The following is a 57166-nucleotide window of genomic DNA, read 5'->3' on the forward strand; positions in this document are numbered from 1 at the left end:
AAGGCGGGTCCGCTTGCCCCAGCCCTTCGCCTCCGCTGACAGAAGATCCCCCACCTCGTTTGTACCCAACCGAGCATTGCGGGACAGCTCTTAGACCACCCGGTCTGTTCTCTTGGCCGGTGTGAAGAGCAAAGAGGAGATCATGGAGATTCTGGAAGCGTACGACCTCACGGGCAGTTACCGTGCGGCGGCCGAGCTGGCCGGGGTCGACCACCACACGGTGAAGCGATATGTGGAGCTTCGCGGCAGGGGCGGCGACCCGACGAAGCGGCAGCAGCGGCCGAAGATGATCGACGACTACCTGCCGAAGATCGAGGAGCTCATCGAGCGGTCCGGCGGCCGGATAGGCGCCGACCGGGTGCACGAGAAGATCGCGGCGATGGGGTTCACCGGCACCGACCGGACCACGCGGCGGGCGGTCGCCGCGGCGAAGGCGTCGTATCAGGCAGGCCACCGAAGAGTGTTCCGCCCGTGGATTCCCGAGCCCGGCTTGTGGATCCAGTGGGACTGGGGCGACGGCCCGAAAATCGCAGGTCGCAAGACGTGGCTGTGGTGCGCCTGGCTGGCCTGGTCGCGGTTCCGGGTCGTGATCCCGGTGCTCGACAAGACCCTGCCCACGATCGCCAGCTGTCTCGATGCGACGCTGCGGCGGATCGGCGGGGCCCCGACCTACGCGCTCACGGACAACGAGCGGACGGTCACCACGGACCATATCGCGCGAATACCGGTACGCAATCCGCAGATCATCGAGATCGGCCACCACTACGGGCTCACGGTCAGGACGTGTGTTCCCGCCGATCCGCAGTCCAAGGGCGGGTCCGAGGCGACGGTGCGGATCGCGAAACGGGACCTGGTGCCCACCGACGTCAACCTGCGGCCGGCCTACCGGGACTTCGCCGAGCTCGAGGACGCCTGCCGCCAGTTCACCGACGAGGTGAACAACAAGGTCCATCGGGCCATCCGGCGCAAGCCCGTCGAGGCCCTCGCGGAGGAAGCCCACCGTCTGCACCGGCTGCCGGAGAACCCGTTCACCGCCGCCCTGGGCACCACTCGGAAGGTCGCGAACGACGCGACGATCTCGGTGGACTCGGTCCGCTACTCGGTCCCGCACCAGCTGGCCGGGCAGACGGTCTGGGCCCGCTTCCACGGCGACGAACTCATCGTCACCGCAGTGACCGAACACGGCGCCGCCGAGGCGGCCCGCCACCAGCGGTCCACTCCGGGCAGCCCGTCCATCAAGGACGAGCACTACCCGCCCCGCGAGGACACCGGCGGCGACCGCACCCCGAAGGCCACCTCCGCCGAGGAGGCCGCGTTCTTGCAGCTCGGCCCCGGGGCCGCGTCCTGGCTGGTCGAGGCCGCGGCCGCCGGGGCCCGGCGGATGCGGCCGAAGATGGCCGAGGCCGTCCAGCTCGCCAAACTCCACGGCGCCGCCGAGGTCGACCGGGCCCTGGGCACCGCGGCGATCGCCGGCCGGTTCGCCGAGAACGACCTCATCTCGATCCTCGACCACCACATCGGACGGCACGTTCCCGAGCCGACCCGGGCGTCCGAGGACCACAGCCTGCAGCCGGGCACGTCCGCCTGGTCCCGCTTCGGCGTCGCCCCTGAAGGAGACGAACACTGATGGCCACCCCTCTCCGCACCGTTTCGGGCTCCCACGGCGACCCGCTGGCGGAGGCGATCGAGCTGACCCGAAGGCTCAAACTTCCGCACATCCGACGAGCGTTGACCGACCTGATCCCCACCGCGAAGGCCCAGCGGTGGGACCCGGCCGAAGTCGTCCGCGTCCTTCTCGCCGAGGAGGCCGCCGGACGCGATGCCGCGAACCTTCGCACCCGCCGCAAGCGGGCCGGCTTCCCCGCGGGCAAGACTTTCGGCGACTGGGACGAGACGAAGTCCTCCATCTCCCGCCAGGTCCAGGACTCGCTCAAGACGCTGGAGTGGATCACCCGCAAGGAGAACCTCTGCGTCTGCGGGCCCTCCGGCACGGGCAAGAGCCACTTCACCGAGGCCCTCGGCCAGGCCGCCGTCGAGGCCGGACTCACCGTCGCCTGGTTCGCGATCGAGGACCTTGGAGCCCTCGTCCGCCGGCACCGTGTCGACGACTCCCTCGCCAGAGCGATGACCCGGCTGATCCGGTCCGACCTCATCATCGTCGACGACATCGGGCTCCTGCCCGTCTCCGCGGACGCCGCCGAGGGCTTCTTCCGCCTGGTCGACGCCGCCTACGAACGGCGTGCTCTGGCCGTCAGTTCCAACCTCCACCCGTCCGGCTTCGACGAGATCATGCCCAAGACCCTCGCCACCGCGACCGTCGACCGGCTCCTCCACCATGCCCATGTCGTCGTCACGCAGGGTGACTCGCTCCGGCTCACCGAGGCCACCTCCGGCAAGGGGGTGAGACCCCTGCACTGACCCCAGCCCAAGAGGGATCACTCGCCCCAGAGTGGGGAGTTTTCCTGTCCGTGGGGAGTTTTAGTGTCCGCCAGCGGGCGGCTGATCCTGTCCGCCACCGGGGAGCTCAAGAAGTCCGTTGACAGTAGTCGTAGAGCAGGTAGGACGGGGTGTCGGATGGCCAGTCCTGGGCGCGGTAGCCATCCGCCCACTCGTGCAGTTGTCTCTCGAAGTCCGTCACATCGCCCAAGGCGGTCAGGGCCTCTCGGCGCAGTTCCTCGTGGCCCAGGGCATGAAGGTGGGGAGCGGTTGGTGTGTCGGACACGAGGACCTGGCTGTGGCTGCCGGGAATGAAGCTGCGGCCGGTGATCCCGCGCAGGAGTCGGTCGACCCGGTACGGGCGTACGCCGACGAGGCCCGCCAGATCCGTGGCCGTGAGACTGCCTCGGGCCGCTACCAGCAGCCCGAGGAGCGGGACCCCGACGGGCTCATCGTCCAGCAGCCGGCGCAACTCCCGTCGGGCCAGGGCGCTGATGCCCTCGGCGTGAGGCCACGGAGCAAGCGGGCGAACGATGTTCCCGGAGCGCAGGGGGTGGTCCGAGGGAACATCGTCCGGCACGGGCGGGCTTGGCCGGCCGGTGACCACCACGCGCATGCCAGCTGGTGGGGCTTTCGGCAGCAGGGCGGCAATGCTCAGTCCGCCGGATACGGCTCCCTGGTCCTCGTCCAGTCCATCCACGATCAGCACCAGGCGCCGACCCCGGCCCCGGGACGCCTCCGCAGCGGCCCGGCACAGGTCGGGGAAGTCCTCCAGCCGGCTCCCTGCAGCTGTGCCATCCCGCTGTGCGACCGCGGCCAGTTGCCGCGTCACCGTCTCGAGGAATCCCTGCCGGTCGTTGCGGCCCAGGCGATCGGTGATGAAATAGGACACGATCTCCACGCCGTCCGGACGGTGCCGGAGCACGAAGTCGGAGACCAGGGCCGATTTACCTGCCCACGGGGGTGCCTGCCACCACACATACGCGGAGGCGCCCCGCAGGTCCGGACCGCTGCAGAACGCGGTCAGCTCCCGCAGCTCGTCTTCCCTGTCGAGCAACTGCGCCGGGAGGATGTGCTGCTCGATCCAGGCGGCGTGCGCCTCGTGTCCTCGCTCTGGCGGCTTCGCCGGTGTGAGAGGCGAACGGGGCGGCTGGGCCTGGTCCAACAGGGTGCGCCACCGGCCCTCGTCGAACCGCTCACCCGTCCATGCGCTCCACTGCCGGACCACGGCGATCAGCTGCTCACTGCTGCTCGGATCCGGAGTCTTCACCCGCTCCCACTCGTCGTGCAGCCACTCCGCCAGGCGCCTGTCCAACTTCGAACCATGGCCACCGACCGCGCGGGCGAGAGAACGACGCGAATACCTCTGCCCCGCCTTCCTGTTGTGCGCGGCCTTGGCTCTGCCCTCCAGGGCCCGCAGCGCGTCGTACAGCTCACGGGCCTTGGACGACTCCCCCACCCACGCCACCTCTCCCGTGTGCCCGCCTGCCCGCATCGAGACGCGGCGGGCACGCCGATGACCAGGAGCGTAGAGGCAGTTCACCCGCAGTGCCCGCCCTTTCGGACAGTCACCACCCACAAGCGGCACGGTCATCCCTGTCGGCCCCTACGGCCGACGATCACCGAGGAAAGGAACACATGACCATGACCATGCCCATCGCCCGCAAGCTGGGCCGTGCCGCGCTCTTCAGCCTGGTCCGCGGCGCGTGCTGGGCCCTGGGCTCAGCACTCGTCGCGGGCATCCTCTGGTGGGTCCAGCACCAGTAGCCGTAATCGGGGCCTGCCCGCCCGCCACCTGCACAAAGTCATGTGGCGGCGACCTGGCAGTCAGAACGTTCTCATCGTTTCCGAGCCCGCCGGGTGTCTCGCTCGGTCGCATAACCGGCGGGCTCGGTTTTCTCCACCGGCAATGCGGCCCAGCGACTTCCTTGCCAGGCGGCCTGATTCTCGGCGGGGATCAGCTGGCAATGGGCACCGGATCGGACGTTGGCCTGCTACTGCTTCAGGCGCCGGCAGGCTCGGAAGAGACGGACCGAGACGGGGTTGCTGTCATCGGCGTCGAGGACTTCGACTGCGTCGACGAGGAGGCCGTTGTCGACGAGAAGGTCTTCCCACAACGTCGGTGAGCACCTTCTCCGAACCAAGGGGGCTAGGGTGCCACGTTGGTTGCGCGCGAATCCGGGCGCAACACTGACCCGTGGTCACGTCCGTGGCCGGCCGCGAGATCGAATCGCCTGCCTTGCTATGCGCTCCTAAAATGGCCATGAGTCGTCAATTTTGTCTCGAAAGCCAGGCGCGAGCTGGAGTCGGCTATGACACAATCAGGACGCCCCGTGGCGGTAGTTGGGATTTATCCGGACATTCCCAAGCACTACTTGCTGCTTTTCGATTCCATTGTAATGAACAGCGTTGAAGCTGCCCTCGATGTGTACGCAATGGCCCCTGATCTAGATGTGCAGCGGAGCATCGCCGACATACGATACCTCCAGGAAAGGGGCATCCTCCAGCTAAGGTTGCCATCAGAGGAGATCAGCGAGCAGTATGAGGAAGAACTTCTCGAATACTTGTTGACAGTTGAAGAGTCGACGCCGATCCACCTGAACTTGCCCGGCCCGCCGGGACTGAACGAGCTCGTAGAAAGAACAAAAGGGGAACTGCGAAGCGGCAAGGAACACCAAAAGGCCCAATCGGTGGAGAGCCGCAAAATTGATGCTCGGGCGCGACTAACCGCCATCCAGCTCCGCCTCGAGGGAATCAACGCTGTGCCGATCTTGTCTTCTACAGGGCCACGAGAGGGAGGCGGCCTGACCCCTGCGGAGGTCGCAGAGATCACCCTAAATGCCCTTCCCGTCCCCTCGCAAGACACCCCCATCGAGTCCATCCTGGAATTCCGTGATGACGAAGAAGCCATAGGCACTCTGGCCTCTCTTCACCGATGGATGCGAAAGACGGCAGTCCAAGCAACCTCCCTCCAGGAATTGAGGGATGAGCTTGACGAATTGCTCTACATGCATACCTGTCACCTGAAGACTCATCGCATGAAATACAAGAATGCCAGACTGAAGACTCTCGTCACTGCCCCCCTGGAAATACTGGAAAGTATCATCAAGCTCAGACTAAGCGGACTTGCTGCGAAGCCCTTCGAGATGAGAGAGGCGCGCATCAACCTTCTTCAGGCAGAGCTGATGGGGCCTGGCGGCGAGGTGGCTTTCATCGAGAGGGCTGGAAGGCAATTTATGTCGACAGGGGCGGGCTCAACCCAAAAATCCACGCCGAAGAACAAGAAGGCAAAAGAAGCCCCCGCCATCGAGCAGCATGTTAGTGAGTGTGTCGAGCTCCTCCGAGGGCAAGGTTACGAGCCGCAGGTTTCCGGGAATCTCATCACTTTCGAAAGTAACGGCTCAAGATATGCCATACCCAGAGACCCTGACGACCTCACCTACTACCGGGTCATTTATCCCGACTTCTGGACAGTAAACCCAGACGAGGAAGAGGAGATTGTACTGGTACTTTCCAACTTGGTTGCACTTAGCCGCAATGGGGTGCGGATCTTCTTTGACTCAGAGATAAAGAGAGCCTCTGCGTCAACGGAAATGCTTTTCAATGAGCCCGCCGACTTCGTTTTCCACCTTCCAAGGATTCTGGGAATGATTCAAGCAGGCGTTGAACTTTTCGTTGACGGAATGGCGCATTGGCGCGACACTCAGGGCTCGCAGTCGAACGAGGGTTGATCTACTCATCTCATACCCGGTCCCTCCCGCGTCGTCTCCGGTGGCGGTCTGCCTTCTCCGAATAAGGAAGTCGAAGGCTGCCCGAAGCATGCGGCCCTATCGCTCGTCGCTTGTGCGGGCCGCGAGCTGATCGAGTGAGGGGATTCCTAGAAAGACGGCAGATTCTTGCCGTTGATGTCTCGCGTCCAGCGCCGCGATCTTCTCTTCTGCCGCCGAGAGGCTGGCGGATAGACCTTCAACTCCTCCGAGCCAACCTTCCCTAAGGATCATCCGGGAGGCCGCTTACCTCGTATGCGATGTCACCGCACTGGCATCGGCCGGTTCGGATCTCTGGGGCCAGGAGGGTGACAGCCTGTTCGGTGGCTTCGGTCTCCGTCGGTTTGCTGGCTCTCGGACACAAGGCGGGACGGTGTGTGCACCAGCACCGGGTCACCGCAAGGACTGCGTGTGGTGTTGCAGATTTCACGCTCGGTTTGTTCGGAGGGGCGGGTCGTCTCGGCCATGGATCTCCTCGAGGAAACGGGATGCGGACGGCAGGGTCGTGGAGGCTTCTAGCAGGTGCAGGGATCGATGAGGGGTGGGACTCGACGCCCGTGAGCCGGGGTTCCGTCGGGCTCACGTATGCCGGACATAGCAGGCCGGCCCGGTCCGGCGCGCTTCAGCGACAGCGCCACGTCTTTCGTCCGGCCGGGTCTACGGTGAAGGCACACGGCCCGGCCACTGGAACACGAGGCGGCTATGGGGCTTGTCCAGGACGTCCCCGGCGGGTAGCTGGCCGTCGGGGGTGCTAGCCGGGTGAACGGTCAGGACAGGGTCGTTTTGCTTGCCGTCATTCGTGCGTACGTCGCGGTCCCAGGCTCTCACCGTGGCCGCCAGCTGCTCGGCGAGCTGCGGGCCGTCCTGTCCGAAGGCATGGACGACCCACTCCCACTCCTTTTCGGCAGGGCAGTCACCGTGCCGGGTCTGGACGTGGATGAGGTAGGCCAGTGAGGCGTCGCCGAGGAGCGCCGACGCATCGCCGTCCTTCGCGATCTGGGTGACGCCGGTGCCTTTGTCCCGGTGGGCGGACAGACGGACGAAGCCTGGCAATGTGGTGGCCGCGTAGAGCTGCAGCGAGCCGAAGTAGAAGCCCGCCCCCATGGTGACCCCGGTGGCGACCTGGTGGCGCGGCCCGCGCAGGGCCTCTTCCAATCCCTTCGTCGAGGCGGGGGTGCCGTCTTCGAATCGGAGCTTCAGCTCGCCGTCGAGGAGGTCTACGACCGGGATGGGGCGGGCGTGTTCGCCCTGGGCGCGGAGGAATCCGCAGTGCGTGAACTTCCGCGCGTGCAGCATCTCGCCGCGTCGCTCGAATGCGATCGCCCTTGTGTATCCGTGGATTTCGAGGGGTAAGACCAGGCGACCGCCCTCAGCGACCTGCTCCCGCCAGGCTGGGGAGATGTCCCAGGAGTTGTAGGTGATCACGACTCCGTCGAAGCCGCCGCGCGGTGCGAGGTGCGAGGGGGCGCCGAGTGCCGCATCGCCCTGGAACGCGGTGACACGACCGCTGCCGGCCTCTGTGGTCAACCGCCGGGTGCGGTGCACGACGTAGGGGTCGATGTCGCCGGTGACCACCCTGCCCGTGGCGCCGACCACATGGGCGATGAGCTCGGCGTTGTAGCCGCCGGATCCTGCCTCGAACACGATCGCTCCCGGCTTCAGGCACAGGCTTTGGAGCATGTCGGCCTGGAGCCAGGCCGCGGACACCGAACTGGTCGTTTTCCCTGTCTCGTCGCGGCGGGTGATGACGGCCTGGTCGCCGCCGTCGTACGCGGTCTTGAGGTCCTTCTCGGGGATGAAGCGGTGACGGGGCACCGTGCGCAGCGCCTGCTGTACCGGTTCGGAGGGCGCCCAGCCGCCGTCGATGACCGTGTTGGTCATCTGCTGGCGCAGCCGGACGGCTTGGGCCGGTTCTCCGGGCACGGGCGGTTGGTCGATCGCGAGCGGATAGGAGTGGACCGGTGCAAGGTCGGGGATAACACCGGGCCAGATCGCGTGCAGGGCCTGCGCGGCTGGAACGAACACGGGACCGATGCAGGTCAAGGCGTGCAGGTCATGCCACTCCCACCGGTCGAACAACTGCGGTTCTCGGTTGGCGAGGGTGCCGGACCATGCGGTGATACGGACGACAGCGGTGAGCCGCGGCACGCCGTGGCTGTCGTCGGCCAGCATCGTGACCACGTGCGTGTCCGAGGCCGAGGTGGTCAGGCCCGTCTCCTCGGCCAGTTCTCGAATCGCCGCTGCCTCGAAGGACTCCGCACCGCTGGGCTTCCCGCCGGGGAGTTCCCACATGCCTCGGCGTGAGCGGCCCAGCAGGACGCGCCCGGCGTAGTCGGTGACGACGGCCAGGGCTCCGGTCAGAGCGTGGCCGGTGGGTGGGCGTTTCTCCACTGCCTGGGTGTTGGCGTGGCAGGGACCGCGCAGCACCAGGACGGCGAGCTGGTCTGCCTCCAGCCGCTCGACGGTTTCCCAGCCTTCGGTGAGCAAGCGAATCTCGTCTTCGTCGAGGGCGATGCCCCGTCGATCGGCCGGGGTGTGCTCGACCACCGGAGTGATGACCACCAGCGTGCCGCCGGGCCGCAGCCGCTCACTGAGCCCGTGCAGGACGCGGCTGCGATCGCGCAGGAACGGGTACATCAGCCGCATGGTGACCAGGTCGTAGCCGTCCTTGTGTAGCTCTGCCGGGTCGTCGCGCTCGATGTCCAGGCAGATCCAGCGCAGCCGTGCGACGCCGGTGTGTTCGTCCCGGGCCCGGGCGAGAGCGCTGTCAGCGAAGTCGATGGCGTCCACCGTGTAGCCGAGGGAGGCAAGATAGACGGCCAGACTGCCGGTGCCGCAGCCCACATCGAGAGCCCGTCCGCCGTCGGTTGGGGCGGGGGTGTGCTCGGCGAGCAGGGCGCGCTCGCGCTCACCGAGTTCCCGGAATCCCTTGCCGTTGGCATAGTGCTGCTGCCACTGGTCGCGGACGACGTACGCCACGGTCGTGCTCCTCAGCTGCTCTTGTTTGTCGGGCGGTGTGGTGTGCTGGTCAAGGACGGTGGGTTGCGCGGAGCCTGGCCAGGGTGCGGCGGCCTCGCTCGACGAGCTCAGGATCGCCGTGGGCGGTGCCGTACTGGATGCCGGAGACGGCATCCAGTACCGACAGGCCAGCCAGGTGCTCTTCTTCGGCGGGGGTCAGGGGGCGGCCGTAGCCGGTCATCAGGGCCTCGTGCAGGTCCGGTCGGCCGTGCCAGGCGTCGGACAAGCGGACGAAGTCCCTGATGGCCGGACCGCGTTCGCTTCTTTCGAAGTCGATCACGTACAAGGTGCCAGTCGACTTCTCCCAGCGAAGGTTCCGCCGCTGGAAGTCGCCGTGCGTGGGAACTCTCTCCAGTGCTGGCAGACCTGCGGCCCCCTCTGTGGTGGCGCGGATGAACGCCTCGTCCCCGGGCTCAAGGTAGGCGCGTGCTCCGTCCAGGTGCCGTTCCAGCTTCTGGAGTGGCATGGAGTCGGGGAGGGGCGGCAGTGCCGGGGCGCTGCGGTGGATGGTTGCCGCGAGCTGTCCGATGCGGTGGAAGATCCGTCGCTCTTGTTGGGGTGGGTGGACGGCGCCGTGAAGGGAGCGGCCTGGCACGGCTGTGATGACGACGGCCCGTAGTGATTCATCGGCAGCCATTAGCCGGGGTGCCATCGGGCCCAGACGGGGAACCCAGCTGCGGAAGGCGGTCACCTCGCGCTGGTGGAAGCGGTCGCTCTGGTGGATCTTGACGAACCACACCCCATCCTCGGCATCGCGTGCGCGCCACACCTGGCTGCCCTTGCGTGCCCAGGAGACATCCGTCCAGCTTGTGATCCGGCCGACTGCCCGCTCGACGAAGTCCCGCACCGCGTCCTCGGGCATGGTGCTGCCTGGGCCGGCGTCGGGGACGACGCGTAGCCGATCGACGGCCGGGTCGTAGGCGATGGGATCCCCGGACTCCTGGAAGTGCAGGGCGATCCGGGCTCCGGCCCGGTAGGCGTCCAGCCCGGCCCGGCAGTAGGCAACCATGGGCTCCGGCAACTCGTCGAGCGGGAACCAGCCCATGGCGTCGCACCGGTCCGGCTCCATGACGCGGGGGCTGCCGTGCCAGTGCCGGACCTCGAAGAAGAACCCAACGCGCGTGCCCCCGCCGGGGGAGCGGTGGTGCACGGTGACGGCCGCGCGAACATCAGTGGGGTCGACGAGGACGCCGGTCTCCTCTCCGGTCTCCCGCACAAGCGCGGTGACGGCATCCTCTCCGTTGTCGAGGTGACCAGATGGGAGATGCCAGAGTCCTGTCGCGTAGACATCGCCAGCCCGCCGGGACAGGAGCACTTCGGGGCCGGCCTCGGTATCGCGGACCGCGACCAGGTGCGCGTCCAGCGGCTCGGTGTGCCGCCCCCCGCTCACCGGTCACCGCCGGGGCGGCGCGCGAGCAGTACGGTGAACACGGTGTCCTCAACGAGCCCTTCACCTCGGCCGTGTTCCTCCAGCAGTAAGTGGGCCTCCTGCTCGAACCGTGCGTGCTGATCTCCGAAAAGCGGTGGGCGGGCGAAGCTCGTGCTGCGCAGATAGCCGACCACAGCTGCGGGTGTCCACCTGCGGCGGACTGGGATCCGGTGCTCGGTGACGTCGCTGAACGCGGACTCGGCGAGGTCGTCCTCGTAGCTGCGCCCCGGCTCGGTGTACGCCCCGGCGGTGCCGGCCCGTCGTTCGGGGCCGAGGTGGGACTGGATGAGCCGCTTCAGATCCGCCGTCCATTGCGCTTGGTAGGTCCAGAGGCTGCCATCTCCCATGATCGCCACGCTGGCCCCCGGAGCGGTGACGTGGTCGGTCATCGAGAGGACCGCGGGCCGCGGCATCCAGTGAAACGCCCGTGCGCAGGTGACCAGGTCCGCTCGGTAGCCGTCGAACGGCGGCGTGAAGTCCTCGGCTTGCACGCAGTGGAAGCCAGCGAGACTGTCACCAAGGAGCGGGGCGAGGACCTCAGTGGCCTCGCGGAGCATCCCGGGGTCCGGATCCACCAGGTCCAGGCGGGCGAACTTCGTTAGAGCGGGAAGCAGCGCAGCTGCAACCTGCCCGGTGCCGCAGCCGAGATCGAGCACGACAGGCCGGGCGACACCCTTCACTGTGCCGGCGAGCAGGCGGACCGCTTCGGACGGGATGCCCGGCCGGTATCGGGCGTAGTCGGCCGCCGCCGAGGCGAACAGGCCCCCGGACTCCTCTCCCGGGCGGCGCCTCATGCGTGCTCCAGCAGCGCGCGCAGTGCGGCGGCGTCCGCCTGGAGTTGTGCCTCGTCCTGGCGGTTTGTATCGAGGGCTGTCCAAGGGAGCGGCTCGCCAGGCGCCGGGTCGGCGTCGCCGGCGTAGCGGGGAACGATGTGGGTGTGGAGGTGGGGCACCACGTTGCCGAGGGTGGAGTAGTTCATCTTTACCGGCTGATAAAACGCCGTCAGGGCCTTGCCGAGCGTGAGGGTGTCGGCCCAGTACGCGGCGGCCTGGGTGTCCGAGAGATCGGTGGGCTCGGCGACGTGCGGTCCGCCGCGGTGGATGAGTACGCAGTAGCCCCGGACCTGGCCCGAGCGCCACAGGTAGGCGTTGGCCACTTCGCCCTGGTGGAGCAGGATGCCCCAGCCGATGTCGTCGGCGGTGAAGTCGTTGCCGCACATGGGGCAGCCGTGGCCGTCGCGGTGGCGGAGGAATTCCTCGGACCACCCGGCCGGCTGACTGGGGCCGTCGGCGGGCTGTGGAAGGGGTTCCCGTTGCTGGGTCATGGACAACTCCCGTGCGATGGAGACATCTGGTGGGGGACGGTGGCGATTGGGGGCAGCGTCCAGGCGAGGGCCTTCCGGCCGGGACCGGAGGTGACGCGTTGCGGGCCCCCGCCGTCTGGAATATCGACCCGGTAGGTGTCCGGACGGCCCGCCCGCTCCCAAGCGTCGTGGAGGTCTTCGAGTTCGGCCCACACATCGCGCGGCCCGTGCACGCGGACCGTGCCGTCGCCGGGGCCGGTCACCGCCCAGGAATCTTCCTCCGGGGCGACGATGGTCATCGTGTCGGCCTGGAAATCCCTGACCAAGCCCGGTGCCAGGTAGGCGGCGGCGACCCAGAAGCCGTGGGCGTCATCGTCGGGCGGTGTGAGCCGGGTTGGGCGCGGTCGGCCGGGGTCGGCCTTGACCTGGGGACGGTGGTTGACGGCGGTGAGCCATTCGTAGCCGAGCAGGGGCCGGTGGCCGCGCGGCCTGCCCGTCAGCACCGCCTGAAGCCTGCCCTTCATCGTGCGGATGGCGCGCATCTGGCCGGGCCAGCTGGGCGTTCTGGTCACGAGCGTGGTCAGCAGCGTTCCGCCGGGGGCGAGCTGCTCGACCCAGGTCAGCGGGATGCAGGGCACGCCGATGCCGGAATGGATCCGGTCATACGGTGCCCCGGTGGCGTGTCGGTTGAGCGCGTCGCCTTCGACGACCGTCGCTCCCAGCCCGAGCCGGTCCAGGTTCCGCTGAGCGAACTCGCTCATGTGCGGATCGCGTTCAACCCCGGTGGCACGGCCAGGGCCCGTGATGGCAGCGGCGAGCGCCAGGGAGATCCCCGGACCCGAACCAAGGTCCAGGAACCGCTGCCCGCAATCCAGTTGGAGGCATTGCAACACCTCGACGGTGGCAGGGGCGTAGGTGCTCATGGAGGTCATGTGGCCGCCGGTCACCGGTCCCCGGCGAAGGGCGTCCAGCGGCTCGCCGTCGCGCTGGAGCGGGACGGAGTCGCCGCTGTGGACGAGGTCGAGCCACTCCGCCTGGTCGTCGGGGTGCGAGCCGTCGAGGAGCCGCCAGTCGATCGGATCCGCGCCTGGGCCGCTGACCCGGACGTACGCGTGGGGGAGGAGCACTTCCCGCTGCACACGCAGGAGGGCGTCGCGCAGTCGCGGGTCGGTCAGCACGCCGTCGGCGACGAGGCGGTCGACCATCGCGGTGCGGGCGGCGGCCGTTGCGGCGAGCAGGTCAGCGGACATCCTCGGACGCTGGGACGTGTTCGATGCAGAACCCTCTCCTCGTTCCTGACCGGTTGGCCCTACGGCCGTCCTTCTCGTGCTTGCACTGGGAGGCGCGGGTGTATCCGGGACCCCTGCGCGGTGTTTGCAAGAGAGGTCCGGCTGTTGGGCGGCTTCAGGACCAGGCCGGTGCGTGTCCATCTCCGGGGCGCTCACTTCCGCCGCTCCCAACCGATCTCGGTATACAGCCGGCCAGCACGAATCCCCTCGATGGCCGCTCGGGTGTAGGGGACGGTCGGCTCCGGCAGGCCGTCGACAGGCCACCAGGCCCAACGGAGGCACATGTCCGGCTCCAGCACGCGGGGCTCGCCCTCCCACCGGCTGGGCCGGAAGAACAGCTGAACGCGCGGGACGGCGTCCTCGTGGTCGAGGAGGTGCACGGTATGCACGAGGATGAGGTCCTCCTCGGCGACGACCAGCTTCGCCTCCTCCATCGCCTCCCGTGCCACGCAGGTCCGGGCCGGTTCTCGTTCCACATGGCCTGCGAGCAGATGCCACTGGCCGCCCGCGTATGCCGAATCCGGGTGCCGCTGCCCGAGCAGCACCATGCCGTCCCGCTCCAGGTACAGGTGGCCGCCGATCACGTTCAGTTCCGCGCTCACGCCGTACCACCTCCGCCCACCGCGGGATTGCGCTGTGCGTCGTCAGCGGGGGCGGCGCCGGGTGAAGGTGAGGGGGAGGGGACGGGTGGTTGCATGAGCGGATCTCCTGGATGGGAGGGGACAGGCTGGGCTCCGGGCATCTGGCGGAGGCCGCGTAGTGGGGAGCGGTAGAGGACCACGGAAGGGACGAGGAGCAGGCAGGTGCCGACGATCAGGGTGGGCCGTACGCCGATCTGTGTCCCGAGGCCGCCCGCGACCAGGGCGGCCACCGGCCGGGCGCCTGAGGTGAGCCAGGTACTCACGGCCTGCATGCGGGCCTCCATGTCATCGGCGGTGACGACCTGACGAATGGAGCGCTGGGTGGTTCCCGCCGCCGCGGCGCAGGCCAGCTGGAGAAACAGGGCGGCGCCGATGCCGATCTGCCAGGCCAGGGCTGGGGAAGCGAGCAGCAGCGGGATCTGGGTGAGCGGGGTGAGCGCGAGCGCAACGAGCATCATCGGCCCGGGCCCGTACCGTCGCGCGAGGGCCGGGGCGGCAAGTGCTCCTGCCGCCGCGCCGAGGGCTCCCAGACCCAGGACCACGCCGAAGGCGGTCGGGCTCATCGAAAGGGACTTGAGCAGGTTTGTTGCCGCAGAGGCTGTGTCCCCCGCAGGTCGTGTCGCTTTATGGGGCGGTCGGCGCCATAACCAGTGTTGCGTTTGTGCGATGCATGGTGTCGCTTTCTCCGTCTCTGCACGTGACGAACGGCACACTCTAACCTTCCCTGGTCTTCTGCGAGTTGATCGAGGCAGGACGCTCACTTGAGCGGGATCAGCTGAAGACGAGTTCGCGGAAGGCGTTTCCCACGTCGGTGGGCGGCTGCGGGCCGCCGTCCTCCCGCAGGGCGCCGATGGAGGACCACACGGCGAGGATCTTGATGAGACTGGCGGCGTTGAAAGCAGTGTCCGGCTCGCCGGGGGCCAGGACACCGGCAGCAGCCGAAGCGTGGATGCCAGCGGAGGTGCCGACGGCCCACACGGTCCCGGGTGGACCTTGTCGCGGACGCCTTCGGCCAGCAGGTGCTCGATGCGATCGGTGCCGTAAGCCATGGACATCTCCGGATTTCGCCGCCGTGGAGTCTCGCCTCGGCAGCGTAGTGAGCCCCGTGCGCCGGATCCGGCATCTCCACCGCACGCGAGGGCGACGCCCGCAAGAGCGGCGGAAGGGGCACCACCAGACTCTCCACCCAATCCATGAATTGCTAAATTCTGCAATTCACTACATGCTGTGTTGGCTGTGTCCGCAGGTAGCCGCGGGCACGGCACCAGACGACACCTCGAGGGTTCGGGGTGGTGAAGGGAGTCCTAGGCCGTGCCGGTTCCGCTGTATCAGGCCAAAGCTGAGTTCTTCCGAATGCTCGGGCACCCGGTGCGTATACGCGTGCTGGAGCTGCTGCAGAGCGGTCCGATGCCGGTACGTGACCTGCTGACCGCGATCGAAGTGGAGCCCTCGGCGCTCTCGCAGCAACTCGCGGTCCTGCGCCGATCGGGCATCGTTACCTCGGCCCGTGATGGCTCGACCGTGGTGTACGAGCTGGCGGGCGGGGATGTGGCGGAGCTGATGCGGGCCGCGCGACGGATCCTGACTGAGATGCTGTCCGGGCAGAACGAACTCCTGGAAGAGCTGCGGGAAGCCGAGGTCGCGGCTTCGTGAGTACGTTCCTCGCCCAGGCAGTGGGCCGGGTGCGCTCCCTGTTGCCTGCCCGCGCCGACTTCGCGGTCATGGCCCGCAACCCGCGCCGCGATCTGCTCGCCGGCCTCACCGTCGCCATCGTGGCGCTGCCGCTCGCGCTGGGCTTCGGCGTGTCCTCGGGCCTCGGCGCCGAAGCCGGGCTGGCGACCGCCGTGGTGGCGGGCGCCCTTGCCGCACTGTTCGGCGGCTCCAACCTCCAGGTCTCCGGCCCCACCGGCGCGATGACGGTCGTGCTGGTGCCGATCGTCGCCCAGTACGGGCCCGGCGGGGTGCTGACCGTCGGGCTGATGGCCGGTGTCCTGCTGATCGCGCTCGCGCTCCTGAAGGCCGGCCGCTACATGCGCTACATCCCCGCCCCAGTGGTGGAGGGCTTCACCCTGGGCATCGCCTGCGTGATCGGCCTCCAGCAGGTACCCAACGCGCTGGGGGTGACCAAGCCGGAGGGCGACAAGGTTCTGGTGGTCACCTGGCGCGCGGTCGAGGAGTTCGTACGCACCCCCAACTGGACCGCCGTGATCCTGGCCGTCGCCGTGGCGGCCGTGATGCTGCAGGGTGCTCGCTGGCGCCCCACGATTCCGTTCTCCATCGTCGCGGTCATCGCCGCCACCCTGGCCACCCAGCTCTTCCACCTGGACGCGGCTGCCCCGATCGGGGACCTACCCTCCGGGCTGCCCGCCCCCTCCCTAGCCTTCCTTGATCTGTCTGCGGTGGGTTCGCTGCTTGCCCCGGCCGTCGCGGTTGCCGCGCTGGCCGCACTGGAGTCGCTCTTGTCGGCGACGGTGGCGGACGGGATGACGGTCGGCCAGAAGCACGATCCGGACAAGGAGCTCTTCGGGCAGGGCATCGCGAACCTGGCTGCGCCGCTGTTCGGCGGCGTCCCTGCAACGGCCGCGATTGCTCGTACTGCGGTCAATGTCCGTACCGGAGCGGGCTCCCGGCTTGCCGCCTTGACTCACGCCGCCGTCCTGACGGTGATTGTGTTCGCCGCCGCCCCGCTGGTCTCTAAGATTCCCCTGGCCGCGCTGGCCGGTGTGCTGCTGGCCACTGCGATCCGGATGGTGGAGGTCGGTGCGCTGCGCGCGATGGCCCGCGCGACCCGCTCGGACGCGATCGTGCTGGTCCTGACGGCCGTCGCCACACTGGCCCTTGATCTCGTCTACGCGGTGATCATCGGCTTGGTCGTCGCGGGCGCCCTGGCCCTGCGGGCCGTCGCGAACCAGGCCCGCATGGACCAGGTCGACTTCAAGGCCGACCTGCCCGGCGAGCACAGCGACGAGGAGCACGCGCTGCTCGCGGAGCACATCGTCGCCTACAGGATCGACGGGCCGCTGTTCTTCGCCGGCGCCCACCGCTTCCTCCTCGAACTCTCCGAGGTCGCAGACGTGCGGGTGGTCATCCTGCGGATGTCGCGGATCACCACGATGGACGCGACCGGCGCCCTAGTCCTCAAGGACGCGGTGCAGAAGCTGAACCGGCGCGGCATCGCGGTGATGACCTCCGGGATACGCCCCGGTCAGCGCCAGGCCCTGCAGTCGGTCGGCGCCCTGAAACTCCTCCAGTTGGGGGGCCGCGAGTACGCCACCACTCCGGAGGCCATCGCTGGGGCCCGCGCCCACCTGCACCACGCCGGAGTTCTGCCCGCCGCCCCCGTCACCGAAGAGGCTTCCCGATGACCACCCCCACCGCACGCCACATGGTCGAGGTCTCCGGCACCGAAGCCTTGTGGCTGCTGGAAAGCGCCGCCCAGGGGCGGCTGGTGTACGTTCAGCGCGAGCAGCCGGTCCTTCGCCCGGCCGTCCATGTCCTGGAGTACGGGCGTCTGATCGTCCGTACGCCGGCGCAGGCCGCCGCCCTGTCCGCACGGGCCTCGCTCACTTACCAGTCGGATGAGATCAAGGTGGCCGGCGGCACCGGCTGGACCGCGACCGCCACGGGCCCCGCCGAGGTGATCATCGACCCGGACGAGGCCGCCCACTACCGCTGTACGCTGCCCGGCTGGGCGCACGGTCCGCACGACACCCTGGTGCGGATCCGCCCGCAGACGGTGACCGGGTTCCGCCTGGCCCATGCCGAGGCCACCCGGTGAGCACTCAGCTCGAATCCCTGCCGCTGCGGCATGTGCTGACGCTGCCCGCGATGGGCTCAGCGGTACGGATCGCCCGCGAGACCACCGAACAGGTCCTTACCGAATGGGGCATCAGCCGACGCCATCCCACCGTGGATCCGGCGCTGCTGATCCTGTCCGAGCTGGTGGCCAACAGCGTCCAGCACGCCGCCTCCATGTCGCCGAACGTCACCGTGATCTACGCGGCCGGGACGGACACGTTCGCGTTCGCCGTCCACGACCGCCACCCCTACCAGCCCGCTCTGTTTGCCGCGCTCACTGGCAGCGGCAGCGGCGGACTGGGCACCGTCATGGAACTCACCCTGGGCCTCGGAGGCACTGCCGTGATCCGGGGCGACGCGGACGGCCGTGGCAAAAGCATCTGGATCACCCTCCCCCTGTGAAAGACCGAGGCAGCAGCGGATGACCATAGAGTGGCGCTACACCACCCACCCCAACCTGTGCGTTCTCTCCCTGGCCGGGCACTTGGGCCCCGACGCGGTGGCCCAGTTCGCCGGGGCGATCGGCTGGGTCCTGGCCCGCGGTACCGGGCCGGTCATCTTGGACCTGACCGAGCTGCGCGGCTGGTCGGTCGGCGGGCAGATCGCGATGGCCGAGGCCGCCCGCCAACTCGCCGACGAGGGACGCCGGATGGAACTCGCTGCGATCCCTGCGGACGGTTCCCCGGTCCCCGGCAGCGTCCAACCGCCGATCGCCGTGCATTGCGACCTGCCCGCCGCCCTCACCGCCCACCAGGCGGTGGCCGGTGAGCAGCGGCAGTGGTGCAGCGACGCCTGGCCCGGCGAGCACGCCGTGGCGACATAGAGCCTGATGTAAGTGATGCACAGCAAGGAACAAGGCAAGGAAACACGAACACCATGAGCGATGTGACCGAGACGCTGCCGCCGTGCCCCGAGTGCTCCAGCGTGTACACCTATGAGATGGGCGCGCTGCTGGTCTGTCCCGAGTGCGGCCACGAGTGGTCGCCCGCAGCCGCAGAACCGGCGGGCGGCGCTGAGGACGGCGGGATCAGGGATGCGGTGGGCAATGTGCTCGCCGACGGCGACACGGTGACAGTGGTCAAGACCTTGAAGGTCAAGGGCAACCCGTCCGGGATCAAGGCCGGTACCAAGGTGCGCAACATCCGTCTCGTGGACGGAGTGGACGGCCACGACATCGACTGCAAGATCGACGGATTCGGTCCCATGCAGCTCAAGTCCAGCGTGGTCAAGAAAGCCTGACCAAGCGGCCCGTCGGCGTCTTACGGGCTTAGTGCAGACCCAGGTGGTCCCGTCCTCGGCGGAGGACGGGACCACCTGTTTCTCGACGCCTGGCGCCTACCCATGGGCCGGGTCCAGGGCGTCCAGCGCAGCGTCCAGATCGGCATGCGCGGTCAACGGAATCAGATGGTTGGCCGCCAGGGTCCCTGCGGGCAGGGAGCCGATTCCGCACAGGGCCAGCGGACGCGATCGGCCCGATACACGGCGGGCCAGGTCCAGGACCGCAGCCTCACCCTTGGGGCTCCAGCCCAGCAGCCCACTGGCATCCAGCACGATGGGGCCCTGGCACTGGGCAAGCACCCAGTCGACCCCACCGGTGAAGCGGGCGGTGCCATCCGCGCCGAGGTAACCGTCCAGACGGATCACTCCCGTGCCACGCCGGTCCTCGTAGTGCCAGTTAAAGCTCATGGATGCCATTGTTCCGCGGGTTAGCGCGTAGGGCCGGTCGGTTCTACGGCACGGGCCGTGCGGGTGGCCGAGCCCGTGCTGCCGCCCCAGATGCCTACACGCATCAAGTGGTCGTGGCCGCAGCGTGGGCAGTTGCCGTCCTCGCCGACGGCGGCCGGCAGGCACTTCAGACGGCAGGCCGGGCACTTCAGGAGGGCTCCGTCGGAGCCGGGCAGTCGTGGAATGCGCACCGAACCTCCCTCACGGCTTGTCGAATTGCTAATCTTAGCAATTCCCGAGGTCATCATGTGTGTGTGAGGGCGCGAGGATGTCCCCATGGCGAAGAGTTTTGGGTGGATGCGATGCACGGTGCACGCACGACAGCGGCCGTCCGGCACTTCTGCGGCCTCTACGGGCGCGGGGCGGGCGCGGTGAGCGCACCGCTGTACCAATTGAAGGCGGAGTTCTTCAAAACCCTCGGCCATCCGGTACGGATCCGCGTGCTGGAACTCCTCAGCCAGCGCGAACACGCGGTCTCCGAAATGCTCGGTGAGGTGGGCGTGGAGGCGGCCCACCTCTCTCAGCAGCTAGCCGTGCTACGCCGGGCCAACCTCGTCATCCCCCGCCGGGAGGGCTCGGCCGTCTACTACTCGCTGGCCAATGTGCAGGTGGCGGAGCTGCTGCGGGTCGCGCGCACCATCTTGTCCGGCGTGCTGGCGGGCCAGGCCGAGCTGCTGGCCGACCTTGAGGCCGCCGAACCCAAGGCCGCACCCGGGCGGCGCAGGCCGTCTTAGACGGCGGTCCCACCCCAGCGGCGGCCGTCTCTCGGCGGAAACCATTCCGCGCTCTGACGGCGGGAGGCGGCCGCTGTCTACCCCCGCCTGCGGGGCCTATGGCGCGGGCGGTCGAAGCAGACGGGAGCCGGTCACGAGGCCGGGCCGATCCGCACGCCGTGTTCCCCCTGCCCGCCGGTCCAGGGGGTCTGCGCGCGCCGCCAGCGGGCCACCTTCCAGGGACGCAAACCCGGTAACGATCACGCTCCAGCCCGTATGGGACACCGGGGCGATGTCGCCGGCCTCGAAGACGACCATGCTCTGTGCGCCCACGGGCCCCAGCACCGCGGCTTTTGCGTCGGTACGGAAGACGATGCAGCCCGCGTCGTCCACGGCGTGGTTGACCGGCCGGATCGCGGGCAGCGCCTGATGTGAGAACACCACCCGCCCCAGTGGCACTCCCGCCAGCAGGTCTGGTGACTGCGTGCAGTCCAGTTCCACGATCCCGCACCGGCGTAGGCCGCGTTCCGCTCACTGCGGCGTTCCGTCGGTGAGTACTGTTTCCTGGGCTGAGAAGGTGAGGCGTTCGGCAGCAGCGGGCCACACCACCTCGACGGGCAGGTCACGTCCGCGTGCGTAGGCCACCAGAGGTTCGACGCCCTGGGCGTCGACGGCCGGCGAGCCGTCCCACACCGCGATCACGCTGTGGCAGGTGTTGATGATCTGCTCGTCAGCTACCGCACAGGCGCCCAGATCGCGCGGGTCGAACTCCAGCAGCCGCACATGGTCGGCCAGGAACAGCAGCTCTCCCGCAGCAGCTCGGTCCTGTGCGGGCAGCGGTGTGGTTTCCTGTCAAGTCCTTGTGTTCAGCTCGGCAGGCTGGCTGAGAGTTGGCTGGGCGCACGGCTCGCCGACCTGTTGTGACCTGCGGCACTCGGTCCTGTCCACCTGGCCTTGCGCGGGCACGAACTCCACCGAGGTCGCCCAGCGCGGCAACAGCGTCGACCTGAGCGCTCCACCAAGTACCTCTACGACCGGCAGTCGATCAACGACCCGCTCATTGAAGCCCTGCTGCGCGCCTACGATCAGCCTCTTGCGCTGGACCAGTAACGCCCGGGGCATGGCGAAGACCGTACGACCGCAGCGCTCACTTCGTTTCGGTAGGGGGTGCGGGCGCTCGTGAATAAGTGGCCAAGTGCCCGGGCGCTCGTGGTGTGCCTACGCCGTCCGGGCCGTATCCGAAGAGGATCAGCAGCTGTGGATGGCAGCGCTTGTGGCGTGGGAGGGCCATCGCCGTGCGCAGGTCGTGCCATTCCATGGTCTGGTGCAGGATCGAGGTGCGCAGTCCTCGGGCGGTCGCCGTGAGGAGGACGTACTGCAGGGCCTGGCCGGTGCGCAGCCAGTCCTGCCGTCGGTCGTGTCCTGTCCACAGCAGGGCCAGTTGGACGTGGCGTTCGAACCACAGGGCCGGCAGGCGGAGGGCCGGGAGCGCGCTGGTGAAGTCCCGCATCGGCATCCGTGCGGCCGCGTCGGGCGGGCCGAGGGCGGTGACGGGTATGCCGTAGGGGGCGTTCGCTCCTGGGGCGTTGATCCAGGCGAGGGTTTCGGCTGCGCGGTCCGGGTGGGCGTGGTTGCGTGCCTCGGCTGCGGAGGTCAGGCGCAGCAGCCGGCGTGTTCCGGCGATGTCGGGAACGTGCAGCCGTGCGCCGGCGGCGTGTGCGGCTGCCGTCATCTCCGCGACGATCGGCTCGGGCACCGGTCGGCCGGTGAACGGCATCCGGCTGGTGTGCCTCCGTGCGATGGCCTCATAGAGGCCGGGGTCCGGGGGCTGATCGTCCGCAGCGAGCGGACCGGTCAGCCGGACGGTTGCCAGCAGGCCGGGTTCGTGCGGGTCCGGCAGCAGCCTCACCTCGGGGCGCCGGCCCTGGTGGAGGGCGGCGAGGCGGAGGTTGAAGACCGCCGCGCCCACGGACAGGTACTGGGCGCGGTGCATCGGGTCGGCCAGCGGCAGCGTTCGCGCCGACGCCGAACGGACCTCCAGCGCTTGGCTGTCGGGGTTCAGGCGGAAGCGCCAGGGCTGGGTGTTGTGGATCGACGGGGCTGCTACGGCCGCAGCCAGGAGCGACTCCACGGTGGCTGGGTCCAGCAGGACTTGGGTACGCATGATGCCTCCAGATTTCTTCGTTGCCGCGGGTCAGGTGGAGGGGAGGGCGGTGGCCAGCAGGACGACGCCGAGGGAGCCGACGAGGGAGACGACGGCCAGGGTCCGGGCCAGGTCGGCGCGGCCTTTGGCGTGGGCGATGCCGTGTCCCGTCGCGGCGAGCATCACGACCACGAACAGGGCGAGTTTGGTGGCCAGGGTGCGGCCGTAGCCGGGTTCGGCCAGTGAGGCCCAGGTGACGCCTCGGTGCCAGGCCATGGCCCAGCCGGTGCCCAGTTGCACCGGCAGGAACACCGCGCCGGTCAGCATTCCGAACCGGCGGCCGGCCGCGGCGGTGAAGCGGTCCTTGGCGTCCGCGTCGAGCAGGTGGCGGGCCAGCGGCAGGATCACCAGGGACAGGGCCAGTTGGCCGCCGACCCACAGGGCGGCGCCGGCCACGTGCGCGAACCGCACCAGGGACCACACACCGACGGTGTCCATCAGTCGTTCACCTCCACCGTGCCGTGGGCGCCGGCTTCGGCGTGGCGCATGTCGTGGTCGACGAACGCGTAGTGGCCGGCTGCGGGGAACGTCGTCTCGACGAAGCCGCCTTGCGCGGTGGCCAGGTCCAGCACCTGGGAGCCGCCCGCCTGGTTCGGCTTGAGCAGGTAGGTGCCCTCCTTGTACACGGTGTCGAAGACAGTGCCGACGATGTGGAAGGCGATGCCGTCGCTGGGGCCTGCGGCGACCACCCAGAAGCGGGCCCGCTCGCCGGCCTTCACCTTCAGGGGCCGCTGTGTGTACTGGTTGGCGACGCCGTTGAACGCCCAGGCGTCAGGGGTGTTCTGGCGCATCTTCGTCACCTGGGCGGTGCTGCCCGGTGTGCCGAGGTAGAGCTCGGAGGAGACCAGCACGTACTCGTGGTCCACCTTCTTCAGGCCGGGCGGGTCGATGATGACGGCGCCGTACATGCCGTTGCCGATGTGCTGGAGCATCGGTGCGGTGCTGCAGTGGTACAGCCACGCTCCGGCTTTCTCGGCGCGGAAGCGGTAGACCAGCCGCTGGCCGGGCTGGATCGTGCGCATGGGCTCGTCGGGGGCGAGGGAGCCGGCGTGGAAGTCGATGCCGTGGCCCATGCCGTGGTCGTCGTTGACGAGGGTCACCTCGAAGACGTCGCCGACCTTTCCGTGCAGGGTCGGACCCGGTGCGGTGCCGCCGAAGGTCCACATCTGCTGCTTCACGCCCGGGGCCACCTCGATCTCGGTGTGGGCGGCGCGCAGTTCGACCTTGTGCACCGTCCCGCCGGGTGCGGGGGCCAGGTCGGCGCCGCGTGACTGCCAGCCGGAGGAGAAGTCGGCGGAGAGGTCCGGCCCGCCGTCGGTGGTGGCGGTCGTGGAGTGGCCCTCGTGCGCGCCCGCGCCGTCGGTGTCGCCGGTGACGACGATGTCCATGGTCATCCCGGCCGCACGGTGGCCCGGCAGGGTGCACCACGCCTTGCGGTTCTCGGTGATCCGCCCGAGGTTCAGGACGCGGGTGTGGCCCTTGGCGAGCATCGGAGTCGTGGGGCCGTCCTCGACCCTGAGGTCGTGGCGCTGGGCGTCGGTGTTGGTGACCTTCAGCCGCAGGTCGGTGCCTGCGGCGACCTCGATCCGGGCGGGGCGGATGCGCATGTCGGCCAGGGTGACGGCGACCGTGCGCGTGGGGCCGGTGCCCGCGCCCGCCGTCCCGGAGGCGACGGCGGGGCCGTCGGTGTCCCCGCCGCTGTTCGCCACGAGCACGGCCAGCACGATCAGTACGGCCCCCGCGGCGGAACCCCACAGGACGGGCCGCCGCGTCCCACGGCTGGGGCCGGTGTCCCGTAGGGGCCCTCGGCCGCTGCGCACGAGCACGGCCGCGGTCAGGGCGAGGAAGGCGATCCCGGCCGCGGCGGCCAGCAGCGTGCCCGCCGTGTCGGCGGTGCCGGGCAGGGGTGTCGCGAGCAGGGCCACGCCGAGGTTGAGCACGACCAGCCTCGACGGCCAGCCCCGCTCCAGCACCGCCCGCAGTGCAGCGCGTTCCTTGGGACCGGAGGCGAGCACGATGGGCAGCAGGTAGGTCAGGGCCCCGACCAGGATCTGCGCGACGAAGCCGATGAGCAGCACGGGAATCAGGGCGTCGATCCCGGCCTGCGCTGCCGTGAGCGGGCGGGTGATCAGGAGCGCCAGATCCGCCAGCACGGCGACGAGCAGCCAGCAGGTGGCCGTCGCCAGCATCCAGGCCGCGGCGGCGGAGACGGGCCGGCTGCCGCGTACGGTGCGGACGAACAGGTTCACCGCGACGGCCGCTCCCGCGGCGTACAGGGTGAGTCCCGCCGCAGCCGGCCAGCGCCACCCGGCCGTCAGGGCGGCGGCGGCCACCAGGAGTCCGCTGCCGGTGAGCCAAAGTACCCAGCGTGCCACCCGGGTGGTGCGGTCCTTCATCCGGACGCCCAGCACGGTGGGCCACAGCATGAAGAGGGTTCCCAGGACGGGCAGCCCGATCCAGCCGAGCAGGGTGACGTGCAGGTGAGCCAGGCGCAGCCCGGCGTACCACTGCGGGCCGGCCCTGCCGGTGGCCAGCAGCCAGCCCAGCACCCCGCCGATGATCAGTGCCACAGCGGCGGCCCGGTAGTAATCGGCGATCGGGGCGAGCCGTCCGCCGAGTGCGCCTCGTCCCAGGCGGATCAGGACCACCAGGTGCGCGGCGATCGCGGTGATCAGCAGGGCGCAGCCGGCGCCGATCACAACGGGCAGGTCGGCCCACACGCCGGTCAGCACGGCGACGACCGCGGCATTGACGCCGGCCAGCCGGGCATTGCTCCACCGCTGGTCCGGCCGGGGCGCGTGCAACATGGCTACGGCGAAGTGCTCGCTCCACACGACGATCGCGGTGGTGGCCGCGCCGAGCAGGAACAGGTGGATGGCCAGCCAGCGGGCCACCGGCAGTGTCTGCTGGGCGCCGGCGGCGATCAGCGCGAGGACGGCCCAGGTGGCGATCAGGGCGTGGGCGGCCAGGTGCCGACTGCGCAGCCCGGACGTCTTGAACCTGCTGGGCGGGGGAGCGTCGCCAGCGGCGGGGTCATCGTTCTTGCGGTACATGGTGCTCCTTGCCGCCCGGGGCGGCGGTCGAACCCTCACGCGTGCCGGGCCCGACGGCGGTGCCGCCCGGCAGCAGGGCGGTCAGTTCCCGCTGGTAGGGGAAGGATCCGGGGACGTAGCCGCACCACGGCTCTTCGGCGAAGGGGTCGCCGGTGACGCCGTAGGCGCGGGAGCGTGAGCCGCCGCAGACCCGGCGGAACTCGCACTGCCCGCAGCGGCCGCCGAGCATGTCGGGGGCCCGCAGGCCGGTGAACAGCGGTGAGGTGCGGTAGATCGACGTCAGCGGCGTCTCGCGCACGCTTCCCGCGCTCAGCGGCAGGAAGCCGCTGGGGTGCACGGTGCCGGTGTGCGAGACGAAGACGAAGCCGCGGCCGGCGTTGACGTCCAGCGGCGGTCGCCGGACCCGGCGCGTTCCGGCGTCCAGTCCCAGCTCGGCGGCCCGATCGGTCAACTCCCGGTACAGCGGCCCGAGTCCGAGCACCGTCTTGTGGTCGTCGCCCGCGTCGGCGAGTACCTGGCGTTGCAGGGCGACGCGGCGGAAGTGGTGGGCCTCGGTGGTCTTGGCGGGGATCGTCAGGCCCACGTCGTAGACGAAGTTGAGGACGTCCTCCACCTCGCCCAGGGTCAGTGCGCCGAGGGTGCGGCCGCGGCCGGTGGGCACCAGGAAGAAGGCGCTCCACAGCATCGCCCCGTGCTCGGCGACGAGGCTGACGATGTCGGGGAGGTCGTGGAGGTTGTGCCGGGCGACCGTGGTGTTGATCTGGACCTTCATGCCGAGGGCGCGGGCGGTGTCCCAGGCGTCCAGGGTCCAGCGGAACACGCCGGGCACGCCGCGGAAGTCGTCGTGGAGTTCGGCGGTGGAGCCGTCCAGGCTGAGCGAGAGCCCACTCGCGCCCGCGGCGTGCACCGCACGCAGCCGCTCCTTTGTGAGCGTCGGCGTGCCGGAGGGGGACACAGCCACCCGGACCCCGATTCCCTTGCCGTAGGCGATGAGTTCGGTCAGGTCGGGGCGCTGGAACGGGTCACCACCGGTGATGACGAACAGCGGGGCGGGCTGCCCGAAGGCGGCCACCTGGTCCAGCAAGTCCTTGGCGGCGGCGGTGTCCAGCTCCCGCGGGTCGCGGTCGGCCACGGCCTCGGCGCGGCAGTGCCGGCAGGCAAGCGGGCAGGCGCGGGTGGACTCCCAGATGACGATGAAGGGCCGGTCGGCCGCGTCGTGCCGCTGGCGGCGGATGGCGTGGGCGGCGGCGCTCATCGCGCGGCCCTTCCCAGCGCCCTGGTGCTGTGTCCGGCCGCCCTGGAGTCAGGGCAGACGAGGCGGGCGGCCGGACGGTGACCGGGCCGGGCCGGGCGCGGCACCCACCGCGAGTGGCAGCGGTGGAATCGGCCTTGAGGGCGGTCGACGTGGTCGTGCACGGGATAACCTCCGGATCGGTCGCCGTCAGCATCCACCGGCGGCGGTGGGCGGCGCGGCGGCCGAACGGTCTTCTCGGACAGGGCCGACGGTCCCTGTCATCGGCGGGTGCGACAGGGCCGGACGGGCCGTCGGGACGACAACGACGTGCCGGGGCGCCGTCGGAGCGCTCTCTGAGGAGCGGGCCAGGGTCCAAGTTCCGTCCGTGCGCGCCGCCTTGTGTTCAGGAGCGGTTCGGGGAGCGGGGTGTCAGGGCGTCCGCGGTGGCCACCATGGCGATGCCCAGGCCGGTCAGTGCGGCCCCCAGGCCCGTGACCAGGGTCGTGAGGTGCCATGCCTGGTAGGCGGACATCAGTGAGGCGCGCAGGGACTGGCCCATGAACGCGGTCTGGCGCAGTTTGGAGAGCTTCTCGTCGTCGCCTCCGGTGGCGTGCAGTTCCGCAGTGATCTCGGCGTAGGTGCGGCCGCCGGTGGCGTGGGCGAGATTGCCCTTGATGAACTCGGCGTAGGCGTGCGCCTCGGGACCGCTCTCCACGTACCGCCCGGCGTAGCCGGCGAGCTCGGCGGGCAGCCCATGGCCGGGGAAGGTGATCTTCTGGGCGGCCAGCTCGGTCCGGATCTCCTTCCTGCCGCTGCGGCCGCGCAGCACCATGATGGGCCCGGCGATTGCCAGAGCTGTGCCGACTGTTGCGAGCAGGGCGCCGGCCCGACGGTGTGGTCTGTCCATAACCTACTGTCCTTCTTTCCTCGTGTGCTGGGGCGTGTTTGGGGTGCTGCGGGCGCGCCCATGTCGGGTGGAGCAACAGTCCGCGCGCCGCCGGAGGCGGAGGGTGCCGCGTCAGCTGTGGCTGAGCCGGAGCCGCCAGGCTTGCGGGCCGCGTTGCAGGTACTCCACCGAGAAGACTCCGGGGCTGCGCTGTTCGATCTGGGCGAGCAGGGGCAGCGGGTCGTGCGGGGCGACCAGCACCATCGCGGTGCCCGCCGGGACGGCGTCCAGGGCGCCGAAGACCGTGGCGTGGCGCAGTGCGTGCGGAACCTCCCGCACGTCCAACTCGGGCTCGGCCGTCTCCTCCGCACCGCCGCAGCCGCACACTCCGCCGCAGCCGCCGGTCTCCTCGTTCTGTTCTTCCCGCACGTCCTGTCCTTTCTCGGTGTCCTGGGTTCGGTCGGCGCCCGTGGCGGGCGTGCCGTCGGCGATCCGGTGATGCATGTCCGTGAGCAGTTCCGCCAGGCAGACCTCGGGGGTCATGGCGAGCAGGGGCAGCACGAGGCCGTTCTCCTTGGCCACGTGCTCTTCGAAGAGCACCTGCAGGGCCCGCGCGTCTGCCGCCGCCCCCGCTGGGCTGGGTGCGGTGCGCAGGGCGTCGACGAGGGCTGTGAGGCAGCGGTGTTCGCCGATCAGGCTCTCGATGAGCAGGCGGGCCTCGGGCATGCCGTGCGCGACGGGGTAGAGCGCGGTTTCCTCGGCTGCGGCGTGCGGCAGCAGTGACCGGTCGCAGAAGGTGATGAGACCGGCGTAAATCTTCTCGGCGGCGCTCGGGTCGCGGTCCACGGCGGTGAGCAGCATCTTCACCCGTCCGGCCAACCCCCCGGCTAGCCGGGCGTGGTGTGCTTCGGCGCCTTGGAGTGCCGTGGCGTCCTGGGGGTCCGAGGCGAGGGTGAGCACGCTCATGGTCGTGTCTCCAGCAGGTCGGGCCGGCGCGACCGGCCGATGCGGGCGGGGATGGCATCCCGGAGCCCAACGTGGGGCGGATGCCGCGTCCGGCCGCGTGAGCGGCCGGACGCTCGAGCGAACCGGGCGCCACGCGCCGTACGCGCTACACCTGCGGCAGCCGGGGACGGGGGAATCGGCCGCCTGGCAGGCACGGAATGCGGTCGTACAGATGGGCATCTGCGGTTCGATCAGTGCCCAGCATGCACCCCGGGCGCAGCCGACTCCCCGGCCGACCGGACCCAAGCACTGGGACCATTGGTCCCTATCACGACCAGCCAGATGGGGCCGGACGACCATCCGGCAGGGACCGCCAGCCCCACGTGCGCCATGGCCTGCGGCTTCTAGCGTTCCTGGCCATGGAGAAGGATCAGAACGCACGGCGCCAGGCGCTGCGCGCCGGTGAAGACTGGCCGCTGGCCGCCCACAGACTGTTGACCCGCCGTGAGGTGTCGGCCGACGGACGCGCCGTCTTCGGAGAAGGCGACCCGAAGTGGGAGAGCTTCTACCGGGACCGGTGGGCGCACGACAAGGTGGTGCGCTCCACCCATGGCGTGAACTGCACGGGTTCGTGCTCGTGGATGGTGTATGTCAAGGACGGCATCATCACCTGGGAGCACCAGGCCACCGACTATCCGTCCATCGGCACGGACTGCCCCGAGTACGAGCCGCGCGGCTGCCCGCGCGGGGCGTCGTTCTCCTGGTACACCTACTCGCCCAGCCGGGTCCGCTACCCGTATGTGCGCGGCGAGTTGCTGAAGCTGTGGCGCGAGGCCCGGGGGCGCCTCGGTGACCCCGTGGCGGCGTGGGCCGAGATCACGTCCGACCCGGCCAAGGCCCGCGCCTACAAGCGGGCCCGCGGCAAGGGCGGCCTGGTGCGCGCCGACTGGGACGAGGTGAGCGAGCTGATCGCCGCCGCCCAGGTGCACACCGTCAAGGCGTACGGCCCCGACCGCGTCGCCGGCTTCTCCCCGATCCCGGCGATGTCGATGGCGTCGTTCGCGGCCGGCGCGCGGTTCCACTCGCTGATCGGCGGCACCCTGCTGTCCTTCTACGACTGGTACGCGGACCTGCCGATCGCCTCGCCGCAGGTCTTCGGCGACCAGACGGACGTGCCGGAGGCGGCGGACTGGTGGAACGCGGGCTATCTGATCATGTGGGGCTCCAACATCCCCGTGACCCGCACGCCCGACGCGCACTTCCTCACCGAGACCCGCTACAACGGCACCAAGGTCGTCGCCGTCAGCCCCGACTACGCCGACAACGTCAAGCACGCCGACGAGTGGATGGCCCCGCACCCGGGCACGGACGGGGCGCTGGCGATGGCCATGGGGCATGTGATCCTGCGCGAGTTCCTGATCGACCGCGAGGTGCCGTACTTCCAGGACTACCTGCGCAAGTTCACCGACGCGCCGTTCCTGGTGACCCTGCGCGAGCACGCCGAGAGCGGCCTGGTCCCAGACGGCTTCCTGACCGCCTCGGACCTCGGACACGACACGGAGACCGAAGAGAACGCAGCGTCCAAGACCGTGCTCCTCGACTCGGCCACCGGCGAACCGGTGGTGCCGAACGGCTCACTCGGCTTCCGCTGGGGGGAAACCGGGCAAGGCCGCTGGAACCTCGACCTGGGCGATGTGGTCCCCGAGTTGAGCCTGCTCAACAGTGCGCAGGACACGGTGGCCGTGGCCCTGCCGCGCTTCGACGAGGGTGCGACCGAGGGCGGCTCGGTGATGGCCCGTGGGGTGCCCGTCCGCAGGATCGGCGGACGGCTCGTCACCACCGTCTTCGACCTGATGCTCGCCCAGTACGGGGTGCAGCGGCCGGGTCTGCCGGGCAGCTGGCCCACGTCGTACGACGACGCGTCGCAGCCGTACACCCCGGCCTGGCAGGAGACGATCACTTCCGTGCCGGCCGAGCAGGCGTCCCGTATCGCCCGGGAGTTCGCCCGCAACGCCGAGCGCACCAACGGGCGTTCGATGATCGCGATGGGTGCCGGCACCAACCACTGGTTCCACTCCGACACCATCTACCGGGCCTTCCTGGCGCTGACGACGATGACCGGCTGTCAGGGCGTCAACGGCGGTGGCTGGGCGCACTACGTCGGCCAGGAGAAGGTCCGCCCCCTTACCGGGCAGCAGCATCTGTCGTTCGCGTTCGACTGGCAGCGGCCCACCCGGCACATGGCGGGCACCTCGTACTGGTACCTGAACTCCGACCAGTGGCGCTACGAGGCGTTCGGACCCGACGAGCTGGCGTCCCCGCTCGGTGAAGGCCGCTTCAAGGGGAAGGCGTTCGCGGACACGCTCGCACAGGCGATACGGCTCGGCTGGACGCCCGGCCACCCAGGCTTCAACCGCAACCCGCTCGACCTCACCGACGAGGCCGCGGCAGCCGGTCAGCCGGTCGCCGAGCACATCGTCGACGAGCTCAAGTCCGGCAGGCTGCGGTTCGCGGCCGAGGACCCCGACGACCCGGCCAACTTCCCGCGTGTGCTGACCGTGTGGCGGGCCAATCTGCTCGGCTCCTCCGGCAAGGGCAGCGAGTACTTCCTGCGCCACCTGCTCGGCACAGACGCGGCCGTCCGCTCCGAGGAGACCCCGCCCGAGCACCGGCCGAAGGACGTGGTGTGGCGGGCGGAGGCCCCCGAGGGCAAGCTCGACCTGCTGGTCACCATGGACTTCCGGATGACCTCCACCGGCCTGCTCTCCGACGTCGTCCTGCCGGCCGCGACCTGGTACGAGAAGGACGACCTGTCCAGCACGGACATGCACCCCTTCGTCCACGCCTTCACCCCGGCCATCGCCCCGCCCTGGCAGGCCCGCACCGACTACGACACCTTCCTCACCCTCGCCGACCGGTTCAGCGAACTGGCCGCCGACCACCTCGGCACCCGCACCGACGTCCTCGCCGTGCCGCTCACACACGACACCCCCGACGAACTCGCCCAGCCCGGCGGTGTCGTACGGGACTGGAAGACCGGCGAGTGCGAACCGGTCCCGGGCCGCACCATGCCCAAACTCGTCGTCATCGAACGGGACTACGCCGCCGTAGCGCAGAAGATGCGCGCCGTCGGCCCGCTGCTGGACACCCTGGGCACCACCACCAAGGGCATCACCGTCCACCCGGACCGGGAGATCGACGAGCTGCACCACCGCAACGGCACCGTCCGCGACGGGATCGCCGCCGGACGGCCCGCGCTGGCCACCGCCACCCACATGTGCGAGGCGATCCTCGCCCTGTCCGGCACCACCAACGGACGCCTCGCCACCGAGGGCTTCCGCGAACTGGAGCGGCAGACCGGCAGCGAGGGCCTGGTGGAACTCGCCTCCGAACGCGAGGCCGAGCGGATCACCTTCGCCGACACCCGCACCCAGCCCCGCTCGGTGATGACCTCCTACGAGTGGTCCGGCTCGGAGACCGGCGGGCGGCGCTACTCGCCGTTCGTCATCAACACCGAGCACAAGAAGCCCTGGCACACCCTCACCGGCCGCCAGCACTTCTTCGTCCAGCACGACTGGATCACCGAACTGGGCGAACAACTCCCCGTCTACCGGCCACCGTTGAACACCCCCCGGCACTACGGCGACGAGCACCTGCACGACAAGGACCGGGCGGAGGTCACCGTCCGCTATCTCACCCCGCACTCCAAGTGGTCCATCCACTCCAACTACCAGGACAACAAGTACATGCTCGACCTGTCCCGCGGCGGCCCGGTGATCTGGATGTCCACCGCCGACGCCGAGAAGATCGGCGTGAAGGACAACGAGTGGATCGAGGCGTACAACCGCAACGGCGTCGTCGCCGCCCGCGCGGTGGTCACCCACCGCATGCCCGAGGGAACCGTGTACATGTACCACGCCCAGGACCGCAACGTGAACGTGCCCAAGACCGAGGTCAGCGGCAAACGCGGCGGCATCCACAACTCCCTGACCCGGCTGCTGCTCAAGCCCACCCATCTCGCGGGCGGCTACGCCCAGTTCACCTATGCCTTCAACTACTACGGCCCGACCGGCAACCAGCGCGACGAGGTCACCGTCATCCGCCGCCGCAGCCAGCAAGTGGAGTACTGACATGCGCGTGATGGCCCAGATCGCCATGGTGATGAACCTCGACAAGTGCATCGGCTGCCACACCTGCTCCGTCACCTGCAAGCAGACGTGGACCAACCGCACCGGTGTCGAGTACGCCTGGTTCAACAACGTCGAGACCAAGCCGGGCGTCGGCTACCCGCGCCGCTACGAGGACCAGGAACACTGGAAGGGCGGCTGGATGCTCGACAAGCGGGGCCGACTGGTCCTGCGCTCCGGCGGCCGCGTCAAGCGCCTGCTGTCGATCTTCTCCAACCCGGACCTCCCCTCGATCGAGGACTACTACGAGCCGGTCACCTACGACTACGACAACCTCATCAGCGCCCCGGCCGGCAAGGACATGCCCGTCGCCCGCCCGCGCTCGGTACTCACCGGCAAGCCCACCGCCATCACCTGGGGCGCCAACTGGGAGGACGGCCTCGGCGGCGCCCCCGAGAACGCGGGCGACGACCCCAACCTCACGGGGGAATGGGCTCAGAAGGTCAAGTTCGAGTTCGAGCAGACCTTCCTCTTCCACCTGCCCCGCCTGTGCGAGCACTGCCTCAACCCGGCCTGTGTCTCCGCCTGTCCGTCAGGCGCCATGTACAAGCGGGTCGAGGACGGCATCGTCCTGGTCGACCAGGACCGCTGCCGGGGCTGGCGGATGTGCGTGACGGCGTGCCCGTACAAGAAGGTGTACGTCAACCACGCCACCGGCAAGGCCGAGAAGTGCACCTTCTGCTTCCCGCGCATCGAGGCCGGTCAGCCCACCGTCTGCTCCGAGACCTGCGTCGGCCGGCTGCGCTACCTCGGGCTGCTGCTGTACGACGCCGACCGCGTCGGCGAAGCCGCCGCGACCTCGGACGAGAAGGACCTGCTCGACGCGCAGCGGGGCGTCTTCCTCGACCCGCACGACCCGCACGTGATCGCGGCGGCACGGCAGGCCGGTATCCCGGAGGACTGGCTGGCCGCGGCGCGCCGCTCCCCGGTGTACGACCTGGTGATGCGCTACAAGGTGGCGCTGCCGCTGCACCCGGAGTACCGGACGATGCCGATGGTCTGGTACGTGCCCCCGCTCTCGCCGGTACTGGATGCCGTCGACGCCGCGGGCGGCAACCAGGACGACCCCGACCACGTGTTCGCCGCCGTCACCCGGCTGCGCATCCCGCTGGAGTACCTGGCGGAGCTGTTCACCGCCGGGGACGCCGACGTCGTCGCCGGGGTGCTGATGAAACTCACCGCCCTGCGCTCGTACATGCGCGAGCGCACCCTCGGCGAGGAGGGCGACGAGGCCGTGCTCAAGGCCGTCGGCCTGACCGGACCTGGCCGGAGTCGACCCGCCGCACGGCCGCGGCCTGCTCGCGCTCATGATCGAGCAGCGGGAGCCGCTGCGCGTGGACGACGTGCCGCGCCACCGGGACGCAGTCGGCTTCCCCACCGGACATCCGCCGATGCGCACCCTGCTCGGGGTGGCCATCGGCGTGCACGGGCGCATCTACGGCAACCTCTACCTGTCCGACCGGCTCGACGGCCGGCCGTTCGACGAGCAGGACGAGGCGGTCGTCCTCGCGCTGGCCGGCGCCGCAGGCATCACCATCGAGAACGCCCGCCTGTATGAGCAGATACGCGCCTCCACCGACCACTTCCAGCGCCTGCTGCTGCCCACCCTGCCCGATCTGACGCCATTCACCGCGGCCGCCGTCTACCGGGCGGCCACCGCGCCCGGCCACCACCTGGGCGGCGACTGGTACGACGCCCTGCTGCTCCCGGACGGCGCGTGCGCCGCGATCATCGGCGACGTACTCGGCCACGACCTGACCGCGGCCGCCGCCATGGCGCAGACCCGCAATATGCTCCGCGCCCTGCTGTACGACCGGCGCACCCCGCCGAGCCTGGTTCTGGACCGGCTCGATGTCACCCTCCACGCCACCACCACCGACGTCCCCGTCACCACCGCCTGCCTGGCCCGCATCGAGCCCGACCGCGACGGCTGGCGCCTGCACTGGTCAACAGCCGGCCACCTTCCACCCCTGCTCCTCACCGCCGACGGGCGCACCCGCTACCTGCACGCCGAACCCGGCGTGCCACTCGGCGTCGACACCCGTCTGCCACGCCCCGACCACACCCACCCCCTCGCGGCAGGAGACACGGTGCTGCTGTTCACCGACGGTCTGATCGAACACCCCGACCACCCTCTGGATGCCGGACTGGACACGCTGGCCGCCACCGCCGCCGCCCACGCACGACTGCCCCTGGACGAACTGTGCCGCACACTGGCCGACCACAACCCCAGCGACGGCCACGACGACCTCGCCCTCCTCGCCGTGCACCCCGCCCACCGCCCGCGAGAACCAACGCCACGCGAAGAAGGCGTAGCGCGCCTCGTCTGCGGCACACCGCCCGGCGGTCATCCATCACCCCGGCAGCGCGGTGCATCGCAGTACTGGCCTCGGGTAGCAGCGGACTATCGCGGATGTTGCCCTGCCCCGAGAATGCCGACGAAGCGGCGTTCAAGTGCCGATGAAGCTGCCGGCGAATCGGGCGGCATCCTCGGTGAGGGCTCGCCTTCAGCGCCAGGGTGCCGCTCACCCTCTCGCCTCGTCGGGCGACGGTCCGGCCGCGGGTGAGCAGCGCGATCAGCGGGCCCTGGTTGCGTGGCCTGTGGCCGAAGCGGAGGTGAGCAGCCACCGGCGGCCGCCGGCGCCGCGAAGGCGTGGGCGAGCGGGTCACCGCGGTCCGTGGCGGGCAGTGCGTCGGGATCGAGAGCGACGCCGGCCGGGACACCGATGCAGCCCAGTTGTTCGGCGTTGCGGCCAGCCCGCGCAGCCAGCCGCGCACGGTGTCCTCCGGGACGCCAAGCCCGGTGGCGATCTGCCGGTGTCGTGCCGTGCCAAACAGGAGCAGGGACGGGGCCCTGCCGCTGATGCGGCAGGGCCCCGGGGGAATGGGCTTGAGCACGCAACCCACCGGTCGTCGCCGGCAGCCCGACGGCGACGACCGGCTCCCGCAACCGGCCAGCCGGAGGGGAGTGTGAGCGGGCACCACGGCTTCTGGTCCGAACCGAAACGCCCTCGATTGGCATCGGCGCGGCCAACGCAGCCTGCTGCACCTGCTCACCGGCTTCCCCGAAATCCTCAACCGACACCCTGTTCCCGCCACCACCGCCCGGCATGGTCGGTGAACGGTTATGGACGCTTCGGAGGAGGAGTTCCTCGGATGCCGGTGGTGCCGTGGCCTGCAGCAGGCCGAGACCGCGCAGGGCTGTGGCGTTGGCACGCAGGCCCGGTCGGAGGGTGCGGGCCGGCCCCGGCCCCCGCCCGGTGGGCGGGGCGGACGCGGGTGGTCATCGCGGTGATCACGATCATCCGGGCGCAGCGGTGGGGCGCCGCATGACGGTGGTGAGCGGGGCTGCAGGGGCAGGGCAGTACTCCCGGGATCGAGTGCGGCAAGTGCCGCCGCCGGGATGCGCCCAAGGACGGACCCCCAGTAGTGGCGGTGGCAGACTCTCGTGGATGTCCGGCCGCCGCAGGCGAGCGGCGGCGGCCGGAGGCGCGAGGACCGCCGCTCCCCTTCGGTCGGGTCCTCGCGCCCGTGCCCTTCGGCGGCGGTGGTGCGGGAGTTACCGCGCCGCCTTTGGGCGAGGCTGGAGCCGCCTTGTCGGTGATGCGGCTCCAGTTGGGCTCGATGCCAGTGGGACAGGGCCAGAAGCCGTCCGGCCCCCGGGTCTCCTGCCCCGACACACGTCCGCCAGTCCCGAACACGCGAACGAGAGGCACCCGCGTGCGGGGTGTGCCGCGTCACGGGGGGAAGTCGGGTGCCCGCCCGGTGCCCTAGTTCCGGCGTTGGGCGGGGGCTGGCGGCGTATGCTCGCAAGGGTCGTTGAACCCGGGCGAACAGCCCTGTGGGGCGGCGGCCCTAGAGCGGGGAGCGATGACCATGGCTCACGTCGGAATCGCGCCTGCTGCTCAGGGCAGCTACCAGGCGTACGTGGAGCACCTGAAAGGATGTCAGGACTGCCCAGCAGGGCGGGGGCGGTGCCCGGTCGGCCAAGCGCTGTGCCGGGTATATCTGGCGGACACCAGGAAGAAGTGACACGGCAGGACCGGCATAAGGCCGCTCTGCAGTCGGCGTGACGGTGATGAATGCGGTGATCACGGCTCAGCCGGTGGCGGCGCCCTGTGCTGCGACCCGGGCCCTGGCGGCGGCGAGCCGACAGGACTCTGCTCGGTCTCGATGATGCTGGCGCGAAGGTGAGCCGGTTCTTCATCGCGATCAGCAGCCCTCTCCGGCCCGGTCGGCCAATACTTGTTGAGGAATACCGGAATACCTCTTCACCTATGGTGGCAGTGGCTGCCGGTGTCAACCCGCTGGTGCCGGATGCGTGTCCTTGCTGATGCTCATGCGTTGACCGGGCGACACGACACCGTGCAGGTGTTGTGTCGGTGGCCCCGCCATGCTTCCCGGTGATCACGGCAGGGGCTGCTCCGGCTGAACCGGCCGGGTGACGGGCGGCTCCAGACGTCATGGCACCGACACCTCAGGAGCCGCCCGTCCTTCTCGTGTGGCCGGGGATCAGCTGGCCGCCGCGCGTTCGGTCCGTGCGTTGGTGTGGGCGAGACGGTAGGACTCCGTGCTGGCTGATCGCGTACCGATCAGCCTTTCGACTACGACTCTCCGATCCGGCCCCTGCGCAGAGGGTCAGCCGACGTGATGGCTCTTCCTGCCCGGCCTCAGCGGAGTCGGGGTCCGGCCGTCGCCGTCGCCGCCCTCAGGCTGTTGACGACGCCGACCACACCGTCGATCCGGTACGTCAGCTGGATTGCCGACGGAATGTCGCTGTGGCGCTCCAGGCGCCCTTCCAGCGTGACCATGCCGTCCCGCACGGACGCGGTCACGGTGTCGGGCGGCAGGCGCATGGCGCGGGTGAACACCTCGGCGATGACTTCCCGGCGGATCTCCTCGTCGGTGCGCAGGAAGACGCGCAGCAGGTCGCGGCGGGTGGCGATGCCGATCAGCCGGTCCTCCTCGTCCACGACCGGGAGGCGTTCGACGCCGTGGCGTTCCATCACGCGCGCGGCGTCCGCGACCCGCTGTTCGGGGTGCACCGTGATCGCGGGCGATGTCATCAGGTCCTCCGCGGTGGTGGCCCGGGCGACGGCGGCCGCGCGGCGGACGGAGCGTCGCAGTGCCGGCACGCGGAACCGCCGCACAGAAGGGTCGGCGGACTGGGCCGCCTGGCGGCGGATCAGGTCGGTCTCGGAGATCACGCCCAGGACCTTGTCGTCGTGGTCGACCACGGGCAGCCCGCTGATCCGGTGCCGGTCCAGCAGCCGGGCCAGATCCTTCAGCGGCGTCTCCCGGCGGGCTTCGATGACCTCGCGGGTCATCACGTCACCAACGATGTGCGTCATCACGCCCACTTTCTTCCTTGTGCGTCGTCTCCCCGGCGGAGTGCGGCCGAGCGTTGCGCCAGGATCGGCGTGGCTCCGCGATGGGCACCGGGGCCGGAGCTCACGGGCTTGCTCGGCCGTAGTGGTCGACGTCATCCTGTCGGACCGTCCCGGGGAGCCAGCCCCTGGTGCTATTTCAGCTTCCTTCCCATGCGGGAGTGGGGGCAGGGGCCGAGCGTCCCTGGGTCGAGGACCGAACTGCCCCAGAACCTCGGGGCGGATGGAACGGAGGTCATGACAATGGCCGTGAACGGGACGTACCGGCGGTGTCACGCTCCGACGGTTGGAACGCGGCTACTCGCATTGCACTGCTGCGGCCGCAGGGTCTGGGCCGGCACCCGCGACCGCGTGTGAAGCCTCGAAGGGGAGCCCGCGCACCCGCGGCGGGAAGACCACGACGAAGTGCCACACCGCCCGCTTCATCCTTGTCCCCGCCCTGCGCGAGGAATTCGACGTCCCGCATCCCCGAGGACCGCGGGTCCGGACGACCGTGGAAGCCTGTCCACGAGCTCAAGCGCCTGGCGCGCGACTCGGCTGCGTTGATGACACTGTCCACCAGCTCCAGCCGGCCGGTGTCCAGCTCGATTTCCTCTGGCCCGCTCACCGGAATCTTCGACCACAACGGGATGGGGGCGATGTTCTTCGCCGTGCTCGCCGTCGCCGCCCAGCAGGACCGCTACTACGTCCGTGAGAAGCCTCCTGGAACGGCAGGTCGCCGCCGCGAGCAACGGCAACCACGGCGGGCGCTCGGAGGATCAACGATGACTCGCTCACCTTGGCGCTCGTCCTCGCCCTCAAGAATCAGGGCATCCTCTTCCTTAGATCGTTAAGAAGCTGTACGTCAAGACGGGCGAGAACACCGGCCAGAATCCCTCGATCGCCTCCCTCTACACGGTGCTGGCCAGAGCCGAACAACAGGAGCCGGCCGCTACCGCAGCCATCGGGCCACGCCACCCGTGACCTGTCAGTGTTGCGGGATGGCGCCACTGGGGCCGCCGACGCTGACCGGCCCCACCGCGCCGGTCAGCGTAGGCGGCCTGGCGAAGGGCGGCGACCGTTTCACGACTTGGGTCTGTCCGGTCAAGGGGCGGGCCCAACTCACCACACTGCTGCGGAGAGCCCAGCTGCTTCTTACCCCCGCACCAGCCGGGTGACCGCACCTGAACCGCCCATGCAGCTGGATCCACGAGGATGCGGCGCTGACCTCCCCAGGCACACCGCCGCATCCTCACCAGGCACTCAACCAGCTACTCGCCCGTAGTGAAGACACCCCTGTCGCCGGCCCGGAACCGCCGGCGCTGAGCGGCTCGGTCGCGCGACGAGCTCGTGCGTCGCGGGGGCGTTGTCGGCGGTTCGGGCGTCAGCCGTGCTTGGCGACGGTGAGCAGCACCGCCGCGTCTTCGACGGCCTGCAGGCTGTGGCGGGCTTCGGGGATGGTGATCAGGTCACCGGTCCGGCCCTCCCAGGAGGTGTCGCCGCTGGTGAGCCGTACACGCCCGCGCAGCACCAGCAGGGTCGCCTCGCCGGGACTCTCGTGCTCGGCGAGGGCGGTGCCGGCGGTCAGCGCCAGAACGGTCTGGCGCAGGACGTGTTCGTGGCCGCCGTAGACGGTGGCGGCGCTGCGTCCGGTGGAGGCGGCCGTGGCGCGTTCCAGGTGCTCGCGGGCCAGTGCGTCGAGTGAGAGCTTCTGCATGGTGTCAAGTCTCCGTGTCTTCGCGGACGAGGGGCGACCGCCGGCGCGCCGTACGGTGGGTCGCAAGCGGCCGCGGCTACGGCGGCGGTCGTGTGGTTCCGGCGGTCACATCTCGAAGACGATGCGTGCCTTGATCTGTCCGTCCAGGACTTCGGCGATGGACTCGTTGACGGTGTCCAGCGGCCGGGTTTCGTAGATGACCTTGGTGCGTCCGGCGGCGTGGAGCTGGAACACTTCGGCGAGGTCCTGGCGGGTGCCGACGATGGAGCCGATGACGGAGGTGCCGTTCAGGACGGAGTCGAAGATCGGCACCTGGATGGTTCCGCCGGCGGGCAGGGCGACCATGACCAGTTTGCCGCCGCGCCGCAGCCCGCCGTAGACGGAGGCGAACGCCTGCTCGTTGACGGCCAGCGCGATGGCGGCGTGCGCACCGCCGTGCTGCTTGAGGACCTTCGCCGGGTCCTCCTTGCGGGCGTCGATGAGGATGTCGGCGCCGAGTTCGCGGGCGAGGTCGAGTTTGTCGTCGGTGACGTCGATCGCGGCGACGGTGGCGCCGGCGATCTTCGCGTACTGCACGGCCAGGTGGCCGAGTCCGCCGATGCCGGAGATCGCCACCAGCTGGGTGGGACGGACACCGGCGACCTTGAGGGCCTTGTACGTGGTCACGCCGGCGCAGGTCAGCGGGGCGGCGTCGCGCGGGTCGATGCCATCAGGGACCACAGCGGCGAAATCGGCCGGGGCGAGCATCTTCTCGGCGTACCCGCCGTCGCAGCCGTAGCCGGTGTTGATCTGCTGCTCGCACAGAGTCTCCCAGCCGGACAGGCAGTGCTCGCACCGTCCGCAGGCCCAGCCCAGCCAGGGCACGGCCACCCGCTGCCCGGTCTCCAGGTGGGTCACTCCGTCGCCGAGTGCCTCGACGATGCCGACGCCCTCATGGCCGGGAATGAAGGGCGGGGTGGGCTTGACGGGCCAGTCGCCGTGCGCGGCGTGGATGTCGGTGTGGCACAGCCCGGACGCCTCCACGCGGATGCGGATCTGGCCGGGGCCGGGCTCCGGGTCAGGCCGTTCCTCGATCACCAGCGGCTGGCCGAAGGACCGGACGACTGCTGCCTTCATCACATGCTCCTCGAGCTCTCTCGGTGTGGGGCGATTCCAGCGTCGACTCCGTCCCGCCAAAGCGGCAGGTCCTGGACGTCCCTGAGGGTGGGGCCGATCGGCCCCGAGCAACTCGGAGACGGACCTTGATCCGGACCGGGCTCGCTGACGCGGGATGCCTCCTGCTGATCTGACGCCATTGCGCCCGGCCGTGCGGGGCCGGGAAACGCGGGACGGCGCACGGCGTGGCCGACCACCCAAAGTCCCCGCTTCTCGCGGCCGTCGGTATGACATCCGAGGCGTATCCCAGACCGGCAACGCGGGTTGAGCGGGAGCTGAAGATGATGCTCGCACCGTGGTTTGAGCGGGCCGACCAGATCCTTGTTCGGCCGCTGCCGGTCCGGGTAGACGATCCGATTACCCGGGAAAGGGCGGGGCGCTGAGGTCAGTAGGGCCGACCGGCCCTGGCCCTTTGACCCCGGATCGCGCAAGATCTGCGATAGGCAAGCACCGGTTACACCCCGTGGGCGATGGTCCGGTGCAGGATTCAGACAGTCCAGAACAAGGAGCATCCATGGCGGACGGCGCGCAGCCCGGCCCCGACAACCCGATCCGGGTCTTCCTGCTGGACGACCACGAGGTGGTACGGCGCGGGGTGCACGACCTGCTGAACGACGAGCCGGACATCACCGTCGTCGGCGAGGCCGCCACTGTCGAGCAGGCCCTGGTGCGCGTGCCCGCGCTGCGCCCGCAGGTGGCGGTGCTCGATGTCCGCCTGCCCGATGGCGACGGCGTGTCCGTGTGCCGGGAGCTGCGCTCGCAGATGCCGGAGTTGGTCTGTCTGATGCTGACCTCGTTCGACGACGAGGAAGCCCTGCTGGACTCGATCATGGCGGGGGCGTCCGGGTACGTCCTGAAGCAGATCAAGGGCTCGGACCTTGTCTCGGCCGTCCGGACAGTCGCCGCCGGCCAGTCCCTGCTCGACCCCAGCGCCACCGCCAGGCTGATGGCCCGGCTGCGCCAGGGCCAGGAGCCTGAACCCGAGCCCGACGCCCTGCCCGGTCTGACGGACCGGGAGCGGGAGATCCTGGCCCTGATCGGCGAGGGGCTGACCAACCGCCAGATCGGCCAGCGGCTCTTCCTCGCGGAGAAGACGGTGAAGAACCACATCTCCCGGCTGTTGGCCAAGCTCGGCGTGGAGCGGCGCATCCAGGCCGCGGTCATCGCCACCCAGGCCCAGGACCGGGCCAAGCCGCAAGGGCACTGAAGCCCGCGGCGAGCCGCTGGGCCGAACGTCCTCCCGCCTCGCCCCCGTCCGGCCCAAGCACGATCCCGTCCCCGGCCAGCAGGCTGGCAGCGACACGGAAGCGGATCGATCGGGAGGACGACGGACATGGGCGTGCGCGTGGGAATCAACGGCTTCGGCCGCATCGGGCGCAACTACCTGCGGCTCGTGCTGGAGCGCGCGGAGACAGCGGCCGGCACGCCGGTCGAGGTGGTGGCGGTCAACGACCTCACCTCACCGGCGGGGCTCGCCCATCTGCTGGAGTACGACTCGACGTACGGCAGGCTGCGCCGCACGGTCGAGCACGACGACACCTCGATCACGGTCGACGGCCACCGCATCGCCGTGACCGCCGAACGCGACCCCGCCGCCCTGGACTGGGCCGGCCTCGGTGTGGACGTCGTCATCGAGTCCACCGGACGCTTCCGCAGCCGTGAGGACGCCGGGCTGCATCTGAAGGGCGGCGCCCGTAAGGTGCTGCTGTCCGTGCCGGGCAAGGGAGTTGACGCCACCATCGTCATGGGCGTCAACGAGGGCACCTACGACCCGGACAGCGACCACGTCGTCTCGAACGCCTCGTGCACCACCAACTGCGTGGCACCGATGGTGAAGGTCCTCGACGACGCCTTCGGCATCGACAAGGGCCTGATGACCACCATCCACGGCTACACCAACGACCAGGTCGTCCTGGACGGCCCGCACAAGGACCTGCGGCGGGGCCGCACCGCCGCGGTGAACATCATCCCGACCAGCACCGGAGCGGCCCGTGCCGTGGGCCTGGTCCTGCCGGAGCTGGCTGGCACCCTCGACGGCCTCGCGGTCCGCGTCCCCGTCGAGGACGGCTCCCTGACCGACCTGACCCTCGTACTCGACCGGGAGGTGACGGTCGACGAGATCAACGCCGCCTTCCGGGAGGCCGCCGACGGGCCGCTGAAGGGAATCCTGCGGGTGTCCGACGCCCCGATCGTCTCCCGCGACGTCGTCGGTGACCCCGCTTCCTGCGTCTTCGACGCCCCGCTCACCCAGGTCCACGGGAACCTGGTGAAGGTGTTCGGCTGGTACCACAATGAGTGGGGCTACACCAACCGGCTCCTTGACCTCACCGAGTACGTCGTCGCCCGGCTCCCCCTGGGCTGACCGACGAAGAGCTGATCAGAATAGGCGTCACCGCTGCGTGAGGCAGCCACGTCTCCCCCGCGCCGGCCAGGCCATCGCCGTGGCGATGGCCTGGTACACGGCCGTCGTCTACACGGTCACCGGTGCCGGGGCGCTGGCGGGCAGCAGCTGGTGGCCCACCGCAGCTCTGGTCGGGGCCGCAAGTGGGCTCGTCCTCAAGGCGATCTGGTTCGACCCGTGGCTCAGTGTCGGCGTGCTGTTGGACGTGGGCGTCATCGTGGCCGTGGCCTGCACGTGGCCGGCCTCCGTGTACTGAGCACGAGCAGCAGACCGGTCACGCGGTCCCGGGCCCTCAGCACGTCAGAGCGCTCGCAGGCCGTGCTCCCGGAACTGCTCGCGCACCCGCTCCGTCAGCTCGGGACCCGGCGTGGGGGTGTCGCGCAGCGGGAAGGGGATGCCCAGCCCGTCGTACTTGTGGGCGCCGAGCTTGTGGAACGGCAGGACGTCCACCCGGTCGACGTTGCCCAGCCCGGACAGGAACCCGCCGAGGCCGTCGACGGCCGCCGGATCGTCGGTCCAGCCGGGCACGAGGACGTAGCGAATCCACACCGGGACGCCGAGCCGGTCCAGGCGGGTGGCGAAGTTCAGGGTCGGGGAAAGGTCGCCGCCGGTCAGCCTCCGGTAGGTCCGGACGTCGAAGGACTTGATGTCCAGCAGGACCACGTCGGTGTCGGCGAGCAGCTCGTCGGTGGCGCGGGCGCCGAGGAAGCCGGAGGTGTCCAGGGCCGTGTGCAGACCGAGTTCCTGGCAGCGGCGGAAGACCGAGGCCGTGAACGCGGGCTGCAGCAGGGCCTCGCCGCCGGTGAGCGTCACTCCCCCGCCGGCGGCGGTGAGGAAGGGCCGGTACCTCTCGATCTCGGCCATCACCTCGTCGACGGTGGTCTGTTTCCCGTCGCGCATGTGCCAGGTGTCGGGGTTGGCGCAGTACAGGCAGCGCAGTGGGCAGCCGCTGAGGAACAGCACGAACCGGGTTCCGGGACCGTCCACTCCCGTGGACAGGTCCCAGGAGTGGATCCGGCCCGTCACCGGTGCGACCGTGGTGCTCACAGCGAGCCGTGGAAGGTACGGCTGATCACGTCGAGCTGCTGCTCGCGGGGCAGGCGGACGAAGTTGACGGCGTATCCGGAGACGCGGATGGTCAGCTCCGGGTACTTCTCCGGGTGTTCCATGGCGTCCTCCAGCGTCGCCCTGTCCAGGACGTTGACGTTCATGTGGAAGCCGCCCGAGGCCGTGTAGGCGTCGAGGATGCCCACCAGGTGGCCCGACCGCTCGTCGGGGTTGTGCCCCAGCCCCTCCGGGGTGATCGTCGTGGTCAGCGAGATGCCGTCCCGGGCCTCCTCGTACGGCAGCTTCGCCACCGACAGCGCGGAGGCGGCCACTCCGTGCCGGTCACGGCCGTTCATGGGGTTGGCGCCGGGGGCGAAGGGCTGTCCGGCACGCCGGCCGTCGGGGGTGTTGCCCGTGTGCTTGCCGTACACCACGTTGGAGGTGATGGTCAGCACCGACTGCGTGTGCTCGGCGTTGCGGTAGGTGGGGTGCTTGCGCACCTTCGCCATGAAGGACTTCACGAGGTCGACGGCAATGGAGTCGACACGGTCGTCGTTGTTGCCGTACGCCGGGAAGTCGCCCTCGATCTCGTAGTCGACAGCCAGGCCCGTGTCGTCCCGGATCACCCTCACCCGGCCGTACTTGACGGCGGAGAGGCTGTCGGCGGCCACCGAGAGGCCGGCGATCCCACAGGCCATGTACCGGTACACCGGGTGGTTGTGCAGAGCCATCTCGATGCGCTCGTAGGCGTACTTGTCGTGCATGTAGTGGATGACGTTGAGCGTGTTGACGTACGTGGCCGCCAGCCAGTCCAGCATGCGGTCGTACGCGGCCGACAGCTCCCCGTACTCCAGGTACTCGCCGGCCAGCGCGGCCGCCTCGGGCGCGATCTGCTCGCCGGTCATCTCGTCCCGGCCGCCGTTGATCGCGTACAGCAGCGCCTTGGCGAGGTTGACGCGGGCCCCGAAGAACTGCATCTGCCGGCCCACCGTCATCGCGGAGACGCAGCAGGCGATCGCGGTGTCGTCGCCGGTGTGCGGGCGCATCAGGTCGTCGGACTCGTACTGCACGGCGCTGGTGTCGATGGACACCCGGGCGCAGAACTCCTTGAACCCGGACGGCAGTTGGGGCGACCACAGCACGGTCAGGTTGGGCTCCGGGGCCGGGCCGAGGTTGTAGAGCGTCTGCAGGAAGCGGAAGGACGTGCGGGTGACGAGTGTGCGCCCGTCACCTCCCATGCCGCCGATGGACTCGGTCACCCAGGTCGGGTCGCCGGAGAACAGCGCGTCGTACTCAGGGGTGCGCAGGAACCGTACGATCCGCAGCTTGATCACGAAGTCGTCGATCAGCTCCTGGGCGCGGGTCTCGTCGAGGGTCCCCTCGTCCAGGTCGCGCTGCACGTAGACGTCCAGGAACGTGGAGGTGCGGCCCAGCGACATCGCGGCGCCGTTCTGCTCCTTCACCGCCGCCAGGAAGCCGAGGTAGAGCCACTGCACGGCCTCGTGGGCGGTGACGGCGGGGCGGGAGACGTCACAGCCGTACGAGGCCGCCATCTGCGTCAGTTCGCCCAACGCCTTTATCTGCTCGGCCAGTTCCTCGCGGTCGCGGATGACGTCCGGGCTGGAGAGCCGCGTGTCCAGCAGGGCGCGCTCGGCTTGCTTGGACTCGATGAGCCGGTCGGTGCCGTACAGCGCGACCCGCCGGTAGTCGCCGATGATCCGGCCGCGGCCGTAGGCGTCCGGCAGGCCGGTGATGATCCCGGCCTTGCGGGCGGCGCGCATCTCGGGCGTGTAGGCGTCGAAGACACCGTCGTTGTGGGTCTTGCGGTAGGTGCCGAAGACGCGGGTGACGAAGGGGTCGGCCCGGTAGCCGTACGCCTTCAGACTGTTCTCGACCATCCGGAGCCCACCGTTGGGCATGATGGCCCGCCGCAGCGGGGCATCGGTCTGCAGGCCGACGATCAGCTCCCGGTCGCGGTCGATGTATCCCGGCCGGTGTGAGGTGATGGTGGACGGGTTGCCCGGGTCGACGTCGAGGATTCCCTTGCGCCGCTCCTCGGGGAACAGCCGAGCGACCTTGTGCCAGACGGCCAGCGTGCGCTGGGTCGGACCGACCAGGAACGTCGAGTCGCCCTCGTACGGCGTGTAGTTGGCCTGGATGAAGTCGCGAACGTCGATGCGGTCGCGCCAGCGCAAGCCTGCGAAGCCTCGCCATGCCTCGGTTGCCGCCCGGGCTCCAGTGGTCACCGTTGCCGTCATCGCCGGTCTCTCCCTCGCTCTGCACCTGGAACTTCTTCGCTTCTGATGCTCGTCGCCGGCGATACCCACGAGGAGGGCCTGTCGGAGTACCTGGGCCTGGCCATCGGTCCCTCCCTGCCGGGCCGTTGGGCCCGGCAGGGCCCCCGGCCTCGCCTGGCCGCCGGCGAACGAGCGACGGGGGCACCTCCGCCCGTCGGCGGAGGTGCCCCGGTCCGATGAGCGCGCGGCCCTCAGAGCAGCCAGCGGTTGCGGCTGACGAACGGTAGCCGCGCCCACGCCTTGCCCGGTCCCCAGGTGGCACCGGCGCCCGCGACCGCCAGGGCGATCAGGACGATGGCGTAGATGAGGTGGTAGTCGGCGAACGGGTTGGTCGACATGCTCGCCGTGCCGTCGGACAGGTGCTTGGCCGGCGGCCACTCGGCGATCCACATGAGCGCCATCATGGCGGTGCCGGCGACCGCGGCGAGCCGCAGCGCGATGCCGGAGACGAGGGCGAGGCCGATGCCGAGCAGGCCGAGCATGAACAGCCAGTCCGCCCAGGCGGCCCCGGCCCAGTCGTGGAAGGTGGACTCCATCGGGCCGGCGGCGACCCCGCCGAGGAAGCCCTTGGTGGGCGAGCCGCCGTCGATCCAGCCCTTGCCGGAGCCGGTGGCGTAACCGAGGCCGAAGGTCTTGTCCAGGAATGCCCACAGGAAGACGAACCCGGTCAGGAGCCGGAGCCCGGCGAACACGTACGCGCGGGTCGCCGTCGCGGTGGCGGTCGTCTCGCCGGCGGCGGGAGCCGTCCCGGTCCTGCGCAGGGACGGGAAGCGGAATCCCGGATGACGGTGAGGGTGGTCGTGCACTGCCATGATGCTCATCCCTTTCGAGGGGTATGACGCGCAGGATGTCGGGCGACTCTCGTCGCACCTTCAATGTCCCGCGTCGTCGACGCCCGTCGCAGGGGCTGCAGGGCCCGGACCGCCGGGCCGAACGGCCCCCTGTCCGGGCCCCATTGGCATCGGTCAGCCGTCCCAGGACCAGTCGGCGACCTCCGGCAGGTCGGTGCCGTGGACGCGGATCCACTCGTGGTGGCGCAGCCGGGTGTCCTCCATCAACTGCCGTACCGGGGCGGCCCTTACGGCCAGGCCGGGGACGCGGTCGATGACGTCCATCACCAGTCGGTAGCGGTCCAGGTCGTTGCGGACCACCATGTCGAACGGCGTGGTCGTGGTACCGATCTCCTTGTAGCCCCGCACGTGCAGGTTCTTGTGGCCGGTGCGGCGGTAGGCCAGGCGGTGGATCAGCCACGGGTAGCCGTGGTAGGCGAAGAGCACCGGCTTGTCACCGGTGAACAGGCCGTCGTACTCGAAGTCGCTCATCCCGTGCGGGTGTTCCTCGGCGGGCAGCAGCCGGGCGATGTCGACCACGTTCACGACCCGCACCGTCAGCTCCGGCAGATGGGTGCGCAGCAGCTGCGCGGCGGCCAGCACCTCCTGGGTGGGGACGTCACCGGCCGCCGCGAGCACCACGTCCGGCTCCCGCTCGCCGTTCTTCGTGCCGGCCCACTCCCAGATCCCGGCGCCCCGCGCACAGTGGACCTTAGCCTGCTCCATGGTCAGCCAGTCGAAGCACGGCTGCTTGCCGGCCACGATCACGTTCACGTAGTCGCGGCTGCGCAGCGCGTGATCCGCCACCGAGAGAAGGGTGTTGGCGTCCGGCGGCAGGTAGACCCGTACGACCTCGGGACTCTTGTTGAGGACGTGGTCGACGAAACCGGGGTCCTGGTGCGAGAAGCCGTTGTGGTCCTGGCGCCAGACGTGCGAGGTCAGCAGGTAGTTCAGGGAGGCGATGGGGGCGCGCCAGGGCAGCCGGCGCGTGGTGCGCAGCCACTTGATGTGCTGGTTGACCATCGAGTCGACGATGTGCACGAACGCCTCGTAGCAGGAGAACAGACCATGCCGCCCGGTCAGCAGATAGCCCTCCAGCCATCCCTGGCAGGTGTGTTCGGACAGGATCTCCATCACCCGGCCGTGCCGGTCGAGATGCTCGTCCACCGGCAGCATCTGCGCCTGCCACGCCTTGCCGCTCGCGTCGAAGACGGCCTGCAGCCGATTGGAGGCGGTCTCGTCCGGGCCCACGATCCGGAAGTCACGGCTCCCGCCAGTGGCCAGCATGACCTGTTCCAGCACGTCGCCGAGAACGCGGGTGGGCTCGTGCAGGGTCGCGCCGGGCTTGTCGACGGGGACGGCGTACCGCTCCAGCGAGGGCATGGGCAGTTCGCGCAGCAGTAGCCCGCCATTGGCGTGCGGGGTAGCACCCAGGCGGCGGATGCCGTCGGGGATACAGGCCAGCACCTGCTCGCGGGGACTGCCCTGCTCGTCGAAGAGCTCTTCGGGCTTGTACGAGCGCAGCCATGACTCCAGCTGCCGCAGGTGCTCCGGGTTGTCCCGTACGGCGGACAGCGGAACCTGGTGGGAGCGCCACGTGCCCTCCACCGGCAGCCCGTCGACCTCGGCCGGTCCGGTCCAGCCCTTCGGCGTGCGCAGCACGATCACCGGCCAGTGCGACCGCTCGGACACACCGTCCTCGCGCGCGCTGCGCTGGAGGAAGCCGATGCGGTCCAGGGCGTCGTCCATCGCGGCGGCCATGGCACGGTGCACCGTCATCGGGTCGTCGCCGGTGACGTGGATCGGCGAATGGCCGTATCCCCGCAGCAGCTCGTCAAGTTCGGCCTCGGGCAGCCGGGCCAGCACGCTCGGGTTGGCGATCTTGTAGCCGTTCAGGTGCAGGATCGGCAGGACAGCGCCGTCGTGCACGGGATCGAGGAACTTGTTGGAGTGCCAGGACGCGGCCAGCGGGCCCGTCTCCGCCTCGCCGTCGCCGATCACGCAGGCGACCAGCAGGTTCGGGTTGTCCAGGGCGGCGCCGTAGGCGTGCGAGAGCGAGTAGCCCAGCTCGCCTCCCTCGTGGATCGACCCGGGTGTCTCGGGGGCGACGTGGCTGGGCACGCCGCCGGGGAAGGAGAACTGACGGAACAGCCTCTCCATTCCGGCCGCATCGCGCGACACGTCCGGATACGTCTCGCTGTAGCTGCCCTCCAGCCAGGAGTTGGCGAGCACCGCGGGACCGCCATGCCCAGGGCCCCAGATACACAGGGCGTCTTGGCCGCGGGCTTTGATGACGCGGTTGAGGTGGGTGTGCACCAGGTTCAGCCCGGGCGAGGTACCCCAGTGGCCGAGCAGCCGCGGTTTGACGTGCTCGGGGCGCAGCGGCTCGGTCAGCAGGGGGTTCGCCATGAGGTAGATCTGGCCGACGGACAAGTAGTTCGCGGCGCGCCAGTGGGCGTCCAGCGTCCTCAGCTCGTCGTCGGTGAGCGGGGCGGACGCCTGCTGCGTGTCGACGGACATCATGGGTCCCTTCCGGGTCGGGGGGCGGTCGGAGGTGCACGCGGGTACCTCCCCACACTCACCCGCCCAGGCGGGTACCCAAAAGGGGCCGACCGGGCCATACACTGTGCCGCTGTGCCTGTCTTCAGGTCGTCGCCACCAGCACCACAGGACAGTGGGAGTGATGCATAAGGACATGCCCGACCGGGCCCAGGGGTGGGCCCGGTCGGCCCGCGCGCCGGTGCATGCCGATGACCACGACGCCAGCCTCGCGGGTAGCCGTCAGGAGAGCGTGGGCCGGGCCGGTGCGGACCGTGCGGCTGTCGACCTCGGCCCCGGGGTACTCCTCCCGAAGCCGGGCGATACTGAAGCGCGGCACCGCTTCTTCCGCCCGGTCGCGTCGGGCCTGTCGCTGCTGGCCAGGACTCGTCGCGGCAACCAGCGAGGCCGGCTCCGGTGTGGTGTACCGGTGTGTCGCGGAGTGCACGACACGCAGCCGGACCCCACGCCGGGACGCCTCCTGTAGGCAAAGGCAGCCGCGGCCTCATCGGCGTCGCTCTCCAGGCCGAGCAGCACCTCGCGCCCCTCGTCGCGAGGGTGATCCCCGCGGACGACCAGCAGCGGACCGTGCATGTGCGCGGCCAGGCGCCAGCTCACGGAGCCGGCCAGCAGGCCGGAGACACCGCTGAACCCCCGGGTGCCCACGACGGTGAGGGTCGCGCCCTCGCTTTCCCGTGCCAGCACCCGCACGGCGCCGCCCTCCACAGCCCTGGCCTCCACCGGCAGACCGGCATGGCGCTCGTGGACCCGCGAGGCGGCCGATACCAGAACCGGCCCCGCCTCGTCCCGGTCGGCCACGGCGTACACGATGCGCAACGCGGCGCCACGGAGCACCGCCTCCTCGGCGGCCCAGTCCAAGGCCCGTACGGCGACCAGTGAACCGTCCACTCCAACCACCACATGACGGTCAGTCATTGTCCTGTTCCCTTCTGCTCCATGCACGGGGTGTTCACCCCCTGGGTACCGAGGACGGTGACAAGATCGACGCCCGGCCGGCCGGGCGTCGATTCCGCCGCGGCTCCACGGAGATGCTCGTCGTCCGCGGACACTGCGGGCAGAGGCCGAGGGAACCCGGCAGCGCGTCGTACGGCCCCGGCCCGACGAGAAATGACGGGAAGAAGGAGGAAGAGCTTCAGGCGGGGAGATCCACCCCGTACAGGGTTCGTCCGCCGACGAGTTCCCGTCCGGTGACCAGCTCGGGCTCGATGCGGACGAAGACCTCCTGCGGCGCGGGCACCCAGGAGACCGGGCCGGTGCGGGCCAGGCGTTCATGCTCGGGCGGGTCGGTCACCACTGTGGCCGTGCCCGTGACGACAACGCTCCAGCCAGAGTGGCGGGCCGCATCGACGTCGTCGGATTCGAAGGCGACCACCGCGCCGTCGATCGCGCGGACCAGTTCCGAGGTTGCGGAGGTACGCAGCAGGATCGCGCCGTCGCCGTCAAGGGTGAAGTTGACCGGCAGCACGGCGGGCAGGGCGTGGCGCGTGTAGACGATGCGGCCGATGGGCGCCTTGGCCATCAGCCGCAGGCACTCCTGCCGCCCGAGTTCGCGGAAACCGTCATTGGGGTCCATCAGCCAGCCCGTCTCTCACCTGGTACAGCGGCATTGCGGTCTTCCACCCTGCCCCGGAGGAGGCCAGAGGATGAGGGGCCATGGGTCCCGGCCGGGACGGAGAACGACCCGCGCAACACCACGGTCGATGGGCCGCACGGCCGGCCTGTCCGCCGTGTTCGCCGAATACTCGGCTGCTTCGCCACGCCTGACGGGCCCTGCAGGACCAGACGGGTAGGGCCGATCGTCCCCACGCGCGCCGCACCTTGCCCTGTTCTCTCATTCCATGTCCGCCGTCTTCGAGCTGCACCCCGGCCCGGGCACGGCCCTGGCCCGTACGCCGCAGTCCGTCGCTGTGGGTTGATGACCGGGCGGATGGGCTAGCAACCCGCCAGCACGTCATCGAGCGCCATGCGCGGGGTGCGTCGCGGGCTCGCAGCTCCTTTGGGGCCGTATCCGAGGCGGATGAGCATCTGCATCTGGCCAGTCCGACCGGGCGTCGGGCTCAGGGAACGGCGCAGATCCGGCCACTCCAGCGCCTGGTGCAGCAGGGAGGCTTGCAGACCATGTGCCGTGGCGAGGAGCCACACGTGCTGGAGGGCCTGCCCGGCCCGCAGCCAGTCGGCGCGGCGGTCGTGCTCGGTGATCAGCACAGCGACGATGGGTGCCACCTCAAAGGGTCGGGCGACCAGCCGCTCGGTGTGCCGCTGCGCGGTGAAGTCCCGCACGGGAACGTGTTCGCGGGCGTCCTGGGGGCCGAGCACCGCCTGCGGCAGGCCCACGTCGCGGCCCGGCTCCACGTCGTTTCGGTGCACCCAGCGGCTGCTCTCTGTGGCACGGTCGGGATCGATGCGGTTGCGACGCTCGGCCTCCGCGGTCAGGCGAAGCAGCCGCTCCGTCTCGACGGCGTCGGGGAACCAAAGCCGCGCGCCCTCCACCCGGGCGGCTTCACCGAGCTCGTTGCGCAGATACGGTGGCAGCGGCCGCCCCGAGAACGGGAGGCGGCTGCTGTGCCTGCGCCAGATCGCCTCATACAGGTCGGCCCGGTGACCTGTCGGGCGCCGGCCGACTGCCCCTGCCAGGCGGACCAGGGCGAGCAGGCTGGGGTCTTCCGGGGATGGCAACAGGCGCGCGACCGGCGACCATCCGGAGTGCGCGATCGCGACCCGGAGATTCAACAGGCACGCCCCCACCGAGAGATGCAGGGCACGACCTGCCGGGTCCGTGTGCGGCAGGCCGCGTTCAGGCGCGGCGCGCACCCCGAACGTGGCCGACTCGGCATCCAGGCGGAAGGACCACGGCTGTGAGTTGTGGATCGAGGGCGCGGCGACCGCGGCCGACACGCAGGTCTCCGGAATCACGGCCTCCCGGGATGTGCTGGGCATGATGCCCTCCTCACGCGTCGGCGGGGGTGCTGTTCTCCGAGCGTGGGTGCCCGGCCACGCCTCGGTGAGGGGCCGATGGTCCCGCTTGCGGGCCCGGACGGGTCACACCTCACCGCGAGCGGCGTACGGGAACGCAGCCGTGACGTGCCATCCTCCAGCTACTCGCGAGCTGAACGGCCGATATCGGCTGCGAATTGGCCCCCGGTCGCCCCTCCCGCGCTGCCTGGTCGGCCCCTGCCGGTGCTCGCTCCCGACTGTCACCGTCGTGAACGTCACGCGGGCGAAGGGCAGACCGATGGACAGCAGCAGGCGTACGCACACGCGGCTCTGGGGCCGGCGGAACAATCCGCTGCGACGGCGCGACGACATCGTCGAAGCCTGGATCATGCTGGCCGTGTGGGCGGTCATCGCGGGCTGTCACCGGCCTGGTGACGGCCCACGCCGCCGACGAGGTGTTCGACCGGCAGCGCGCCGAGCGGTATTCCGTACGCGCTGTCCTCCTCACCGACGTCCCGCAGAACGTGGTGGGTGACGGATCCACCAGCGACAAGATCACCGCGCCAGTCCGATGGACAGACCCCGACGGCTCCGCCCACACCGACAAGACCCTGGTGGACACCGGACAGAAGGCCGGGTCCAGGATCGTCGTCTGGACGGAGGGTCGGGGCGAGATCTCCGTCGCGCCGCGGACTTCCACGGAAGCGGCCGTCGAAGCCGGCGTCCTGGCCACCCGCGGCCGCGCTCGCCTTAGCCGGCCTCGCCTTCGGCGCTGAGCCCTCGCGCGGTGGAGGCTCGATCGGCGGCGCATCGAGCAGTGGGGAACGGCGTGGGACCTGGTCGGCCCGCAGTGGGGACACAAGACCGGGTGATCCACGCTGAGCCACGGAAACTCAGCCAGGCCGTACGAGCACACGGCCGGTTTCGCCTCCGCAGTCGCGTCTGCCGGGGCGCGGCCGTCCGAATTGCGCGACGACGACTGCCCTTGATGGGATCACTGGCCACGGTGCGCTGGCGATGTGCTCGGCGGGCGGATCAGCTCCATCCCCAGGGGGCCCGTAGGTCCGGCGCGATGTGCGCCACCGCTCCTGCGGTGAAGTCGCGGGGCAGCACCGTTCCGGCGCCCCGCCCCTTCTGGCCAGGCCATAGAGCGGTCGGGCTCGAAGCGTCTGTCGGCTCTCAGCCGACGGTCAGGTCGGAGCGTACGAGGGTCCCGGACCGCCCGTGGACGATCTCGTACGCGGCGTCGAGGGCGCCGATGGCGGCCAGACCGCCTGTGCGTTCGACGAACCGGGCGGCGGCCTCCGTCTTGGGGCCCATCGAGTCCTCGGGGAAGCCGCCGCGCCGCAGATCGTCGGGGGTGACGTCGAGGACGGACTGCTGGTGTCGGGTGCCGTAGTCGGTGTAGACGTTCGGCACGTCGGTGAGAATCAATAGGAAGTCGGCCTTGAGTTCCTCGGCGAGCAGGGCGGCCGTGAGGTCCTTGTCGACGACCGCCTCGACGCCGGTCAGCGCGCCGGTGTCGTGGTCGGCGGTGACGGGAACGCCCCCGCCGCCGGCACAGATGACCAGCACACCGCAGGTGAGCAGGTCATGGATGGTCTCGGTCTCCACGATCCCCTCGGGCGCGGGTGAGGCGACGACCTGGCGCCACCCGGTGGCGTCCTTGGCGAGGTGCCAGCCGCGCCTTCGCGCGAGGGTGCGGGCGACGTCCCGGGGATAGACGGGGCCGACACGCTTGCTGGGCCGCGTGAAGGCCGGATCGTCGGGTCGTACCAGGGTGTGAGTGACGAGTGCGGCGATCTTGCGTCCGGGAAGCGTGTCGTGCAGGGCCCGGACCAGCAGCGAGCCGATCAGCCCCTCGGTCTGGGCGCCGAGCAGGTCGAGAGGGAAGGGGGCGGTCAGGACCGGGTCGGCCGCGTTCTCCATGGCGAGCAGGCCGATCTGCGGCTCGTTGCCGTGGGTGATGACGATCTCGTGTTCGAGGGCGAGGGCGGCGATGGCGGTGGCCACGCGGTCGATGTTCGCCTGCTGCACGGCCGCGTCGGGGCGATCACCCCGGCGCAGCAGGGCGTTGCCGCCGAGGGCGATGACGATGCGCACGGTTCAGTCCTCCCTACCTTGTTGATCGGGATGAGCGAGCCATTCGTAGGGTTGGCTCACCCAGGGGGTCCGGGTGTGGCTTTCAGTTCTCTGCCGTCTGTGGCTGCCCAGGATTCGCCGCCCGGCCCCCACGACGACTCGGCTGCTCATTAGGAATTGCGGCACTGATCGCTCTGTAGGGACTCGACAGCGAGGTCGTCCGTGGTACCGGTAGGAGTACGACCTGTGGAGAGGCAAGTGACAGCGATCTGGGCCGGCATCGATGCCGGCAAGACCCATCACCACACTGTGGTGATCGACGACACCGGCAAACGGCTGCTGTCCCGCAGAGTGGCCAACGACGAGGCCGAACTGCTCCAGCTCATGGCCGATGTCCTCGCTCTGGGCGAAGTGACGGCCTGGGGCATCGACCTGGCCGACGGCGGTGCCGCCCTCGTCATCGAAATTCTGCTGAACCACGGGCAGCACCTGCTCTACATCCCCGGCCGCTCCGTCAACCGGGCCTCCGAGGGCTACCGGGGCGACGGCAAGACCGACGCGAAGGACGCGGCGGTCATCGCCGACCAGGCCCGTGTCCGCCGCGATCTGATGGCCCTGCGGCCCGGCGACGAACTGGTCACCGAACTCAAGGTCCTCACCGGCCGCCGTCGCGACCTCTCGGATGACAAGACCCGCGCCATCAACCGGCTGCGAGGCCACCTCACCAGCATCTTCCCCGGCCTCGAACGCGAACTGGACGTTGGCAACGCCGGCCCGCTGATACTGCTGACGGGCTACCAGACCCCCGCCGCCATCCGCCGCACCGGTGCCAGACGGCTGGCCACCTGGCTGCGCAACCGCAAGGTCCGCGGCGCCGACCAGCTGGCGGCCAAGGCCGTCCAGGCCGCTGAGAACCAGCACACCAGCATCACCGGGGAGACGATCACCGCCCAGGTCGTGCACACGCTCGCCCGGGAGGTGATGGCCCTCAACGAGAAGATCGCCGAGACGGACAAGCTCATCGAGGGCCGGTTTCGCCGGCACCGGCACGCAGAAGTGATCGCGAGCATGCCCGGCATCGGTCCCCTGCTCGGCGCCGAGTTCCTCGCTGCCACCGGCGGCGACATGGACGCCTTCGACAACGCCGACCGGCTCGCCGGCTTCGCGGGCGTCGCCCCCGCTGCACGGGACTCGGGAAAGATCAGCGGCAACCTGTACCGGCCCAAGCGCTACAGCCGACGCCTCCAACGCGTCTTCTACACCTCCGCGTTGATCAGCATCCGCTGCTGCGACGAGTCCCGGCGTTTCTACGACCGCAAGCGCGCCGAAGGCAAACGGCATGTCCAAGCCGTGCTCGCACTCGCCCGCCGACGGGTCAACGTCCTGTGGGCCCTCCTGCGTGACGGACGATGCTACGAACCCATACCGCCCGTCACGGCCGCCCCTTGACATCTCCATTAGGAATCCAGGGTGGCGACCAGCACGGCCTTGATGGTGTGCAATCAGAGTTCCCGGCGCGAGAGCTACGCTTTGTACTTCTGTGGCTCAGTGCCGGACCAGACTCCGGACGGGGCGGCGGGACGCCTCGCGCATCCGCGTGGCCGTCGGCCGGCGCCGGGTGTGGCGCCGCTGTGCCCGTAGCGCCAGCGCGTCGAGCGCGGCGCTGAGCACGAAGGTGATTGCCATGGAGATCACCAGGAGGACGGCGAACAGCCTCCAGAACTCCGGGGTCAGTGACGTACCCACAATGAGCACCCCCTTCCAACGGGTTGTCTCTCGTCTTCATCGAACCGCCCGGCCCGTTCCCGGACCAGGGGCCCAAGGGCTCTCGCTGGGTACCGGACGGCCCGGCGATGGGGCCGTGCGGCCCATCGCCCAGGAGCAGGCACGGGAACACGCTGGACATGGCAGGTTCGTACGCCCTGACTGGAGGCACGTCATGAACGCTCCCGCCACGGCAGGCATGCTGCAGGCACTGCCGGCCGAGCACCGTCATCGATTGATGTCTTTCGCCCGCGAGGTGTCGTTCCCACAGGGCACCCGCCTCTTCGAGGAAGGCGGCAAGGCGGATCGGTTCTGGATCATCCGTACCGGCACCGTCGCCCTCGACATGCACGTGCCCGGCCGCCGCGCGGCCGTCATCGAGACCCT

At 69.9% G+C, this 57166-nt stretch carries 49 protein-coding genes and 2 pseudogenes (1 of these 51 cut by a window edge); 21 read left to right on the forward strand and 30 right to left on the reverse strand.

From position 1 onward, the window contains the following. Window positions 1-121 precede the first annotated feature (121 nt). Together istA and istB are read left to right on the forward strand one after the other, a co-directional pair. Window positions 122-1627, forward strand: coding sequence for an IS21 family transposase (istA, locus tag ACZ7D7_RS25815; protein WP_470827299.1), 1506 nt, complete (start codon window positions 122-124; stop codon window positions 1625-1627). Next, complete coding sequence (istB, locus tag ACZ7D7_RS25820) at window positions 1627-2418, forward strand: IS21-like element helper ATPase IstB (RefSeq protein ID WP_470827301.1); 792 nt, start codon at window positions 1627-1629, stop codon at window positions 2416-2418. The genes istA and istB overlap by 1 nt, the downstream gene beginning before the upstream one ends. A gap of 106 nt (window positions 2419-2524) precedes the next feature. Here the strand turns inward: istB and ACZ7D7_RS25825 are convergent, their stop codons facing one another. Further along, window positions 2525-3895, reverse strand: coding sequence for a P-loop domain-containing protein (locus tag ACZ7D7_RS25825; RefSeq protein ID WP_470827302.1), 1371 nt, complete (start codon window positions 3893-3895; stop codon window positions 2525-2527). A 185-nt stretch (window positions 3896-4080) separates the two neighbouring features. Between ACZ7D7_RS25825 and ACZ7D7_RS25830 the strand changes: the two genes are divergently transcribed. The 3 genes from ACZ7D7_RS25830 to ACZ7D7_RS25840 all read left to right on the forward strand — a co-directional run bounded on the left by ACZ7D7_RS25830 (window position 4081) and on the right by ACZ7D7_RS25840 (window position 6167). Next, window positions 4081-4203, forward strand: coding sequence for a hypothetical protein (locus ACZ7D7_RS25830; protein ID WP_470827303.1), 123 nt, complete (start codon window positions 4081-4083; stop codon window positions 4201-4203). Window positions 4204-4403: 200 nt separating this feature from the next. Beyond that, window positions 4404-4562 (forward strand): hypothetical protein, encoded by a 159-nt coding sequence (locus ACZ7D7_RS25835; protein WP_470827304.1) that lies wholly within the window; start codon window positions 4404-4406, stop codon window positions 4560-4562. Between the two features lie 207 nt (window positions 4563-4769). Then, window positions 4770-6167, forward strand: coding sequence for a hypothetical protein (locus ACZ7D7_RS25840; protein ID WP_470827305.1), 1398 nt, complete (start codon window positions 4770-4772; stop codon window positions 6165-6167). A 693-nt stretch (window positions 6168-6860) separates the two neighbouring features. On the opposite strand, the gene fxlM is transcribed toward ACZ7D7_RS25840, so the two are convergent. The 8 genes from fxlM to ACZ7D7_RS25880 all read right to left on the reverse strand — a co-directional run bounded on the left by fxlM (window position 6861) and on the right by ACZ7D7_RS25880 (window position 14861). After that, window positions 6861-9182 (reverse strand): methyltransferase, FxLD system, encoded by a 2322-nt coding sequence (gene fxlM / locus ACZ7D7_RS25845; protein ID WP_470827307.1) that lies wholly within the window; start codon window positions 9180-9182, stop codon window positions 6861-6863. Between the two features lie 49 nt (window positions 9183-9231). Further along, window positions 9232-10611 (reverse strand): phosphotransferase, encoded by a 1380-nt coding sequence (locus ACZ7D7_RS25850; RefSeq protein ID WP_470827308.1) that lies wholly within the window; start codon window positions 10609-10611, stop codon window positions 9232-9234. Next, window positions 10608-11444 (reverse strand): class I SAM-dependent methyltransferase, encoded by an 837-nt coding sequence (locus ACZ7D7_RS25855; RefSeq protein WP_470827309.1) that lies wholly within the window; start codon window positions 11442-11444, stop codon window positions 10608-10610. Before ACZ7D7_RS25855 ends, ACZ7D7_RS25850 begins: the two co-directional genes overlap by 4 nt. After that, on the reverse strand, window positions 11441-11974 hold the full coding sequence (locus ACZ7D7_RS25860; protein WP_470827310.1) for an HIT family protein: 534 nt from the start codon (window positions 11972-11974) through the stop codon (window positions 11441-11443). Before ACZ7D7_RS25860 ends, ACZ7D7_RS25855 begins: the two co-directional genes overlap by 4 nt. After that, window positions 11971-13203, reverse strand: coding sequence for a methyltransferase domain-containing protein (locus tag ACZ7D7_RS25865; RefSeq protein WP_470827312.1), 1233 nt, complete (start codon window positions 13201-13203; stop codon window positions 11971-11973). Before ACZ7D7_RS25865 ends, ACZ7D7_RS25860 begins: the two co-directional genes overlap by 4 nt. Window positions 13204-13394: 191 nt before the next feature. Continuing rightward, on the reverse strand, window positions 13395-13844 hold the full coding sequence (locus ACZ7D7_RS25870; RefSeq protein ID WP_470827313.1) for an NUDIX hydrolase: 450 nt from the start codon (window positions 13842-13844) through the stop codon (window positions 13395-13397). Continuing rightward, window positions 13841-14464: an MFS transporter gene (locus ACZ7D7_RS25875; protein ID WP_470827618.1), complete on the reverse strand. Its 624-nt coding sequence runs from the start codon at window positions 14462-14464 to the stop codon at window positions 13841-13843. The genes ACZ7D7_RS25870 and ACZ7D7_RS25875 overlap by 4 nt, the downstream gene beginning before the upstream one ends. A 190-nt stretch (window positions 14465-14654) precedes the next feature. Next, the gene (locus tag ACZ7D7_RS25880; protein WP_470827314.1) at window positions 14655-14861 is read right to left on the reverse strand and encodes a hypothetical protein; all 207 of its coding nucleotides are present in this window, start codon (window positions 14859-14861) and stop codon (window positions 14655-14657) included. Window positions 14862-15194: 333 nt separating this feature from the next. On the opposite strand from ACZ7D7_RS25880, the gene ACZ7D7_RS25885 reads away from it, so the two are divergent. The 6 genes from ACZ7D7_RS25885 to ACZ7D7_RS25910 all read left to right on the forward strand — a co-directional run bounded on the left by ACZ7D7_RS25885 (window position 15195) and on the right by ACZ7D7_RS25910 (window position 18920). Next, complete coding sequence (locus ACZ7D7_RS25885; protein WP_470827316.1) at window positions 15195-15536, forward strand: ArsR/SmtB family transcription factor; 342 nt, start codon at window positions 15195-15197, stop codon at window positions 15534-15536. Between the two features lie 68 nt (window positions 15537-15604). Further along, on the forward strand, window positions 15605-17248 hold the full coding sequence (locus ACZ7D7_RS25890; protein ID WP_470827619.1) for a SulP family inorganic anion transporter: 1644 nt from the start codon (window positions 15605-15607) through the stop codon (window positions 17246-17248). Then, entirely contained in the window at window positions 17245-17661 is a 417-nt protein-coding gene (locus ACZ7D7_RS25895; RefSeq protein WP_470827317.1) for a pyridoxamine 5'-phosphate oxidase family protein, read from the forward strand. Before ACZ7D7_RS25890 ends, ACZ7D7_RS25895 begins: the two co-directional genes overlap by 4 nt. Beyond that, window positions 17658-18083, forward strand: a complete 426-nt coding sequence (locus tag ACZ7D7_RS25900; RefSeq protein WP_470827318.1) for an ATP-binding protein — start codon at window positions 17658-17660, stop codon at window positions 18081-18083. Before ACZ7D7_RS25895 ends, ACZ7D7_RS25900 begins: the two co-directional genes overlap by 4 nt. Window positions 18084-18102: 19 nt before the next feature. After that, the gene (locus tag ACZ7D7_RS25905; protein ID WP_470827319.1) at window positions 18103-18504 is read left to right on the forward strand and encodes an STAS domain-containing protein; all 402 of its coding nucleotides are present in this window, start codon (window positions 18103-18105) and stop codon (window positions 18502-18504) included. A 62-nt stretch (window positions 18505-18566) separates the two neighbouring features. After that, the gene (locus ACZ7D7_RS25910; protein ID WP_470827621.1) at window positions 18567-18920 is read left to right on the forward strand and encodes a zinc ribbon domain-containing protein YjdM; all 354 of its coding nucleotides are present in this window, start codon (window positions 18567-18569) and stop codon (window positions 18918-18920) included. A gap of 96 nt (window positions 18921-19016) precedes the next feature. Here ACZ7D7_RS25910 and ACZ7D7_RS25915 read toward each other — a convergent pair whose 3' ends face one another. Beyond that, a complete protein-coding gene (locus ACZ7D7_RS25915) occupies window positions 19017-19367 on the reverse strand; it encodes an STAS domain-containing protein (RefSeq protein WP_470827321.1) in 351 nt (116 codons plus the stop codon). A gap of 410 nt (window positions 19368-19777) precedes the next feature. Between ACZ7D7_RS25915 and ACZ7D7_RS25920 the strand changes: the two genes are divergently transcribed. Continuing rightward, entirely contained in the window at window positions 19778-20140 is a 363-nt protein-coding gene (locus tag ACZ7D7_RS25920) for an ArsR/SmtB family transcription factor (RefSeq protein ID WP_470827622.1), read from the forward strand. 96 nt (window positions 20141-20236) lie between these two features. Here ACZ7D7_RS25920 and ACZ7D7_RS25925 read toward each other — a convergent pair whose 3' ends face one another. The 8 genes from ACZ7D7_RS25925 to ACZ7D7_RS25960 all read right to left on the reverse strand — a co-directional run bounded on the left by ACZ7D7_RS25925 (window position 20237) and on the right by ACZ7D7_RS25960 (window position 28461). Beyond that, a complete protein-coding gene (locus ACZ7D7_RS25925; RefSeq protein ID WP_470827322.1) occupies window positions 20237-20620 on the reverse strand; it encodes a pyridoxamine 5'-phosphate oxidase family protein in 384 nt (127 codons plus the stop codon). Window positions 20621-20650: 30 nt separating this feature from the next. Next, window positions 20651-20902: a hypothetical protein gene (locus tag ACZ7D7_RS25930; protein ID WP_470827323.1), complete on the reverse strand. Its 252-nt coding sequence runs from the start codon at window positions 20900-20902 to the stop codon at window positions 20651-20653. A 364-nt stretch (window positions 20903-21266) separates the two neighbouring features. Continuing rightward, window positions 21267-22283: an Acg family FMN-binding oxidoreductase gene (locus ACZ7D7_RS25935; protein ID WP_470827325.1), complete on the reverse strand. Its 1017-nt coding sequence runs from the start codon at window positions 22281-22283 to the stop codon at window positions 21267-21269. A gap of 30 nt (window positions 22284-22313) precedes the next feature. Beyond that, window positions 22314-22760 carry a hypothetical protein gene (locus tag ACZ7D7_RS25940; protein WP_470827326.1) on the reverse strand — a complete coding sequence of 149 codons (447 nt, stop codon included), beginning with the start codon at window positions 22758-22760 and terminating at the stop codon, window positions 22314-22316. After that, window positions 22760-25375 carry a multicopper oxidase domain-containing protein gene (locus ACZ7D7_RS25945; RefSeq protein ID WP_470827327.1) on the reverse strand — a complete coding sequence of 872 codons (2616 nt, stop codon included), beginning with the start codon at window positions 25373-25375 and terminating at the stop codon, window positions 22760-22762. Before ACZ7D7_RS25945 ends, ACZ7D7_RS25940 begins: the two co-directional genes overlap by 1 nt. Beyond that, the gene (locus tag ACZ7D7_RS25950; RefSeq protein ID WP_470827328.1) at window positions 25356-26630 is read right to left on the reverse strand and encodes a TIGR04053 family radical SAM/SPASM domain-containing protein; all 1275 of its coding nucleotides are present in this window, start codon (window positions 26628-26630) and stop codon (window positions 25356-25358) included. Before ACZ7D7_RS25950 ends, ACZ7D7_RS25945 begins: the two co-directional genes overlap by 20 nt. Before the next feature lie 382 nt (window positions 26631-27012). Then, a complete protein-coding gene (locus ACZ7D7_RS25955; RefSeq protein ID WP_470827329.1) occupies window positions 27013-27516 on the reverse strand; it encodes a hypothetical protein in 504 nt (167 codons plus the stop codon). 111 nt (window positions 27517-27627) lie between these two features. After that, window positions 27628-28461 carry a DUF2249 domain-containing protein gene (locus tag ACZ7D7_RS25960; RefSeq protein WP_470827330.1) on the reverse strand — a complete coding sequence of 278 codons (834 nt, stop codon included), beginning with the start codon at window positions 28459-28461 and terminating at the stop codon, window positions 27628-27630. Window positions 28462-28859: 398 nt separating this feature from the next. Here ACZ7D7_RS25960 and ACZ7D7_RS25965 point away from each other — a divergent pair, with 398 nt between their 5' ends. The 3 genes and pseudogenes from ACZ7D7_RS25965 to ACZ7D7_RS25975 all read left to right on the forward strand — a co-directional run bounded on the left by ACZ7D7_RS25965 (window position 28860) and on the right by ACZ7D7_RS25975 (window position 35194). Beyond that, window positions 28860-32570: a nitrate reductase subunit alpha gene (locus tag ACZ7D7_RS25965; protein WP_470827331.1), complete on the forward strand. Its 3711-nt coding sequence runs from the start codon at window positions 28860-28862 to the stop codon at window positions 32568-32570. A gap of 1 nt (window position 32571) precedes the next feature. After that, a pseudogene (gene narH / locus ACZ7D7_RS25970) lies at window positions 32572-33889 on the forward strand (nitrate reductase subunit beta); the annotation flags it as partial. A gap of 45 nt (window positions 33890-33934) precedes the next feature. After that, window positions 33935-35194 carry a GAF domain-containing SpoIIE family protein phosphatase gene (locus ACZ7D7_RS25975; RefSeq protein WP_470827333.1) on the forward strand — a complete coding sequence of 420 codons (1260 nt, stop codon included), beginning with the start codon at window positions 33935-33937 and terminating at the stop codon, window positions 35192-35194. A 2103-nt stretch (window positions 35195-37297) separates the two neighbouring features. Here the strand turns inward: ACZ7D7_RS25975 and ACZ7D7_RS25980 are convergent. The 3 genes from ACZ7D7_RS25980 to adhP all read right to left on the reverse strand — a co-directional run bounded on the left by ACZ7D7_RS25980 (window position 37298) and on the right by adhP (window position 40826). Beyond that, on the reverse strand, window positions 37298-37978 hold the full coding sequence (locus ACZ7D7_RS25980) for a CBS domain-containing protein (protein WP_470827335.1): 681 nt from the start codon (window positions 37976-37978) through the stop codon (window positions 37298-37300). A 1399-nt stretch (window positions 37979-39377) separates the two neighbouring features. After that, complete coding sequence (locus ACZ7D7_RS25985; protein WP_470827336.1) at window positions 39378-39710, reverse strand: cupin domain-containing protein; 333 nt, start codon at window positions 39708-39710, stop codon at window positions 39378-39380. A gap of 105 nt (window positions 39711-39815) precedes the next feature. Continuing rightward, the gene (gene adhP, locus ACZ7D7_RS25990) at window positions 39816-40826 is read right to left on the reverse strand and encodes an alcohol dehydrogenase AdhP (protein WP_470827338.1); all 1011 of its coding nucleotides are present in this window, start codon (window positions 40824-40826) and stop codon (window positions 39816-39818) included. A gap of 553 nt (window positions 40827-41379) precedes the next feature. Between adhP and ACZ7D7_RS25995 the strand changes: the two genes are divergently transcribed. The 3 genes from ACZ7D7_RS25995 to ACZ7D7_RS26005 all read left to right on the forward strand — a co-directional run bounded on the left by ACZ7D7_RS25995 (window position 41380) and on the right by ACZ7D7_RS26005 (window position 43522). Then, window positions 41380-42072, forward strand: a complete 693-nt coding sequence (locus ACZ7D7_RS25995; protein WP_470827339.1) for a response regulator — start codon at window positions 41380-41382, stop codon at window positions 42070-42072. A gap of 126 nt (window positions 42073-42198) precedes the next feature. Further along, the gene (gap, locus tag ACZ7D7_RS26000; RefSeq protein ID WP_470827341.1) at window positions 42199-43227 is read left to right on the forward strand and encodes a type I glyceraldehyde-3-phosphate dehydrogenase; all 1029 of its coding nucleotides are present in this window, start codon (window positions 42199-42201) and stop codon (window positions 43225-43227) included. A 37-nt stretch (window positions 43228-43264) separates the two neighbouring features. Further along, a complete protein-coding gene (locus tag ACZ7D7_RS26005) occupies window positions 43265-43522 on the forward strand; it encodes a hypothetical protein (protein WP_470827342.1) in 258 nt (85 codons plus the stop codon). 44 nt (window positions 43523-43566) lie between these two features. Here the strand turns inward: ACZ7D7_RS26005 and pflA are convergent, their stop codons facing one another. The 7 genes and pseudogenes from pflA to ACZ7D7_RS26040 all read right to left on the reverse strand — a co-directional run bounded on the left by pflA (window position 43567) and on the right by ACZ7D7_RS26040 (window position 52936). Next, window positions 43567-44313: a pyruvate formate-lyase-activating protein gene (gene pflA, locus ACZ7D7_RS26010; protein WP_470827343.1), complete on the reverse strand. Its 747-nt coding sequence runs from the start codon at window positions 44311-44313 to the stop codon at window positions 43567-43569. Further along, window positions 44310-46571 (reverse strand): formate C-acetyltransferase, encoded by a 2262-nt coding sequence (pflB, locus tag ACZ7D7_RS26015; RefSeq protein WP_470827344.1) that lies wholly within the window; start codon window positions 46569-46571, stop codon window positions 44310-44312. Before pflB ends, pflA begins: the two co-directional genes overlap by 4 nt. Before the next feature lie 230 nt (window positions 46572-46801). Beyond that, window positions 46802-47422, reverse strand: a complete 621-nt coding sequence (locus tag ACZ7D7_RS26020) for a hypothetical protein (protein ID WP_470827345.1) — start codon at window positions 47420-47422, stop codon at window positions 46802-46804. A gap of 153 nt (window positions 47423-47575) precedes the next feature. Next, window positions 47576-49960, reverse strand: coding sequence for a phosphoketolase family protein (locus ACZ7D7_RS26025; protein WP_470827623.1), 2385 nt, complete (start codon window positions 49958-49960; stop codon window positions 47576-47578). Between the two features lie 124 nt (window positions 49961-50084). Next, window positions 50085-50914 (reverse strand): annotated as a pseudogene (locus ACZ7D7_RS26030) (universal stress protein). A gap of 217 nt (window positions 50915-51131) precedes the next feature. Further along, window positions 51132-51572: a pyridoxamine 5'-phosphate oxidase family protein gene (locus ACZ7D7_RS26035; RefSeq protein WP_470827346.1), complete on the reverse strand. Its 441-nt coding sequence runs from the start codon at window positions 51570-51572 to the stop codon at window positions 51132-51134. Between the two features lie 359 nt (window positions 51573-51931). Then, window positions 51932-52936 carry an Acg family FMN-binding oxidoreductase gene (locus ACZ7D7_RS26040; RefSeq protein WP_470827347.1) on the reverse strand — a complete coding sequence of 335 codons (1005 nt, stop codon included), beginning with the start codon at window positions 52934-52936 and terminating at the stop codon, window positions 51932-51934. A 428-nt stretch (window positions 52937-53364) separates the two neighbouring features. Here ACZ7D7_RS26040 and ACZ7D7_RS26045 point away from each other — a divergent pair, with 428 nt between their 5' ends. Further along, window positions 53365-53709, forward strand: a complete 345-nt coding sequence (locus tag ACZ7D7_RS26045; RefSeq protein WP_470827348.1) for a hypothetical protein — start codon at window positions 53365-53367, stop codon at window positions 53707-53709. Window positions 53710-54112: 403 nt separating this feature from the next. Here ACZ7D7_RS26045 and ACZ7D7_RS26050 read toward each other — a convergent pair whose 3' ends face one another. Further along, window positions 54113-55036 (reverse strand): carbamate kinase, encoded by a 924-nt coding sequence (locus ACZ7D7_RS26050; RefSeq protein WP_470827349.1) that lies wholly within the window; start codon window positions 55034-55036, stop codon window positions 54113-54115. Window positions 55037-55273: 237 nt separating this feature from the next. Between ACZ7D7_RS26050 and ACZ7D7_RS26055 the strand changes: the two genes are divergently transcribed. After that, entirely contained in the window at window positions 55274-56464 is a 1191-nt protein-coding gene (locus ACZ7D7_RS26055) for an IS110 family RNA-guided transposase (RefSeq protein WP_470827351.1), read from the forward strand. Window positions 56465-56560: 96 nt separating this feature from the next. Here the strand turns inward: ACZ7D7_RS26055 and ACZ7D7_RS26060 are convergent, their stop codons facing one another. Beyond that, a complete protein-coding gene (locus ACZ7D7_RS26060; RefSeq protein WP_470827352.1) occupies window positions 56561-56761 on the reverse strand; it encodes a hypothetical protein in 201 nt (66 codons plus the stop codon). A 193-nt stretch (window positions 56762-56954) separates the two neighbouring features. Here ACZ7D7_RS26060 and ACZ7D7_RS26065 point away from each other — a divergent pair, with 193 nt between their 5' ends. Then, window positions 56955-57166, forward strand: partial view of a Crp/Fnr family transcriptional regulator gene (locus tag ACZ7D7_RS26065; protein ID WP_470827354.1) — the beginning only. 253 nt of this gene lie beyond the right edge of the window; the window shows 212 of its 465 coding nt (coding positions 1-212); it begins with the start codon at window positions 56955-56957; its stop codon lies off the right edge, out of view.

Source organism: Streptomyces sp. NPDC037054, assembly GCF_055606745.1.

What these genes read in the sequence shown, in the direction of transcription:
- adhP (WP_470827338.1), bottom strand. Translation starts at nt 40,826, where the DNA reads ATGAAGGCAGCAGTCGTCCGGTCCTTCGGCCAGCCGCTGGTGATCGAG.
- ACZ7D7_RS25865 (WP_470827312.1), bottom strand. Translation starts at nt 13,203, where the DNA reads ATGTCCGCTGACCTGCTCGCCGCAACGGCCGCCGCCCGCACCGCGATG.
- ACZ7D7_RS25915 (WP_470827321.1), bottom strand. Translation starts at nt 19,367, where the DNA reads ATGAGCTTTAACTGGCACTACGAGGACCGGCGTGGCACGGGAGTGATC.
- ACZ7D7_RS25985 (WP_470827336.1), bottom strand. Translation starts at nt 39,710, where the DNA reads ATGCAGAAGCTCTCACTCGACGCACTGGCCCGCGAGCACCTGGAACGC.
- ACZ7D7_RS26040 (WP_470827347.1), bottom strand. Translation starts at nt 52,936, where the DNA reads ATGCCCAGCACATCCCGGGAGGCCGTGATTCCGGAGACCTGCGTGTCG.
- ACZ7D7_RS26025 (WP_470827623.1), bottom strand. Translation starts at nt 49,960, where the DNA reads ATGTCCGTCGACACGCAGCAGGCGTCCGCCCCGCTCACCGACGACGAG.
- ACZ7D7_RS25995 (WP_470827339.1), top strand. Translation starts at nt 41,380, where the DNA reads ATGGCGGACGGCGCGCAGCCCGGCCCCGACAACCCGATCCGGGTCTTC.
- ACZ7D7_RS25890 (WP_470827619.1), top strand. Translation starts at nt 15,605, where the DNA reads ATGGCCCGCAACCCGCGCCGCGATCTGCTCGCCGGCCTCACCGTCGCC.
- ACZ7D7_RS25905 (WP_470827319.1), top strand. Translation starts at nt 18,103, where the DNA reads ATGACCATAGAGTGGCGCTACACCACCCACCCCAACCTGTGCGTTCTC.
- ACZ7D7_RS25965 (WP_470827331.1), top strand. Translation starts at nt 28,860, where the DNA reads ATGGAGAAGGATCAGAACGCACGGCGCCAGGCGCTGCGCGCCGGTGAA.
- ACZ7D7_RS25980 (WP_470827335.1), bottom strand. Translation starts at nt 37,978, where the DNA reads ATGACGCACATCGTTGGTGACGTGATGACCCGCGAGGTCATCGAAGCC.
- gap (WP_470827341.1), top strand. Translation starts at nt 42,199, where the DNA reads ATGGGCGTGCGCGTGGGAATCAACGGCTTCGGCCGCATCGGGCGCAAC.
- istB (WP_470827301.1), top strand. Translation starts at nt 1,627, where the DNA reads ATGGCCACCCCTCTCCGCACCGTTTCGGGCTCCCACGGCGACCCGCTG.
- ACZ7D7_RS25960 (WP_470827330.1), bottom strand. Translation starts at nt 28,461, where the DNA reads ATGAGCGTGCTCACCCTCGCCTCGGACCCCCAGGACGCCACGGCACTC.
- ACZ7D7_RS26035 (WP_470827346.1), bottom strand. Translation starts at nt 51,572, where the DNA reads ATGGACCCCAATGACGGTTTCCGCGAACTCGGGCGGCAGGAGTGCCTG.
- ACZ7D7_RS25950 (WP_470827328.1), bottom strand. Translation starts at nt 26,630, where the DNA reads ATGAGCGCCGCCGCCCACGCCATCCGCCGCCAGCGGCACGACGCGGCC.
- ACZ7D7_RS25830 (WP_470827303.1), top strand. Translation starts at nt 4,081, where the DNA reads ATGACCATGCCCATCGCCCGCAAGCTGGGCCGTGCCGCGCTCTTCAGC.
- ACZ7D7_RS25975 (WP_470827333.1), top strand. Translation starts at nt 33,935, where the DNA reads ATGATCGAGCAGCGGGAGCCGCTGCGCGTGGACGACGTGCCGCGCCAC.
- ACZ7D7_RS25955 (WP_470827329.1), bottom strand. Translation starts at nt 27,516, where the DNA reads ATGGACAGACCACACCGTCGGGCCGGCGCCCTGCTCGCAACAGTCGGC.
- ACZ7D7_RS25940 (WP_470827326.1), bottom strand. Translation starts at nt 22,760, where the DNA reads ATGGACACCGTCGGTGTGTGGTCCCTGGTGCGGTTCGCGCACGTGGCC.
- ACZ7D7_RS25855 (WP_470827309.1), bottom strand. Translation starts at nt 11,444, where the DNA reads ATGAGGCGCCGCCCGGGAGAGGAGTCCGGGGGCCTGTTCGCCTCGGCG.
- ACZ7D7_RS25860 (WP_470827310.1), bottom strand. Translation starts at nt 11,974, where the DNA reads ATGACCCAGCAACGGGAACCCCTTCCACAGCCCGCCGACGGCCCCAGT.
- ACZ7D7_RS25945 (WP_470827327.1), bottom strand. Translation starts at nt 25,375, where the DNA reads ATGTACCGCAAGAACGATGACCCCGCCGCTGGCGACGCTCCCCCGCCC.
- ACZ7D7_RS25835 (WP_470827304.1), top strand. Translation starts at nt 4,404, where the DNA reads ATGGGCACCGGATCGGACGTTGGCCTGCTACTGCTTCAGGCGCCGGCA.
- ACZ7D7_RS25895 (WP_470827317.1), top strand. Translation starts at nt 17,245, where the DNA reads ATGACCACCCCCACCGCACGCCACATGGTCGAGGTCTCCGGCACCGAA.
- ACZ7D7_RS26020 (WP_470827345.1), bottom strand. Translation starts at nt 47,422, where the DNA reads ATGGCAGTGCACGACCACCCTCACCGTCATCCGGGATTCCGCTTCCCG.
- pflB (WP_470827344.1), bottom strand. Translation starts at nt 46,571, where the DNA reads ATGACGGCAACGGTGACCACTGGAGCCCGGGCGGCAACCGAGGCATGG.
- ACZ7D7_RS25935 (WP_470827325.1), bottom strand. Translation starts at nt 22,283, where the DNA reads ATGCGTACCCAAGTCCTGCTGGACCCAGCCACCGTGGAGTCGCTCCTG.